The sequence below is a fragment of the Marinilactibacillus sp. XAAS-LB27 genome (genome assembly GCF_036039175.1).
Lineage (GTDB): Bacteria > Bacillota > Bacilli > Lactobacillales > Carnobacteriaceae_A > Marinilactibacillus.
In genome coordinates, this window is sequence record NZ_JAYXKP010000006.1 from 115343 (window position 1) to 171652 (window position 56310).

The window sequence follows — 56310 nt, forward strand, 5'->3', positions numbered from 1 at the left end:
TACCCCAGATTCAGCGATCTGAACAATTGGTCCTAATAGAAACAGCATAACTGCAATCGTGATTGTAATTGTCAAAAACGGTGTAACAATCAAGTCCATCATTTGTGGCACAAAACTTCTGAAAAGACGCTCTAGTCTAGAAATCATCCAACCAGCTAGGATTGCTGGAATCACAGATCCTTGATAGCCAATGATATCAATCCCTAGCAAGGTCAACGGCTCCGCTTCTCCTCCGGCTACTGCATAAGCATTCGGTAATTGCGGTGCAACAAGCATTAACCCTACTACAATCCCTAAAATCGGATTTCCACCAAATTTACGCGTTGCACTAAAAGCAATCAGTACAGGTAAGAACGCAAAAGCTGTATCTGTCAACATCTGGAACATCGTTAACCAGTCCGGGCTCATTTCAACGCCTAGTTCGAGGATAAATCCTCTAATCCCCATCAATAAACCAGTCGTAACAAGCACTGGAATCAAGGGAACTAGAATGTCCGCCAATGTACGTACAATCTTTTGTAAAGGGCTTAGATTCTGATATACATCATCTTTAAAGCCACCTGAAGAGTCTTCTGACGACTTGTCCCCTAGTCTCTGTTCCATCTCACCGTAAACAGCATTAACTTTTCCTGTTCCGAATATAAACTGGTGTTGACCGGTATTGAAAAAGTATCCTTTACTTTCTGGAATCTCATCTACTTTGTCTTTATTTAATTTACTATCATCTTTTAGAATAATTCGAAGTCTCGTTGCACAATGCTCAAAATTTCGAATATTGTCTTCTCCGCCTACAACTTCAATCAACTTATCAATTGTCTCATTATATTTCATTTTTCATTCTCCTTTTCATTTTCGGTAACCGGTTCCATTAAAGAATAAATAAAAAAATGCTGAACGCTAAAAGTTTGTTCGAATAGAATTAGAACCGGTTCCTTTTATTTGAATCCATCATAACAGGAACTAATTTTATTTGCAAGCAAAAAAAGAAAGCCGTTTCTTTCTAGGCTTTCCTTTTTGCTTTAGTTGAATTTTTAACCACTAATTCGTTCTGCAGTAACGTTTCATAAGGAATTTCAGTTCCATCGATCAGTTCCGTTATAAACTCTACTGCTTGGATTCCCATGTCCTTATAAGGGTAACTCATTGTCGTAATACTCGGTTGAACATAATCGGTTTCTTCGTAACCGCCAAATCCACTGATAGAAAAATCTTCTGGAACAGCATAATTCAATTCGATGGCTGCTTTCAGTACAGCAATTGCAATATTATCCGTTGCACAGACAATGTAGGAAGCACTGGTATTAGGAAGCACTTTAAGGGCATCTTGATAGGCGATTCTTTTAGAAAAGCTTGTCTCGATGATCTCAACAGATATATCCTTCTCTTCTTCAAGACTATCCATAAATCCTTGTTTTCTTTCTAAGCCCACTGCCTTATCTTGTTCTGACACACCAAAAAACAAGAACGATTTATGTCCCAACTCAATTGCATACCGACCAATCTTTTGTCCCGCTTCATAATCTGCATAGGCAATGGAATGAATCGACTCCGCTCTTTGTCCTAAGACAAGAAAAGGTAAATTGGCTTCTTGAATAAGAGATTGATGGCTATCAGTGATTTCTCTGGCAAGCAATATAATCCCTTCCACTCTTTGTTTAACGAGCGTTTGGATGTTGCTTAGTTCTCTTTCTCTATCTTGATTGGCGTTCGTAATAATCAGCTCATAGCCATTTTCTCTAGCCTTTTCATCAATACCGTTCAATACTTCATTAGTAGAAGCGGAATTCAGACGCGGAATGATGACGCCGATCATATTCGTTTTGTTTGCTTTCAAACTTCTAGCAAATGTATTGGGGGTGTAGCCTGTCTCTTTCACAAGCTCATCGAGTTTTGTTCGAGTCTTCTGGCTAACGGATCCATTATTCAAGTACCTAGATACCGTGCTTTTGGCTACCCCTGCTCTTTGAGCGATATCTTTGATGGTGACCACTGATTTCACTACTTTCTAAAAAGGATTAGGATTGAAGTTTCCATTCAAAACTGGCACTACAGTTTGCTACGCCTTCCGTTCTAATCTTGTGCGCAGTAATGGTCTTGTCCTTTGTTTTTTCAATACTGACGAGACTTTGAATCATTTGATTTTCGTGTACTTCTTTATCATATTTCACATTCGCATAAACCAATTTGTGTTCAGTTAAAAACGCTCCACCTAAAGTGTTTAAAGTCCAATCTAGATATTTTGAGTTGTTTACATGCTGATTGGTATCAATATCAAAATATCTAACGTGGAAAGGCTGAGAACGAGCTGTTTCTTCATCCAATTCCGTAGGTTTCGGGGTTCTTTTCACTTTTTTAGTGAATTCTGCTTCGTAAGGAGCCACAATTTCTTCTGGAAGTCTTGCCATTTTACGCTTCTCAAGATCAAACAAAGCAAATGTCGAATGAATTTTGATTAGTTCTGTTCCGGCTTCGTCTCGAACAATAAAATCTCGATAACAAAACAGCTTGTTATATTCAGTCGCGTAAGTCTCGATTTCTATTTTTTCTTTATTTCCTGGGAATTTAGAGATGTGGAATTCATATTGTAAAATAATCCACGAATATCCCTTCTCCTCCATCACTTTTTCACCCAGACCAAGCTGATCCGACTGTTCTCCTGAAACTTCTAAAATCAAATTAATGAGCATAGGGAGTGTTAGCGTATGCGTCCGATCGCACATATAGTAACTGATTTCTTTTGTATTACGATATCTTTTTGCTGCCATGGATTTTTCCTACTTTCGTTTAGATCTACATTAATGATTTTAGCACAGATTGTTCTGTACATTACACCATTTAAAATGTTATACGCTTACATTTACATACACTTAATAAATATGAGAAAATCTAGATGAACTATTTATAAATATAACTTTAATTATGAAAATATGTTGAATGTTTCCTTCTATTTGTATTAAAATCTATAGAGTGACGATATGCTATTGGGATTTCACTCTTATTTTAGATAGTCGTTTACAATCAACTAAGGAGGATTTAAATTTATGAGTGATTCTGAAAAGAACACAAATAAAGGTTTGCTTGGCATGGTTGAGCGTGTTGGAAATAAATTACCTCACCCTGTTGTCATTTTCATTATTTTTGCTGTTGGTATTATATTTATTTCAGAAATTTCGGTTCGTCTAGGCTTAAATGCGCCAATGATCAATGCGGAAACTGGAGAGCCCGGTGTTGTTGAAACAATCTCTTTGATGAATAAAGAGGGTATTGCCTATATTTTCAACAGTGCAGTTTCCAACTTCACAGGATTTGCACCATTAGGTACAGTTCTAGTAGCAATGCTTGGTGTTGGGGTTGCAGAATGGACCGGATTGATTTCTTCTGCTTTGAAGAAGTTATTGAGTAATGTACCTACTTGGCTGTTAACTGCCATGGTTGTCTTTGCCGGTATTATTTCAAATATCGCTTCTGACGCTGGTTATGTTGTGGTCGTTCCACTAGGTGCGATTATGTTTGCTGCTGCTGGACGTCATCCAATTGCTGGTTTAGCTGCCGCTTTTGCCGGTGTATCCGCAGGTTTCTCTGCCAATCTAATCTTTGGACCAACAGATGCTCTACTTGCAGGAATTACAAATGACGCATTAACGTCTGCTAATATTGACTATTCAGTTGAAACAACTGGTAACTGGTACTTCATCTTTGTCTCTACTTTCGTATTGACTGGTGTCGGCGCTTTCGTTACCGACAAATTTGTAGAACCACGACTTGGTGTCTACGACGGAGATTATAAACCTACACAAGAACCATTATCTTCTCAAGAAAATAAAGGTCTCATTTATGCTTTGATCACATTACTTGCGTTTCTAGCTGTTATGGCCTTTCTAATGGTCCCACAAAACGCTGCGCTTAGAGCTCTAGACGCAAACGGTGACATGACTTTAAGTGCCTTCTTATCTTCAGGTCTATTATTTATGATTTTCCTACTATTTGCTCTTCCGGGTCTAGCTTACGGAATCACAATAGGTAAAATTAAGTCATCTCATGACTTTGTTAAAGGGATGTCTGAATCCATGAGCTCAATGGGTGGATACTTAGTATTAGCCTTCTTCGCTGCTCAGTTTATCAATTACTTTGCTTATACGAATCTTGGCTCAATCATTGCTAGTAACGGAGCGAACTTACTCGAAAATATCGGATTTGTTGGTTTACCACTAATTCTAGCCTTTATCTTATTCACTGCATTTATCAATCTCTTCATGGGATCTGCAAGTGCCAAATGGGCTATCATGGCACCGATTTTTGCACCTATGATGTTCAACTTGAATATTGCTCCTGAAATGACATTGATGGCTTACCGTATTGCAGATTCTTCTACAAACGTTATTTCTCCATTAATGAGTTATTTTGCTATGATCTTAGTCTTTGCTCAAAGATACGACAAGAAAAGTGGGCTGGGAACCATTATTTCAACGATGATTTACTACACCATCGCTTTCTTGATTGCGTGGTCAATGTTACTAGTTATCTGGTATATATTCGGACTTCCTTTGGGACCTGGAGCACCAGCAACACTATAAAAGGCTAAAAATTAAATCCCTTTGTAGATCAACACTTTCGTTGATTTACAAAGGGATTTTTTTAGTTCACACTTTTTTGAGTTTGTTTTGCTTTCAAATGATAAATCAATCCAAAGATCTGTAAACTGAGGATGGGCATTAAGGCAACTAATGCAATCATACCAAATCCATCAATCAAGACACTAGCGTGGGGAATAGCTTCCGCAGCTCCTTGTATAAAAGCTAGTATGAAGGTCGCCGTCATGGGACCTGATGCAACGCCTCCTGCGTCAAATGCCATCCCGACAAAGCGTTTAGGAACGACATAACTGAGAAAAATAGCTAGTAGGTATCCTGGAAGTAGAATATGCCAAAGTTCTAAATCAAATATAACCAGTCTCATAGTAGAAAGTAAAATAGCTAAACCTACACCAATAGATAAGGTCGATAGTACTGCTACTGGCTTGATTGCTCCAGAAGTTACAGCCCCAATCTGCTTCGTCAGAACACTTACTGCGGGTTCTGCTAAGATAGACAAGAACCCAAGAGAAAATCCTAAAATGTATAACAGGCCATATGATTCTTGCGCAGCTAATGTATAACCAATTAAACTTCCTACGTTCATAAACCCAGCATTTACCCCTGAAAGGAATAGTACGAGTCCAATAAAGACATACAATACACCAATCAAGATTTTATTTAACTTTCTTTTAGGTAGCTTGAGCCAAATTATTTGATACAAACCGAATAGGATGACAATTGGCAATATTGCTACGATCACTTCTCCAATTTGATTGAAAATTTCTCTAATTAAATCGAGGAAAAAGCCATTTTCTGTTCCCATCACAATATCTAAAGAACCAGATAGTTCTTCTGTAGGTGAAAAGACGTTCACGATCATAACTGAAAGAATGGCACCTGTAGAAGCAATCGCTACGAGTCCAAAACTATCCTCACCGGAATTTTTACTACTTTTTTTCAAAGAAGCAATACCTGTTGATAATGCGAGTAGGAATGGAACAGTAATGGAACCAGTAGTTGCTCCAGATGCATCGAAAGAAATTGATAAAAACTCTGTTGAGGTAAAGAATGAAAGTAACAAGATCAAACCATAAGCAATTGTTAGAATAGGAATAATAGACAAACTATAAACCACCCTGAGCAGACCAACAACAACCATAACCGCGATACCTAAAGACACTACAATAACGATAAAGGAACTAGTAATATCTCCCCCTGTTACTAATCCAATTTGGTTTCCTAATACCGTCAAACTAGGTTCTGCAGAAGAGATAAAGAATCCAAGCAATAGTCCGACGATGACGACTACAATAATTTTGTTAGACCTTGCTATCCCTTTCCCCATATGCGATCCTATAGGCTCGAGTGCAATATCAATTCCCATAAGGAAGATTGCAAGTCCAATCACAATGACGATTGCACCGAATAGGAATCCTATCAGAGAGCTTGTCGGCAATGGAACAAATAAGAAGTGGATAATGAGCACTAAAACAACGATTGGTGTAACAGCGCGAATAACTTCTAAGAATTTTTCTTTAAGAATATTCACTTAAATAAAGACCTCCTTTCAGTTCGATTAATTAAGTCCTATTGTCTCATTTAAGTCTGTAACAAATAAAATCCCTTTATTGGGTTCTTCAATATGCAGTTTTTCACTAATGGTATCAATAATCGTCTGAGAGTGTTCTTTCTCAGCAATAATTAAAATAATTTCTTTTTCTGGAACAATATCCATATGGAAGACGGTTCTAGATTCTGCATTGCCAGCGCCTCTCGCCTGGATGATTGTTCCTCCTTGAGCACCCGCATCTTGCGCATACTCCATTACATCTTCTGCTTCTCCTTTGTTTACAATTACATAAATAGCTTGATGCATTTTTTTAGTCTCCTCATCAAAATCATTTAGTTTTTCTTCAATATTTTCATGTATCCCTAAAACATCACTCAAAGATACTCTAAATCCAATCCCATTACTTTTTTTCTTCATAACCTTTGCTTTTGCGATGTGTTTCAAAGCACGTGAAGCTTTTGTTTCTGAAGTTACCATCAGTACAATTTCACGCTTAATAGAATTCAACCCTAAAGTTTTTAAAATGCCTTTACCAGAGGTTCCTTCGCCATAAAATATAGTACCACCTTGTACCCCCTCTTCATTTGCTAGCTTGATAATATGGTCCCCTTCGTTCGGCATTGTGATACAAACGATCAGTTCCATAGCCGTTTCGTATTCCTTGTGCATCTAGTCCGCTCCTTTTCGATTTTCTTTAACCAATAGTCGTTTTTTACATACAATAAAATTAATCTGCTTTTAAGGACTAAGTCACTACTCTTTTTTAAACATTCTATTCAAATATAGAGTTTAAACGAACGTGTTTCTTCATATTAAATGTTTTCCTTATTAAGTGTAACATATTATAGTACTTCAAGGTAATACTCTCTTTATCTTATCTCTTAAAATAATGATTACTATCATTAAAAAAGCTTCTTCGTCCTTTATCTATAGGAGAAGAAGCTTGCATTAAGTTCATTATGCTTGATTCATTTGTTCGATTAATTGCTTTTTCATTTTCAGCAGTTCTTGAAATCGTTTTTCGAGTTCAGTTGTTGGTTCTATGCTTAATTGGCTTAAAACCGTCGCAATCTCGTTTTCTAGACGCAACTTTTCTTCTTCCAATGCATTCGGTCCTTTGACAGATTTTGATTGTTTGAAAACGTCATAGCGACCTTCAAATACTTTAAGAGACTGATCTTCGATAATCAGTAACCGTTCAGCGACTTTATTCATAAACCGGCGATCATGGGATACGAATAAAATACTTCCCTCATATTCCATGAGTAAAGCTTCCAGCGCTTCAATTGCCTGCGTATCTAAAAAGTTCGTTGGTTCATCTAGTATCAAGGTATTGTAATCTCCAACAATCAATTTCGCCAGTGCTACTTTAACGCGCTCTCCGCCACTCAGTACGTGAATCGGTTTATGAACATCATCGTTTTTGAACAGCAATTGTGCCAAAACGATCCGAATCAGCGTTTCTGTTTGTAATGAACCTTCTTGTACGTTCTCTAAAATGGTCTTCTGTTCCTTCAATACACTAAGATTTTGAGCAAAATAACCTGGCTTCATCGCCGCCGATGTTTGAATACCTTCCGTTTCACACAAAATATTTTTCAGTAATGTTGTCTTTCCACTCCCATTTGTTCCCACGATGGCGATTTTTTCTCCGCCTTTGATAAAGAAACTTGTCGGTTTAAATAAAACCTTTTGAGGAAACGCCAAGCCAAAGTCGTTTGCCCGTATGATTTTTTTATTAACAAATCCTCTAGCATTGGATAATTTCATCTTAATAATCTCTTGTTCTTCCGGTCTCTCTACCGTCTCCAATTGATCGATTCTTTTTTCCATAGATTTTGCGGTTTTATATAGTTTTTGTGCTTTTTTTCTGAAATAAAAGCTTTTGGATTCATCTGTTATACGGTCTGCTTTATTCTTTTTACTTTCCAAAGCTTCTGTTAACTGTTTTTCCTTTTTCTTATAAGAATCGTAGGACACTTGTTGACGTTGAAGATCACTTTGTTTCAATGCTTCGTAATCTGAATAGTTCCCAGTATACTCCGTGATTTTTTCATGACTGAGCTCCCATATTTTAGTACACGTCTTGTCCAGAAAGTCACGATCATGGGAAATGATGATATAGGCGCCTTTGTAAGCCTTGATTTCTTTTTCTAACCACTCCACATGTTCAATATCAAGATGTGTTGTAGGTTCATCAGCGAGCAGTATTCCAGATTTTTCTTTGAGACTCTCTACGATTGCATGGGCTGTAAGTTCTCCCCCACTTTTTGTTCCAATCGATTCCTTTAATTGCGGAATAAAAGACACTTCCTGACTGCGTTTAACCCTACCTGTGTCCGGTTTGATCGTTCCTTTTAAAATATTCAGTAAGGTTGTTTTCCCGCTACCGTTTTTTCCGACTAATCCTATTTTATCTCCTGGTTCTACTTTCAAGTTTTCTATATTTACTAATATTCTATCTTTGATCGAGTATGTGATTTTATTTGCTTCTATCCAAGCCATGTTGATCTCGCCCTTTCTCTTATCCATTCTTTAACGCCATCAGGATTTAAGAAACATGGAAAAACCTCCTATTCCACTGTTGCGGAATGGGAGGTTTGAATTTGTGATAGAGATCCATAAGTCTAAAAAAGCTACTTATTTTTATACCGGTTCTCTGTATGCACAATCGCCTGATCCTATTCCATCTAATAAAGACACAACTAAATAGAGTTCTAGAAGAACCTATTTTTGTCTTATTGATTTGTTATAGGATTAGTTACGCATTGGCCCAGAGTACACCTCGATCTTTTTTAAGATGTGTCTAGAGTACCCTACCTCTATTTTATTGTCAACGATTTTAAGTCGTTTACTCGAATCGAACGACTCGGTACCAGCTATTTTGGTTGTCTGTATAGTTCTCAGTATCAAATCCACTAATTGCATACCCTATAAAAGAAATACATAAACCGATAACCATAAAAGCAACACTTAGTTTTGTTAAAAAAGTTTTCCCGATTTTCATAGACTTATTGCACCCCTTTTATGAAATACTTTTTCTTTGAAGTAGTTTGTTGTTTTCTGACTATATCTAACGAACCGCTTACTAATACTTATCGTTATCAATGTAATCAGTAAACCTGCTCCAAATAGCATCAAACCAATTCCAAGCTGTGTGAACCCTATATGAAATCCATCCATTAAAGCTAGTGGGCTTAAGATCGTACTCGCTAATCCACCCGCAACCCCTGCGAAAGCAAGAGCTCCAGTCATAACCGGAATACACCAAATCACCACGTAAAGACTGAATACCAGTAAAATCCCTGCTAATCCTAGTGAACCCCATAGCGGAAATCCTAAAATTAAGAGCATCACAAGATATGGACTGAACTTTTTGGATACTGGTAAATCCCATTCAAGCGGTGTGCCTTTGACAGAATCAATAATTTGTTCAGGTGTGTCTAGCTGACTGACTGCTTGCTCTTCTGTCATGCCTTCTTCCATGAGATCAAGAATCATTTCATCATAATAATCTACTAATTCACGAACTTCTTCTGGCCTCATAACGTAAGATAAGTGGCTACTCAATGTTTTGATAAATTCAATTCTATTCATCTTCTACACTCCTTTTAATATATTCATGTATCGCTTGAACTTTCTCCCAAGAATCTAAGAAACCCTGAATGCTTTTGAGTCCTTCTGGCTGAATCTGATAATATTTTCTCAGTCGTCCGTTATGTGCATTGGAATAGGTGGTTACTTTCCCCTGGCTTTCCAATCTTTTTAAAATAGGATATAGTGTGGACTCGGTGATTGGTAAGTGAGAAGAAACGGTCTTTACAATTTCGTACCCGTAAGAATCTCCATAATTCAAATTTGCTAAGATGTAATATTCAATTAACCCTTTTTTTAGCTGTGTGTCCAATTCGACACCTCCTTATACACAATACTATATATTACATAGTATAAGAATACAAGCCTTTTATCTTTATTTTTTCTATACCTTTATTCTATTTCATTATGTGATACAATTTGTGGGCATATTCAAATAGAGGAGGTCGGGAAATGATTTCTAAAAAAAATCGTAGAATACTACAGCTATTGGGATTTGTCATAGGAGTATCTTTTGGATTGTGGCGCCCGCAACAAGTTCAAATGATGCTGCCAATACTTGGAATCACAGTCGGTATCGGATACTTTTTTCTTTCCAGAGTCTCCACGGAGAATAAAACGGATCTAACAGAAATCAAATGGTTTGTTCCTATTCAAATGATCATGTACTTCGTGATCGGAGGAGCGATTGGCTCATCCATTCATTTATATATGGCATTCTTCTAAAAAAAGAGGCTCGTTAAATGTTTTACACATCTAACGAGCCTCTTTTAAATTCGAAAAATAAAATTGATTTGATTACTTTACTGCATCATAGCGAGTGCGCCCATTGGATCCCATGGTTCTAGTTCGGTAACAGGTTCTTCTAGTGCTTTCAACCATTGTTCCTCTACATATTTTTTGCTGACGGTGATTTGGTAATTGTATTCATCGAACCATTGATCGCTCATCGAATAAATCCCTTTATCTCCTGAAGTATCTCCCCAGCTATTTTCTACTTTCCACTTGATTGGTGACCCGTCTTCATCAAGATCCACTCCAACGAATACCATTGCATGTGTTAATAAACTTTCTCCGTAATCTAGTCTCTGGGCTTTCGTTAATTCAACCGTTTCTCCTAGTGTTGCCTCGTAATCGTAAGCGTGGTGGTCCATAATTCCTGCTTTGCGATCTAACATTTTACCTACATCACAACCAAACCAGATAGGTTCTCCATCTTTGATGGCTGCAACAGCTGCTTTTTTAAGCACATCAATTGGTACGTTAATATAAGTGACTGGTTTTGCCTCTTTTACAGTTCCAAGATACTTGACCGTATAAGCTTTTCCATAAGGTTTATCTTCGGTAGGAGCATTGATCAGACTAACTCTGTCGTTTAAGTCCCATTCCACATACTCTTTGAAAAAGTCTTGTGGTGTGATGTCTTTGATACGGTGGAAGTCATTTTGATTGTCCCTATATTCATACGTAAACGTTTCTGGTATTTCTCCAAGTGTTTTCACTAGCAAATTGTAAACAAAATAAAGCGATGATTCTTTTATTTCTAGTAAAGCTTCCTTTGATGCACCTGATTTATGTGCTTCCCGTATCTTAGCAGCAAATTCTCTCAATTTCGCTGTTAAAAGTGTATTCAATTCTCTCGTGTTTGAAGAATGATAGGTCTCAGGCATAACGGATTTGGGAACAGCACCGTATTTTTCAAGAAGTCCAGAAAACATATCCCATTGTCCACCATCTTGAATAGGATCAAATAATAAATGTTGAACGAGTCTCGAGTTTAATGGTTCTTCAACTGTATCTATAATATTTTCTAGTAAATAATTAGATTTCTCAAGTTTATCCCAGAACAACGTATAGTTTTGCGAAAATTCGAAAGTTTTCACATCTAGTTTTTTCATAGTGTCTACTCGAGCTGTGTTTAATGCCGCAAACATCCAGCAGCGTCCACTAGATTTCTGATTTGTAATCTCACCGCGGGTTGTTTCGTTTGAGAAAACAAAAGAATGTCTTCTAAGCATGTTGTTATCGATAGAAGCATCCGCAAGCCCTACTTTTGCAATAGCTTGCTTGACGGCATGGTTGGCAGGTTCTGCATTAAATTTTTCCTTGTAACCGTTTAGAAGCTTTTCGTTGATCGTCATCTGATTATCCCCTTTTGAATAGAATTGTTCTTATCATACCGAAGAGAGCGTTCAAGAACAAGTTTCTATATAAAGAAAAAACTGATTTGCCTTTAGTAGACAAACCAGCTCACTTTCATTTATTGTGGGGGAAATATGATGCCACCAATGATTGGACTACCCGAACCATTTAAAATAATAATAGAAGATCCATCTTCTGTAGCTAAGGTACCTTCTGCTTCTGGAAGAAGAGAGACTCCCTCCAACTCAAACGATTGATTCACCGCTCCACCTTCGGAGACTTCTAGGCCTGGTAATTCAAACTCTTGAAAATCATCTCCTGCATCTTCAAAACTTGGAGGTGTCGCTTCACCTCTACTATGGATTTGAATACTTAAATCTCCTGCTGATACGTCTTCTAAATTTAATGTAAGCATCACGTTACCATCACTTTCGTCAAAGATCGCATTACCCGCTCTTTGAGAATCTCCATTATAAAGATCCACATCTAAAGCTGCCATCTGTTCATCTGTACCTGTAGCATCCGTTTCTTCAGTTGACTCTTCCGTCACGTCCCTATCCGCTCCAGATGAAATCTCAGGAGCTGATTGATCGGAACAGGCTACCATGAACAAGCTGAGCATGACGATTAAAAAGCCCTTCGATCCTATTTTCATATTTATATCTCCTCATCTATTTAACTTATTTACGATAATTGTAACAACACTTTGTAAGAATAACGATTCTAACGCATTATGACTTCGATGTCAGCTTCTATTCATGTTAAAATAGACAATACCAAATCATAAGGATGCTGATGAACAATGGATTATGGAAGTTATCGTTTTACCCGTGCAGAAATCAACCTCGATCATATTGCATATAACTATGATCAGATGAAAAGCCTACTGGATACTCAAACTAAATTTATGGCTGTTGTAAAAGCCGATGCGTATGGTCATGGTGCTGTTGAAGTCGGTAAAAAACTAGAAGAACTGGGTACAGATTATCTTGCAGTAGCTGTACTAGATGAAGCACTTGAATTAAGAGAAGCTGGCATTGAAGTGCCTATTTTAATGTTTGGCCCTGTCGAAGAACAAACCATTGCGACCGCCATTGCAAACAACATTGCCATGACTGTTTTCACCGAATCTATTGCTGAACAAGTGCGTAAAACTGCTGAAAACCTTCGGAAAGTTGCGACTGTTCATTTAAAAGTGGATTCAGGAATGTCCCGTATTGGTGTACGTTCTAATCAAGAAGCTTTGAACGTCATGCATACTATGAAGTCAGAATTCGTTCTGTTCGACGGTGTTTTCACACACTTTGCCGACGCTGAGAATCTAGAAGATCCTTCTTTTACTAAAGCTCAATTTAAAACCTTTATGAACGTTGTTTCTTTCTTGGAAGAAAATGATATCAAATTTAATCTTAGGCATTGTTGTAACACCGCTGCGACCTTAGCCTACCCTGAGTTTCACCTGGACATGATCCGAACAGGTATCTCTATCTATGGATACCATCCTGATAAAAGTATGGAAAATACGATTGATTTGAAACCCATTATGAAGTTAACGACTCACGCTGCTTTTATCAAGACAATCTCTAAAGGAGATACAGTTGGATACGGACGAACCTATACTGCTGAAAGCAAGCGAACGATCGCTACAATTCTGTTAGGATATGCTGATGGTATCCCAAGACAATTGTCTAACCGCTGGTATCTAACAGCTAACGGAGAAAAAGCACCGATTGTCGGTAGAATTTGTATGGATCAAATTATGCTCGATGTAACAGATATTGATTCTATATCAGAAGAAGATGAGATTGTCTTTTTTGGAGATCCATCTGCTGATTATCCTTCACTTTATACTATGGCCGAATTGACCGATAGTTTTCACTATGAGCTCCTATGTGGAATTGGTAAAAGAATCCCTCGAGTTTATAAGGAACACGATAAAGTTGTCGTTAAATCCAATATACTACTTGATTAATTAAAAAAGCTGAGAACCCGCTTGGGTCCTCAGCTTTTCATTTTCTCTAAAGTGAAGTGTTACAGCTCATCAATCACTGTCTGAGTCTGTATCACTATCATCCATGTCCATATCATCGTTCATGTCTGTGTCTTCATCCATGTCGGTACCTGTATCGGTATCCATGTCTGTTTCTGTAGCTGGATCGTCCATATCGGTGTCGGTAGTGTCTCCACAAGCTGCTAACAACATTCCGGCTGTCATCGTTAGTGTTGTCAGTTTTGCAAGTTTCTTCATTTTTCTACTCTCTCCTTTATTTTATCGATCTTTTTTTGAGAGAATCGTTTCTCTCAATAATAACCTAACATAAATATATTTGGATTCAAAAAATAATACTTCTATAAATGAACAATTTGCAAAAAAAAAGCCTGACCAGATTTCATTCTGGTCAGGCTCTAACTTTATACTATTATTCGATGATTTGAACTTCGATTGAGCGACGTCCAAATTGTAAAGCTTGTTGGATGTCTGTCATGTGGATATCAATACGGTTTCCTTTAATAGCTCCACCAGTATCTCCAGCGATAAATTCACCATATCCAGGCACGTTGATTTTAGAGCCTAGTGGGATAAAGCTTGGATCTACAGCGATAACGTTTGGATTTTGTCTTAGATCGATTCCTGAATAAGTGATATTTCCTAGTTCAGGCTGATTAAGTGAATAAGCAGTTGCTTCTACAGAAACCGTTCTTCCACTTTGAGCTGAAGCTTGTTCTTCACTAGAAGACGTTGAAACTTCTTCAGAAGGTGTTGCTTCAGGTGCTGTAGTTTCAGCGGGTTCAGTTGCTTCTGTTGTTTCTGTCGCTTCAGGTGTTGCTTCTGTAACGACTTCTTCTTCAACAACTTCTTCTTTTACAGATTCTTGAACTTCTTTAGGTGTTTCTGTTTCTACAACCTCTTCTTCAGATACATCATAGCTGACAACTTCATCGTTGTTTTCAACTGAAATGATTGAAGAATCTCCACTCAAGTAAATTTTTGTATCTACTTGAATCATGCTACGGTTATCAATATCATTTACTTTAGCTAACTTGTCGATAGAAACATCTGTTGCTTTTGAAACGCCCCATAAAGTATCTCCCCATTGGAAAGTATATTCAACTGCGTCGTTACCATCTTGATTTTCTTTTTGAGCTGCAATCTCTGAAGAAATTTCAGAAACAGTTCTTGGTTCCCAGTTATCTGCTGACATTTCTTGAGCGCTAGCGTCGCTCATATTTCCGAAAGTAAACATTGAAGCAAACGCGATTGTTGCTCCTGCTTTGATTAAAAACTTTTGCACTGTTGACATCATTGTCGTGCTCCTTTTCATTTTATCCTTAGTGTGTAAATACTCAACTTCTGCCGCTTAATTATTGAATGATAGATTCACTAAAAACTTAATCTATCTGCGACCGAATGTAATCTTACCACGATTAGAATGAAATGAAAGGGTCTAACGCCTGTTGTTACGCGTTTTTAGTACGCTTGTATTATATCACTTACTTTTTTACAGTTGTATTTCAATCGGCTAGTTTTATGTCAAACTGTAATGAAAGCAAAAATTCGTTCGCATTATACAACTTTCCATACATCCTATACAACATTGATGTATTTTTATTCTTTCTTCAGAAATGTTCCTGACATATTAATCGTAACATTCCCTTAAGAGTAACTATTCTTATCCTTATTGGCATATATACTGTAATATATCAAAATCCAAATTCTAGTCTTTTTTGTCTACCATCAGACTCTTCAATTACGGAATCAGTTGTTTATGTTCGTTGTAAAATTGCTGATATGCTAGAAAACTGGCGATCACACTCGAAATACTGGTTACAGCTATTAGCATGAACATGACGACAATTTGGTAGCGAATTGCTTCTGTTGGTTCAATTCCCGCAAAGATCAACCCAGACATCATTCCCGGTAAACTTACTAGCCCTACAGTTTTCGTACTATCTATAGAAGGTGTCATCCCCGTTCTAACACTTTCTCTGATAATAGTCATAGAGGCTTGTTTTTCATTTGCGCCTAATGCTAGTTTTTCTAAAACTTGTTGTCTTTGATCTTTAAATTTGTCGTTTAGCGCCCGATAAGTCAGCCCCACTGCAACCATCGCATTGCTTGCAATCATCCCAGTGATCGGAACGATTTGTGATGGCACCCATTCAATTGTTCCTGTCAAGATCAGTAATCCTAACGTCAGCGTAGTTCCCGTCCCTAGTGACAATAAGGATATCTTCAAGGAATTTGGAATCCCTTCGCTTCTTTTATGTGCATTGTAGGCAGCATTGAATACGATAAACAACACCATGGCAAAAGTAACCAGGAGATTATCCAAATTAAATATATAACTCAATACATACCCAATGATGAAAAGCTGTATGACTGCTCTAAGTCCTGCTACGAATATTTCGTTTCCTAATCCCAGCTTTTGTTTGTAATCAACAAAAATAGCAATCAATAAAAGTCCAGTCGAAAAAAGAAGCGATGTGTTACTAATTTCAAGACTATTCGCCATTAGTATCCTCCATTCTTCCATTTCTAATTTTAATGACTTTAGTAGAGTTGGAAATTTCTGCTTCATCATGGGTTACCTTAAGAATGGTTACTTGTTTTTTCTTATTCAAATCATCTAGCATACCTAAGATAATAGATCGATTTTTTGCATCCAGTGAACTGGTGATTTCGTCTAGTAGTAAGACACGTGGTTCAAACATCAAGTTACGAATTAATGCAATTCGCTGTTTTTCTCCTCCTGATAACTCAGTGACCGGTTTGTCATAATAGTTATCTGAAAGCTCCACCTTCTCTAAATAGGCTTTGATTTTTTCTTCATCGATTTTTTGATCCCTTATTGTGAAAGGAAATTCTAGGTTGTCTTTAACCGTCTGATCGAATAAAGCCGCATTTTGGAAGAAATAAGAAACTTCTTTTCGGTAATCCAAAGGATTGATTTTCTCTAAATTCTTTCCTTTGTAGGTAATGGTTCCTTGGGTAGGTGTGAAGAGACTTCCGATCAGCTTCAATATCGTACTTTTCCCACTACCAGAAGGGCCTGTCAGCGTAATGACTTCACCCTCCTGGACTTCAAATGTGATTTCTTCAAGTATCGTTTGCTTACTCGTTTGAAAGCCAACTTTGTTCAATGATAGAATCGACTGTTTCATGATTTACTCCAATCTAGACCAAGTAGTTCGTCTCTTTTATTGTAATCCTTGTTCTTCCGCTTCTGTGATTCTCTCTGCCTGTTCCTCTTGAGATAGATAAGTAAATCCTTCTCCTGTAACTTCTTGAACGTGAGATAAGGTGACAAAAGCATTGGGATCTATGGCTTCTACGATTCTTTTAATTGTGAGCACTTCTCTACGGCTTATAATGATATAGAGAATTTGCTTTTTGTTACCCGTGAAATGACCTTTCCCGTCAAGTATCGTTATACCACGACCAATTTGTAATTCAATCTGACGCGCAATCTCTTCATATTTTTCTGAAATGATAAAAAAAGATTTTCTTGGATTCAATCCTTCTAGTACGAAATCGATCATTTTTGTCTGAATAAATAAGTTAATCAACGTAAGAAAAACATTTTCAACACCGATAATAAAAACACTCGGTACAACAATAAAAATGTCAATCAGTAAAAGTGACGTCGGAATATTAATACCAATATATTTCTGCATAATTTTTGCAAGGATGTCACTTCCGGCAGTCGTCCCATGCCCAAGCATGATTAACCCGATTCCAGCGCCCATAAAGACACCTGAACCAATTGGCGCTAGCAGTGTCGTTTCTGGAATAAAAGCCCATTTCGGACCTGAAACGACCAATAGCAGAACTGAAATAATTCCATTCGCTACAATTGTGTAGTTTAATGTTTTCTTGTCCAAGAATTTATATCCGATCGCAATAATAAAAATATTACAAATAAAAATCGTATACGATGGTTCGATATCCGACAAGTAAAATAAGATCAATGAAAATCCAGTCAGTCCACCTTCTGCTAAATCATTTGGTACAGTGAAGGTATTTACACTGATTGCGTATAAAAATGACCCAATTATAATCAGAAACAGATTTTTTAAAGTATCTTTAACTTCTATTTTCTTCATTACTGTTCTCCTTCTTATACACTTCTTTGCCCCCAACAATCGTTGCAAGTACTTGTGTATCTTTGATCTTCATAGGATCGCAAGTGAAGATATCTTGATCGATCACGATGAAGTCAGCTAACTGTCCAGGTTTGATTCTACCTTTGATCTCTTCTTCAAAACTTGCATAAGCACTCTCATAAGTGTAGGCGTCGATAGCAGTATAGATATCTACGGCTTCTTCAGGTAAAAATCCATCTTCTGGCGTACCATCTAACCTTTTTCTGGTAACAGCTGAATACATATTTTCCCAAGGATCAAAAGACACAATCGGTGCATCTGAACTGAAGGACTGATGTACACCCGCTTTGGCTAAGGTTCCAAAAGCGTAAGACGTTTCTGCTCGCTCTTTACCGATACGAGAAAACACAATCGGAATATCGTCATTTAAAAATATAGGCTGTACATAGGTCAAATATCCTCTTTCAATTACACGATCTACAAGGTCGCGACCTGTAATTTGCATATGGTTGACGCCCAATCTGAGTTCATTGGGCTTTCCCTGTAGCGCTTCGTCATAAGCATCAAGTATTCTTTCCACACCTTTATCCCCAATACCATGGATAATGACTTGGAAACCATGATCAACAGCGATCTTCACTTCTTCATTTAACTGTTTTTGAGATTTCGTTTCAATCCCTTTGTTTTCTGGATCATCGTCGTAGGCTTCTCGCATAGCAGCTGTTCTAGCACCTAATGTACCATCAGAAAAGTATTTGATTGGTCCAATCTTGTTATAGAAACTACCTTGTCCGAATGTATAGCCTTTGTCAAAAAATGGCTGAATATACGTAGCATCATTGAACCAGATTTGTTGGTAGAAACGGACAGTTAAGGCTTGTTCTTTTTCTAATTCTCTGTAAAGGGCAAGCGTTTCTTCAATCGTCTCGTCCTTGGCATCGTTTGTATGCATAGAGGTTATTCCTAAGCTATTTGCCAGCTTCATAGCTTTTTTTAGCGACTGTTTTTTTGTCTCTATACTTGTTTCCGGTAAGTACAAGCGAACTAAATCAACCGCACCTTCCGTTAATACTCCGGTAGGTTCGCCTTGAACATCTTTTTGGACTTCTCCACCATTTTGAGAAACAGAGTCTTTTGTCAATTTCAATCTTTCAATGGCTTTGGAATTCAAACTCATAATATGGCGGTCGACTCGAACCATTGCGATTGGTACAGTTGTAGAAATTTTATCCAAATCGGTTCTGTCAGGAATTTTTTGTATATCTGTAAAGTAATTCTGATTCCAACCTTCTGTATATAAAAAGTCTTTTTCTGTTAGTCCTTTATCTTCTATATATCCTTTTGAACGCTCGATCAATTCCTTCATAGAAGTGACATCTGTAATGTTCAACATATCAAGGTATTCAGCCGTCATCAAAAAGTGCAGATGGGAATCGTTCATACCTGGAACAACTATCTTGCCTTTTAAATCAATCACTTCGGACTGATGTTGATAAATTTTTACTAATTCATGATTCCCAACTTCTTTTATGTAACCCTCATCAACTAGCATCGCTGTCGCGAATTGTTCTCTTTCAAGATAAATTTTACCGTTTGTATATAATTTCAATGTCCTTCGCCTCCTAAATTCTTTTCTATTGTATCATGAGGTTTATTACTAGAGATAGATTTTAAAATCAATCTTCAAAATTACTTTTTTTCGTTTCTTTTTCTTACTTAAGGAAACTTAATCAATTCAAAAAAAGAAGTTGCCAAGTGGCGACGTGCTCACTTGGCAACTTCTTTAATTTCATGTTCTTCTTATAACCAACTACCTGTAAATTGATGAATACCATAAGTATTATCTGTTGCATCTATTTCTCTAGACCAATAATCTTTTGGAGAAAAGTACTCTAAAGGGAAGATGTGGCAGTTCTCAATAATTTGTTTTGTATTATCTGGCTTTAATCCACGCTCTGTCATGATTTCTGTGATACGGATGACATTCGTTTTTTCATCTCTTGATCCATCTGGCAAGATAAATTCACGACCATCATAGTCATCATATAATTCTTCAATAAATTTATGATGGGGTTCTGCTCCGATTATCCCAGTCGAAATTTCTGTCTCGATTTCAAAACTGAAAAACGCTGGTAAGTCTCTAAAATCTTCAATAGATTTAATGAGTTCCATATCCGTATCGCAATAAACGCCACCATGTTCTTTTAAAGCATAAAGACGCGCAACGTCTGAGACAAAGGCCCAGTCTTCTCTTTCATAAGCTTGTTTTGTGTATATACCATGTTCTTCTGGATTGAAATTTGATTCATCCCAACGCATAATCTCCCAATCAGGACAATATTTCTTCCAGCTAGCTAAACATTTTTCTTCCAGTTCTCCTAGTTCGTTCCCACCAAACCAAGCGTAGTGTATAATTTTTGGTATCATATCAGTCTCTCCTCAATTTGAATGTTATCATGAAACTTTCTTGAAAACTCTAAGTTCATTGTAACAAACTACTTGCTGAAAAATCGAATAAAAGGCTTTTAGGATTTAAGAGAAGGTCGAATTAAAAGACTTGGACCGTTTAAACTTGTTCGTTTGCAAACCGTTCTGGGTTCAATGGTTCGTTGTTAGACATCGGACGAATTTTCTTATTGTAGACATAGCGCATAACAATAACTGAAAAGACCACAGCCACAGCTTCTGATATAACAATTGACCACCAGACAGAATGTACATCTCCAGAAAGCGAGAGCACGTAAGCTACTGGTACGAGTACAACGAGTTGTCTAATCACGTTTACCCATAAACTGAGCATACCATTCCCTAGCGCTTGGAAGACTGTCCCTATAATAATACTAAAGCCTGCTAGCACGAAACTAATACTAATTGTTCGAAGCGCAGAAACACCAATCGCTGTCATTTCATCTGACGCATTAAACAACGCTAGTAATTGTTCAGGAAAGGCTTGGAACAATATCGTGCCCATCAGCATCATGCTCATGGCATAAATCAGACAAATTTTAATAGCACTAATCATTCTTTTCTTGTTTCGGGCCCCATAATTATAAGAAACGATTGGTATCATACCATTATTCAGTCCAAAAACTGGCATGAAAGCAAAGCCTTGAAGTTTAATGTAGACACCATAAACCGCTGTAGCTGTAGGTGTGAACTGTAAGAGAATGTTGTTTAATAGAAGTGTTACTACAGAAGTGATGGATGTCATGATCATAGAAGGTACACCAATAGCATAAATACGCTTGATGACCTTAAAATTGGGTCTGAACCCTTTGTACTGCATATCAATATCATCATTGAATTTAGCATTAAAATAAAAAGCCAATAATGCCGAGATGAGTTGAGCGGCAACGGTAGCGATTGCTGCACCGTAGACACCTAAAGCTGGAACACCGAATAATCCAAAAATCAAGATTGGGTCCAATGCAATATTTAAAATTGCCCCGGTCCCTTGAGTGATCATTGTATAAAATGTTCGACCTGTAGCCTGAAGGGATCGTTCATAAACAAATTGCATGAACTTACCAATTGAAAAAGTCGTAATAATGACCGTATACTCTATTCCGTATTGAATAATTTCTGGATTATCTGTTTGAGCTTCGAAAAACGGTCGCACTAGTGTAAGTCCTAATACGAGAAAAATGATATAATGGAAAATTCCTAAAAATACACCATTGTTCGCTGTCTCACTGGCCATTTCTCTATTATCTTCGCCTAAACGCCTAGACATTTCTGCATTCATACCGACTCCTGCCCCTACTTGGATCGCAATCATCAGCATTTGAATAGGATAAGCAAGAGATAGTGCCGCCAGTGCTTCTTCACTGATCTGAGCAACAAACATACTGTCTACAACATTATAAAGAGACTGTATCAGCATCGAGATCATCATCGGTAAAGAAAGATTCAGCACGAGACGGTTCATTGGCATCGTGCCTAATTTGTTCGATTTCATATTTTTCATTTGACTGTGCACCTACTATATTTTATTGTGAATTCTCAAGTTTTTTAAAAGAACTTTTCTAATTATACCGAATGCCTGTACCGAAATGAAGCAGAATGTTTAAAATCTTATAATGAATTTCTTTTAACGATTCTCTCGTAACAAATAAAATTATGACCTAAAGAATCCATAGCAAAATCTCAACTTATTCAAACTTTTCTGATACAATATGTGAGCATCCATCGAAAGGAGTCGGTTGTACTCATGAAGTATATTAGAAAATTAGTCGTACTAATATTGGCCATTATTTTAGGATTCTGGCTAGCGACTACAAACGCTTTGCAAAACACAATGGTAGGAAATTGGCTTGATACTATCGTGCGTTTTATCCCAGCTCCAGACGACTGGTCAAACTTAAGTCTGCAAAACCCGGAACAGCTTGTTAAGCAATTCGCTCCTGAAGAACAACCCAAAGAAACGCAAGTCTCTTCTGTCGCTCAAGAACGCTCTTCTGATCTTGATTATGATGCTGTAGAAAATAGAATTCTAACTTTATTGAATGCATTACGTGAAGACAAACAAGTTTCTACACTCACTTCAAATGAGACCTTAAGAGAAGTAGCGAACATTAGAGCGGTTGAAACTGAAACGTTATTCTCTCATACTCGTCCAGATGGTTCAGATACATTCTCGGTTTTTGAGGAAGAAGGAATTTCCTATCCTTATACAATTGTCGGCGAGAACCTAGGCATGGCAACGAACTACCTAGATGAAACAGCTATGGCAGAATTACTCTTCAATGGTTGGGTAGAAAGTGAAGGCCATTACGAAAATATGATTCGTCCCGAATTCCAAGAAGTTGGTATCGGTGTTCATTATGACGGAGAATTCCTCTATGCAACGCAGATTTTCGGTACACCACAATAAAATCCTTAAAGAGGCGAGGACAAAAGTCCTCGCCTCTTTAACCTATTAATTCTATTACGATTGACAAGATTATTAGGATAAAAACCAATATAATATTGATCCTAAATAAGATTTAAACAGCCTATGGTATTCATTTTCATATACTTCTTTACCTTGAAATAAGATTTCATAAACAACGTGTTTATTTGTAATTTCAAAATTTGTGTTTGTAAAGTCGTTTTTTTTATAAAATTTCTTCCTCTTGATTCGTTGTTCCCAATTATATGCGGTACTATCTATTTTTTCAATATTTAGTAATAATCTTTTCCCTCTATAAGTTTGGCTCAACTGATTTAAAATTTTACTACCATAACCCTTAGATTGCTTCGAATGATTAATAGCTAGATAGAGGATATAGACGATATCCTTATAGTAAATTAAATACAATAAACCGACATATTCGTTGTCATCGTAAATAACATAAAAATCACTATTTTTTTTTTTAGATTGGTATTTTAAAAACCAAAAAGGGTACCGCTCGTATTTTGGAAATTCATTCATATAAAGATTTTTAACTTTTTTATTTATACCTACTTTGTCTAAATTAACTAAGCAAATCATAATTTTACCTTTCATTAAGCTGATTCTTTAGTAGGAAATCACTTAATTTTTATTAACTAAAAATCTTTCTGTGGAAGTAATACCAGCATACATACCATCTAGTGCCCCAACAAATGCATTGTGAACTGACTCAGCAGTTACTTCTCGCCCAGCATACGACAAGTCTCTTGTAGCACATGCATCTTCAATAAGTGTCGCTTGATACCCTAAATCTACAGCTGCTCTAACAGTCGCGTCAATACACATATGAGTCATCATTCCAACGACCACAACGCTAGTTATCTCTTTTTCTTTTAATTTACTTTGAAGAGTCGTATTCAAAAAACTATTTGGAAAATGTTTGATCACAACTTCTTCACCCTTTTCAGGTTGAATGGAGGTGTGGATTTCAACGCCTTTTGTATCGGGAATGAAAAATCCCATTGACGGATCACTAGCGATATGCTGTACGTGAAAAATGTTTTCTTTATTATTTTTTCTAAACCATTTTAGAACCTTAGTGGCATTTAAAAGGGCTTGATCTGGATTGACTAATGGCATATTCCCATCTTGGAAATAATCGTTCTGTATATCTACAATAATTAAAGCTGTATTCATTTTCAGTCACCTCATATGTTTTTTTTGTTATACTATATATAATAAAGAAAGTATTTTTATCGGTCTATACACCAATGAAACTCTATTAGGCCATATACTTTCATGATGAAAGGATTGTATCATGGATATTGATAACATTGACTTTAAAATTCTTAAACTATTATCTAAAAATTCTCGTATCCAGTGGAAAGAACTAGGTAGGGAAATAAATATGACCGGACAAGCAGTGGGAAATAGAGTTCGAAAACTTGAAGAAGCTGGTATAATTGAATCTTACACATTAGCAATTAATGAGTTGAATTTAGGGATTTTTTATACTGGTTTTATTATTATTTATTTAAAAACTTCATGCCATAAATCTTTTATTCAGTATATTAATACTCGAAGTGAAATAGTTGAAGTTAATCGTATATCTGGAGAAGGTTGTTATCATTTAAAAGTAAAAGTTTATTCTCAGGATACATTGAACCATATCCTTGAAGAAATCCTTGAGCATGGTAGTTACCAACTATACTTGTCTGTAAATGAGATTAAGCATGCTAATATTTTAGATTTAGAATCAAACATAAACTAATCGCTTTTATAGTAAATTACCAAGGTTAGGAAAAAGTCGATTTTGCATATCTATTAAACAACAGATGCGCTCCAACTGCTTATATATAAATAAGATACGCTGAAAATCTAAAGTAGATTTCCAGCGTATCTTATTATTTTACTTGATCTTTTGTCTCATCACTTTTAAAAATTATTGAATATCTTACAAAGAACGTTAAAGACACGTATAGCAGTCGTCTTAACAGTTCATTTAGCTTATACATTAGGACATTCTATGACTTCGTCAATAATGATAACTGTATCCCCAGAAACGCAACATCCTTATTAACGTTGCACTATGATTTATCCTTTAACCTGTTTAATCAACATATCCCTTAATAGGCATATTATTCCAAAATTTTTCTACAACTATAGTATGATAATTAAAACGGTATGGAGGAACTAATGTGAATCAGGTTGTAACAACTGCTTCTGTTATAAGAAATAACAACACCGAAGTAGAAAAAATCAAGGTAGACGTTATCGGCCAATATGGAAGAAGAAATTATGAGCTAAAAAAAGGAGCTTATTACATATTGGAACCTATAAATGAAGAGCTTAAGCATTTAAAAGATAGACTGGTGTTAATTAAAGGATTTAAAGAAATTACAGCAGGATACTCGGTTAAGGTTTTCTTAGTCGAGGAGAAAAAAGAGTTAATCGTTGCCCTTGGAGAGTTAAAGAGCTTGTCTAAAAACTAGATTGAGAGTTCTTAGAAAGGGTAATATAAGTATAATCTTTATTCTGAATAAAATCTATATCATGCGTTTACTCCTGCCAATTGAATTTTTCCATTAATTTAAAGGTGGAAAGCATAAAAAAATAGCTTATGGATTTATCATTTTTAGTTCTTTCAGAAATCATTTAGTTCTCTCACCGAAAGTTGCATCTAAAAGAACCTATTATTTTTCTTTTTTATCTGGTATAGCTCTGATCTGCGGTCTTTGAACACATTGATTTGTGTTTTGATTTCTTTTCGATGACTCAAATCTAATTCAGCAGTCAGAATGGTTTCTTCTTCTGCACTTTCAGCCAAAGCTTCTCCTAATGAATCCAAAATCACAGAATGTCCACAAAATTTCAGTTCGTTTGCTTGACCAATACTATTGACGCCTACCACAAACACTTGATTTTCAATGGCTCGAGCCTTCAGTAAAGTCTGCCAATGACTGACGCGTGGGTGCGGCCAGGCTGCTGGAACAAATAAAATTTCAATCTCTTCAAGCGCCAACAAGCGAATCCATTCTACAAACCGCAAATCATAACAGGTTGCAATGCCTACTTTAATGCCATCTAATTCAAACACACCTAGTTCTTGACCTGGTGTAAAGACTTTATCTTCTTCAGAAGGTGAAAACAAGTGCACCTTATGGTAGGTATGAATCAGTTGACCCATTCGGTCGTACTGGTAACTTGAATTAAATAGTTGTCCGTTAGAAATCGTTGCGACAGTGCCGCCCACAATATTGACCTGATGTGTTTTACTTAATCTACTAAGCAGAGCTTTTGACCTTATACCTTCTTTATCTGCGTTCTCTTTAACGTCTTTTGGATAGAATGAAAGGTTCCACATTTCAGGAAGTACAATTGTATCTGGAGACTCTTTTCGAATAATGTCCCCCACGAGCTGCTCGATTTTTTCTTCATTCTTGACTGGATCATTGAACGCAAGATCCATTTGAATCGCACTGATTTTCATTGTTACTGCCTCCCCTCTCTTACTCGAAATTATCTGCTATATCTTTTTGATTTGTTTTCAACAGGTACTGGTATAGCGCTCCGTACAGGTTCGCCTCATTTCCCAACTCACTTTGAACAACATTCGCTTGAAAACCGTTAATTTCTGTCATAAAATCTTCAGCAAACAAGTGATTAACGGCTTGCTGAATTCCTTTAACAAATAACGGTTCTTCACTCATACCGCCCCCAATCACAATCAATTCAGGATCAAACATGGTTTGAAAGTTCATGATCTGAGCTGCAATGGTCTGACAGTATTGCGAAAATAGTTCTTCCGCTTTCTGATTACCCGCTTTAATTTCTTTGAAGAACTCTATCCCAGAATAGTGTTTTGGATCTTCGCCAAGAGCTTCGGCGGCTCGCTTAACCAGTTTCACTGCGCTGCCTTTATTCGCAAATACTTTGTCTTTAGCTAGCGGCGACTGGCCATCCGTTCTAATCATAGAGAATTCCCCAGCTGCTAAATGATGTCCTTTAATCAACTGACCATTTGCAATAACGCCCCCACCAATTCCTGTTCCAATGATCAGTGCAATACCATCTTTTATACCATGTAACTTCCCTTTCCAAACTTCTCCAAGGGCAGCACTTTTACCGTCATTTTCGATCACAATCGTCCGATCGATCTTTTCTTCCAGTTTTTCTTTTAAATTCATTTGATGAATAAACTCAAGGGATCCTCCGTGAACAGCATAGCCTGTACTTGAATCAATAATGCCAGGCATGCTGAAAGCTACTCCAGAAATGTCACTTTTGAACTCGTTGTAAATATCTCCAATGGCGTCCATAAAGTCTTCCATATTATTTGTAGGTGTCTTGGTCTTGCCTTTAGTTAAAATCTCTTCTTCATTCATTACGGCATATTTGATTGAAGAGCCGCCTACGTCATATATTAAATAGTTCTTCATTGTATTCCTCCAACTTTAAACCAATTCATCTTTGATTGTTTCTTTTTTCTACACTATCACTACTCTACCATTTTACAAATTTTCTTGCTCCAAATCAGTTATTTGAATAAAGTTTTCTACTCGCCATTTGTAATATGTCATCGATTACACGCTATATTATTTTTTAAATCTGTACTAATTCTAATCTTTATTTGAATTCGAACAAATTTTAGTGTATAAATAGTATATAAGAAGTAAACGATTTCAAAGCAGTTATTCGCTCTTTGATATCCTATACGGTTCTTACATCACAATGTAACCGTGTACAAATCGTTTATAGTTTAATCCAGTTTATCTAAAGAAGGAGAAGTTATTATGTCAATGAAAACAATCATGTTAGTGTGCGCTGCCGGAATGAGTACAAGTATGCTTGTATCTAAAATGGAAAAAGCTGCTGAAGCAGATGGTGTTGAAACGGATATTTTTGCAGTTTCTGCCAATGAAGCGGATAGTTACCTAGCTTCTAAACCTGTAGACGTTTTACTTCTAGGTCCTCAAGTTAAATTCCTTAAAAAACAGATGGAATCAAAAGTAGCCGATAAAGGTATCCCCGTTGAAGTCATTGATATGAGAGATTACGGAATGATGAATGGGAAAAGTGTTCTCGACAGAGCATTAGCTCTAAGCGAATAGTCCTTTTCGCACCGTTTAGACTTATCGAGCGCTTTTTAAGAAGGAGAATTGTGTATGTCAGATAGAACTGAAAAACAAGAAGAAATGCTTCAAACGATTATGGGATTAATCATGCATGGTGGAGATGCCAAAAGTAATGCGATGGAAGCCATTCACGCGGCTAAGGAAGGCGACTTCAAGGCAGCCGATGAGAAACTCAAACTCGCAGACGATGCGTTAATTCAGGCGCATCATTCACAAACGGGACTTTTGACCAGAGAAGCCTCTGGTGATAGCGTTGAAATGTCTCTTTTAATGGTTCATGGTCAAGATCACCTGATGAATGCTATTACCTTTAAAGATATGGCAGTAGAAATCATCGATCTCCACAAACGTCTTCAATAATTGTTTATCATAAATCACTAAAATAGCTCATCTACCTTAAAAAGTAGATGAGTTATTTTAATATATATTTATAAAGAACAGTTAGTCTGCATTTAGCGTTTAGACTACTCTCCGATTTTGAGAATAATTTTCCCGGTATTCTCGTTATCTTCCATTTGACGATGAGCTTCTTCTGCTTCATCAAATGGTAAAACCGAGTGAATAATCGGACGAATATCGCCTTTTTCAATCAACGGCATAGCATATTTCACAAATTCTTTTGTTAGTTTTGCTTTGTATGCATCACTTCTTGGCGTCAAAAGTGTTCCTTTTAAAGAAATCCGTTTTTGTAATAGATCAGTTAATGCGACTTCTTCTACAACCGTTCCGCCTAGCGTTCCGATGAGTATCCAGTTAGCATCCAGTCCAGCGCTTTGCATATTTTTCTCCCAATAAGAGGCGCCAACAAAATCAAGGATGACATCTACACCTTTATCATTTGTCACCGTATTGATTACTTCTTCAAACGCTTCTTTTTTGTAGTTGATTACAGTGTCTGCTCCAAGTTCTTTAGCCACTTTCAATTTATCCTCATGACCTGCTGTAGTAAAGATTTGTGCCTGACTCAGATGGCGTGCGAGTTGAATGGCTGCTGTTCCTACACCACTACCTCCAGCATGAATCAATACCTTCTGTTCTGACTGTAACTCTCCTAGCCAATATAGCGTCTGATACGCAGTTAGAAAAACTTCCGGGATTGCGACAGCTTCTTCCATAGATAAAGATTCATGAAATACGATTGCACGGTCTGCCGGCATCGTCACATACTCGGCATATCCACCTTGGTTAACGAGCCCTGCTACTTTTGTACCTGGTACAAGATCTTGATTTGTTGAATGATTCTCAACTACCACGCCACTCACTTCTACGCCTAAAATAGGATAAGGTTTTGAAAGTGACGGATTTTGTCTTGTCAGTGTATCGGTTCTGTTGATACTAGCTGCTTTAACCTCAATCAGAAGTTCCCCTTCTTTGGGTTGTGGTTTTTCTCGATCTTCTATGACGAGTTGCTCTCTTGATCCGGGTTCTTTAATTGTCCATGCACGCATGCTTTTCACTCCATTTGATTTAGTTTTCCAGTCTTACTTTAAATCAAGAAGTTTAAAAATAGCCAATGAAATGATTGGCTATTTTTATTGTTTATCAGACTCATTGATTAAAAAGTTTGTTCGATTTCTTTTATGCGTTGGTAAAGCTCTTCGTTCACTGGTGTAGAGATACCATATTGTTTGGCTTTTTCTAAAATCGTTCCTGCAAATAAAGCGACTTCTGTTTGTCTTTTCGCAAGACCATCTTGTCGCATAGAAGGCATACCTTTCGGGTCAACGGTATCAATGATATCAAATGCATTCTGAATATGCATTTCTTCAAGTTGAATGCCTTCTGCCTGAGCAATTTCAACCACTTCACCCATAGCAGCTCTCGCCTGTTCATGATAAGCTCCGCCTGTTTGAATACCTTCGTACGTTGTTTCATGTACCATTACGACTTGATTAACCCCAACATTCATAATGAACTTTTCCCAAATTTTCAGCATGATGTTTTCTTCAATTTTATAAGGAAAATTGGCTTCATCAAAAATTCCTGATACAATGTTGAGTCTTTCAAGCTTCTCAGGCACCTCAGCGCCTATCTGCAGCCAGCCTTTAACTTTTGAGCGAACATTTTGTCCATCCCTTGTCGCATCCATTCCAATCGCTACTGTCGGAATCACTTTTTCTTCCCCAAATCTGGCACCTAGAATATCCTCACTACTTATACCGTTAATCAAAGATAAAATGGTGGATTGAGGTCCTACTTGATGCTTCATAGAGTCCATTCCGCTATCTAGTGTCAGCGACTTTGTACAAACAATAATCAGGTCAGAAGGGTTTCCTTGATCGGTTTCCAGTACGTAATTAAAATCGCACGGTTCACCGTTCAGTGTAACACCCTCTCGCTCGTATCGTTCTTTTCTTTCTTTGCTTACAATGACTTTAACCCGTTCTTTACCAAGTTCATTTGAAAGGTGCTGTCCGTACAAAATGCCTAGCGCCCCTAGTCCTACTATGGCTACAGTTTGATCATTCATATTCTATCCCCTTTAGAGATTTTTTTAAATTCATTCATTTCTTATCATAACATATTCTTTTTCAATTATTTTCTACATCATTATATTCTATACTATCGTTTTGTTTGAAACTTTTAAAAATGATTATCCCAACCGGAATCGCTACTAGTAACTCAGTTATTGGCATGGCAAACCATATGGTATTTGCATTAAACAGAGTCGGTAATAGTATAATCAATCCTCCACTCAACACCAAACCTCTGGTTACCGAAATCGCAAAAGAAATTCCAGGTTTTTCTGTTGATTGGAAATAATATGTGGCGAATATATTAAAAGGTAGTAACAAGAATGACAGACTATAGCTTCTAATAATAAATGGTGCAATGTTCAGAACGGCTTCTGTTGGTGCCATAAAAAGATATACAAATGCAGTTGGGAACATTAATGTTACAAAAGCCCATCCAATACTTATGATCGTTACGGTACTTAAACTGAGTTTCAAGGTAGCAATCGTTCTCTTTATTTTCTTCGCCCCATAATTAACAGATAACAATGGTTGAGCTGCCTGACCGATTCCGTATCCACAACATTGTACAAATGTACCAATGTTGACAATAATTCCATAAATAGATAAAGCATTTGTTCCTAGATGAATCATAATTTGTCTGTTGAATAACATCGTTACGATTCCCATTGAAATATCAATGAAGAATGTAGAGAATCCAGTATTCAAGACGGCTAGTAATTTTCTAGGTAAATGACTAATTTTCACTATACGTAATGTATTTTTCTTGCTGAAGAAGTGAGTAGTTAATATAGCTAAGGTAAGTATTGCCCCTCCAGCAGTTGCTAATCCTGCTCCAGATATTCCCATATCGAATACAAATACAAACAAATAGTCTCCTACTACATTGAACAATCCACCCATTAAAACTGCCTTGGTTGCCAGAACTGGATTAGAGTCGTTAGTCAGAAAAGCAATCAAAAATTTGTTCATAAGAAAAACGGGTACAATCATCTTAATGGGCACCAAGTACCTTTTAGCCAGAATCATTAATGCTTCATCTGCACCGAACAATGTAAAAAGGTGTTCCTCAAAAATTAAAAGCACTCCCCAAATGATAATTGAAAACATTATTGTTAAGAGTAGCGAGATTGAAAAATATTCATTTGCTTTATTTTTATTTTGAGTTTGGCCAAATACTCGGCTAAATAGTACTGCTCCACCAATGCCCGAAAAAAGTCCTAAGCTATATAGTATATTCCATATTGGTGCAATTACAGCCATAGTTGCTGCACCTTCTGGCCCATGATATTGCCCTACTACGGCTGTATCTACCAATCCATATATACAGCCGATTAAAGCACTCCCGAATGCAGCTACAAGATATTTTTGATAAACTTTTTTTACGTTGTCTGTTAATAAATTCATTTTTTCCTCCACAAAAAAAAGCTGGATAAGAAAACAGATAAAGTATCTGTCTCTCTTATCCAGCTTATTATTTTTAAAATATGCCCTCCGAGTAAAATCTTATTCAATTGTACTTCAGATCATTCTACAGAACAGCACTTAGTTGTAATATTTATTCAAATCTTATGTTACTTGATTGATTACATCATGCCGCCCATTGCGCCTGGATCCATTCCAGCTCCTGGAGCTTCTGGTTCAGGAATATCTGCAACAGCTGCTTCAGTTGTAAGAAGTAATGCAGAAACAGAAGCTGCATTTTGTAATGCTGAACGCGTTACTTTTGTAGGATCAATGATGCCTGCTTCTACCATGTTGACCATTTCACCAGTAGCTGCATTGAATCCGATACCAGGTTCTACATGTTTCAGGCGTTCTACGATTACGCTACCGTCAAGTCCTGCATTGAAAGCAATTTGGCGTACAGGTTCTTCAAGCGCACGAATCACGATTTTAACACCTGTTGCTTCGTCGCCAGTTGCTTCAATTTCTTGAAGTTTACTTAAGATGTTGATATAAGCCGTACCACCACCGGCGATCACGCCTTCTTCAACTGCTGCACGTGCAGCATTCAAAGCATCTTCAATACGTAATTTACGTTCTTTGATTTCCGTTTCAGTAGCTGCTCCAACTTTGATCACCGCTACTCCGCCTGCAAGTTTTGCAATACGCTCTTGTAATTTCTCACGGTCAAATTCAGAGTTGGTTTCTTCAGCTTGTGCGCGAAGCATTGCAACACGTTGTTCGATATTACCTTTATCACCAGTTCCTTCAACAAGTGTTGTATCGTCTTTTGTAACAACTGCTTTACCAGCAACACCCAATTGATCAATCGTCATATCTTTGAAATCTAGTCCAAGATCATCTGTGATTACTGTACCATTTGTTAAGATCGCGATATCCTCAAGCATCCCTTTACGACGGTCACCGAAACCAGGCGCTTTAACCGCTACAACGTTCAACGTTCCTCTAATTTTGTTTAGTACTAAAGTAGGTAGTGCTTCTCCTTCAATATCATCCGCAATAATTAGTAAAGCACGATTTTGTTGCATAATGTTTTCAAGTACAGGAAGAATATCCTGAACTGATGAAATTTTCTTGTCTGTAATCAAAACGTATGGATTTTCAAGAGTTGCTTCCATTTTTTCGTTGTCTGTTACCATGTATTGAGAAAGGTAACCACGGTCGAATTGCATACCTTCGACAACGTCAAGTTCTGTTTCAATACCTTGAGACTCTTCAATAGTGATGACACCGTCACTACCAACTTTTTCCATAGCATCTGCTAGTAACTGACCAATTTCCCCATCTCCAGAAGAAATCGCAGCGATTTGAGCAATTGACTCTTTACCTTCAACTTTAGTAGACGCTTCGTGTAATGCTTCAACAGCTTTTCTAGTTGCCATTTCGATTCCGCGACGAATGCCTACTGGATTTGCTCCAGCTGTCACGTTTTTCATTCCTTCGTTTACAATAGCTTGAGCCAGTACTGTTGCTGTAGTTGTACCGTCACCGGCAATATCATTTGTTTTGCTTGCAACTTCAACTACTAATTGTGCGCCCATATTCTCAAACTGATCTTCAAGTTCGATTTCTTTAGCAATCGTTACACCATCGTTAGTGATTTGAGGAGCACCGAAAGCTTTATCTAAAATAACGTTTCTTCCTTTGGGTCCTAATGTTACTTTTACTGTATTTGCTAATTTGTCAACTCCACGTAGCATAGCTGAACGTGCGTCTTCAGAAAATTTAATATCTTTAGCCATGGTTTCCATTCACCTCTTGATAAAATTTTAAGTTCAAGTTTTGGTTTATATAATTAATTTGACCGTATCGGTACGAATACTTTACAACTGTGAAAAAACTATTCTACTACAGCAATGATGTCTGTATCTTTAAGCACTAGGTAGTCTTTACCTTCGTATTTCACTTCAGAGCCTGCGTACTTTTCAAAAATAACTTTTTCTCCAACAGCAACGTCGACTTCTGCACGTCTACCATCTTCCAGTACTTTACCATTACCTACTGCTACAACTTTCGCTGTTTGTGGCTTTTCTTTTGCCGATTCTGGTAAAACAAGTCCACTGACAGTTTTTTCTTCTTCTTTGATGACTTCTAGAAGAACACGATTTCCTAAAGGTTTTAACATGGTGTTATCCCTCCGATAATTTTTTAGTTGATTAGATTCGTGTTAGCACTCTAAGTGCGCGAGTGCTAACTCCAATACTTAGTATATTCAAAACGAGGATTTCTTGCAACCCTTTTGATGTTAAAAAATCGATTAAAAATCTCATCTGGAATACGCTTAGCTTTTATGTTAAGTTACTAGTATTGTCAGCTTTGACTAAACGTTATGATAGAGCGAGGATGAGTCACATGGACACACACAACAAAAAAAGAACCGGACTACAAATCGTACTAATTTACATTATGATTCAAATGTTAACTGTACTATCTAATCAGGTATTACCCGCTTCTTTACAGCCTGCTGGTGGAATCTGGTCGAATATCCTTTTATTCTGTTTAGGAGCCGGGCTTATGATTTACCTGGATAGAAAAAAACAATTCGATCTTTTCTTCGAAAAACCCCTCAACACTCAAAAATCAGAAGTGATTCTTTGGGGAGTCGTTGGCTTCGCTATCGCAGTTGTTTCCCAGTATGTTGCTACATTTATTGAAGTAAGTTTCTTAGGAACACCCGTCACCTCTCAAAATACCCAAGGCATTCTTGAAATCATCAAGCGATATCCTTATTTCTTTTTGACGGTCGCTATCGCAGGCCCTATTATGGAAGAGTTTGTCTTCCGAAAAGTTTTATTCGGTCTGAGTATTGGAAAAATTGGTGGTATTGGGGCTGCAGTAGTCAGTTCTTTAGCCTTCGCTTTCATTCACTTTGATGGTAGAATGCTGGTTTACTCCGTTATGGGACTGGTCTTTTCTTGGTTATACTATAAAACCAAAAATATCTGGACACCTATTATCGCTCATAGTTTAATGAATACATTCGCTATACTTCAAATATTTTTTGTATAAGGAACATGCTTTATGAAAGGATTTTTTAATGACAACTAAACAATTACTCACTTATATCTTTTTGAAATATGCTATGTTTGCCGCTTTGATTTATGTAACCATCAATTCTGTCCAAAGAGATGGCTGGGATTTTTTCCCCATACTATTCGTTCTTTTAGCTACCCGAGACTTTGTACAAGGTACGCGTTTAGTACAAGTCTACTATAAAATCAAAAAAAATTACAAAGTTTAAAAAACTGCAAGCTGCTCGTTCAAGTGTTTGAACGAATAGCCTGCAGTTTTTTGATTAGCTCTTTAATCTTCTTCGACAAAAAGCTCTCCTGTATCTTCATCAATCACGACTTCATCTTCAGCCTCATCTAGCTCTTGATAATAGTTGATAAAATAAATCAATGTTTGAAGCTCATTGGTCAAATCGACATTATGTACTCGGATATTATCCGGTACATTTACTCGAATTGGAGTAAAGTTCATAATTCCTTTTACGCCGCCTTCAACTAATTTGTTCGCCATTTCTTGGGCGATTTCTGAAGGGACCGTCAGTATGGCAACATCTATCTGTTGTAAATCAAGTTGTTCTACCATCTCATCGATATGATAGACAGGTACGCCTTGATGAACCGTACCAATCAGTTCTTTATTCACATCAAAGCCAGCACTAATTCTTGTATTATTGCTACGTCTGAAGTTATAGTTCAATAGCGCTTGTCCAAGATTCCCTACGCCGATTAAAGCGACATTCGTCAGGCGGTCTTGATTGAGCGTCTTGCTAAAAAAGTTCATCAGTGCTTCGACATCGTATCCATACCCTCTTTTACCTAACGCTCCAAAGTATGAAAAGTCTCTTCTGATTGTTGCGCTATCTACTTTTACGGCTTCACTCAATTTTGCTGAGGATACTCGGCTCTTCCCGGCTTCGTGGAGAAAGCGTAAATAACGATAATAAAGGGGTAACCTTCTTGCAGTTGCTTTAGGAATCTTCTTTTCTACCATGCTTTTTCTCCTTTATGGTTTAATTGCCTTTTCTGATTGAAAGGTTAATCCTATTTAAGTTAATTTTATGAATCAGATTTCACAAGTGTAAGAGATGTTTCACTAGTTATTATAGCATGTAAATCGGAAAATGAAAGTTAATATGACCATAAAATAAGCGTTTGTAGCTACGTTAACTTTAATCACTAACAAACTTTCCAAGTAGTTTGTGAAAAAACATCTGTATAATGGACAATTTGGCTTATTATTTTGACTATTCAAAGTAACCGATTACATAAAAAGTTTTTTGAATTCCTCCTATTCTGTTACCTGTATATCATTCTTTAGATATGCTACACTTATACGGAAAAGCACTTAGTCTATAGAGATAAAAAGACCTAATAATTCAAAATGAGGAATTTAAATGATTTTATTACAAACTCAGAAAGTTGCACGTCACTTCGGTGCAGAGATTTTGTTCGATGACGTTACTCTAGAAATCAAAGAAGCTGCCCGAGTCGGACTAGTTGGAAGAAATGGTGCAGGAAAATCAACTTTACTTCATATTATATCTGGACAAGAAGAGCCCGATGCTGGACGCGTGAACAAAAAAAGAGATTTGACTATCGGTTATCTAGATCAACATACCGGCTTAGAGTCGACTAGAACTATATGGGAAGAAATGCTGACCGTCTTTGAGTCTGTCATTCAACTCGAAAAAGAAATGCGTCAATTAGAAGCCAAAATGAGTGATCCTAGTCTCCTAGAAGATCAAGGGCAATATCAGGAACTACTCAAACGCTATGACATCATGCAAGAATCCTTCAAACAACAAAATGGCTACGGTTATGAAAGTGAAATCCGTTCCGTACTTCATGGTTTCCGTTTTTACGAAGAAGACTTTTCAATGCCGATCTCTCAATTATCTGGTGGTCAAAAAACACGCTTAGCGCTTGCCCAATTGCTACTGGAGAAAAAAGATCTATTAGTTTTGGATGAGCCCACTAACCATTTAGATATTGATACGCTAGCTTGGCTTGAAAAATACCTTTTAAGTTATACAGGCGCTCTACTGATTGTTTCACATGACCGCTATTTTCTAGATAAGGTTGTCAATGAAATCTACGAAGTAAGCAACGGAAAGGTTCAACACTTTACAGGAAACTATTCTAATTATTTGAAACTAAAAGCAGAGCTTATTCAAAAAATGTGGAAAGAATACGAAAAGCAACAGAAGAAAATCGAGAAGACTGAAGATTTTATCAATCGGAATCTTGTTCGAGCTTCTACGACCAAACGTGCTCAATCCAGAAGAAAAATGCTGGATAAGATGGATAAAATGGGCAAACCGCAAGATGACGAAAAGTCGGCTAACTTTAATTTTTATACTGAAAGAGAATCAGGTAGCGTTGTTCTTCAAACGGAAGAGCTTGCTATAGGATATGATGATCATGTCTTATCTGAATCCATCAATTTAGATATTCGAAAAACAGATGCGATCGCTTTAGTCGGTCCAAATGGAGTCGGAAAAACGACCTTGCTCAAAACACTGGTTGGTCAGATTCCAGAATTAGCTGGTTCTATCCAGCTTGGTACTAAAGTGGATACTGGTTATTATGATCAAGAACAAACTCTGCTTCATTCAACGAAGCGTGTTTTAGACGAACTATGGGATGAACACCCAACAATCCCTGAACAATCTATTCGTACGTTACTAGGAAGCTTTCTGTTTTCTGGAGATGACGTTGAAAAATCTATTTCTTCTTTAAGTGGTGGCGAAAAAGCACGTGTTGCTTTAGCAAAACTAGCTATGGAAAAAAACAATTTCCTTATACTAGATGAACCCACTAACCATTTGGATATAGACTCCAAAGAAGTTTTAGAAAACGCGCTGATTGATTTCGAGGGAACGCTTTTATTCGTTTCCCATGACCGATACTTTATTAATCGTATGGCTACTAAAGTTCTTGAAATCAATCAAGATGGACTCACACTGTATTTAGGTGATTACGATTATTATCTCCAAAAGAAAGAAGAACTAGAAGCATTATCTGCGCTTAAAAACACAGGAGAAACTAATCAACCAAATCCGGTTGCATCATCCACCTCTTCACTGTCTAATGGCTCTAATCGTGCCCAGCAAAAAGAGCAACAAAGAGAAACACGTCGTTTAGAGCGATTAATAGAAGAACTAGAACAGAAATTGCAAGTAAATGAAGAAAAATTGGATGAGGTTCATCAACAGCTCAGCGATCCTGCCATTTATGATGATGCAGATCAGGCGGCGCGACTTTCAAGCGAACACGAAAAACTTCAAGCAGAGCAAGAGACACTCATGGAACAATGGGAAACGGCTAGTGTCGAACTCGAAAGTTTTCAATAAAGACTGAAATAACGTCTTTTAAGAATAACGATGCACACGTAGATCTTATTCTTACCATCCAATACAGGTATACTTATTTAAAAGCTGTTTAGCGTAACTTTCAAACCTTTAAATAACTATTGGTATACCTAAAAACATTATTGCATTAATTTTTGATTAAGGTATAATAAAATCAAATTGCTATAATAAAGAATACATTCATCAATTAAATTTCAGTATAACAATGATTCAATGATAGTTATTGTTAAAAAAGGGGCTTGTTTTACATGGATCAAATGGATAAGAAAATTGTTGAGATACTTCAAAAAAACAGTCGTGCATCTTTAAAAGAAATTGCAGGAGAAACGTATCTTTCTTCTCCAGCTGTCTCAGCTCGTATCCACCGTTTGGAGAACGAAGGTATTCTTGGAAGATATATTGCTTCCCCAGACTTGAAAAAAATGGGCTATCATATTCAAGCGTTTATTCATTTAGACTTAAGCCCCACTCAGAAAGAAGATTTTTATCCATACATTCAACAGTCGACTAATGTATTGGAGTGTAACTGTGTAACCGGAGAGTTTTCAATGCTGATCAAAGCAGCTTACCCAACAACAACTGAGTTGGATGATTTCATAAACGATCTTCAACGATTCGGTAAAACATCTACACAAATCGTTTTTTCTACACCGATACCTGCTCGAGGCGTTCAGTTACTCGCATCTGAAGAAGCTGAAGCAAAATAAAAACCATTCCATTTCTGTAGCGACTCGATTAGAGTCCAAACAGATTTGGAATGGTTTTTTTATAGTGTTAGTCCTGGCTGTGCGTTTAATGCCAAATCTAATTGGTTATGTTCAGTTGAATCAATAAAAGCAGCTGCACCAATCATTGCGGCATTATCTCCACAGAGTGCTAGAGGTGGTACCACAAGTTCGACTGTTGATAATTCCTGTTCTACTGCTTGTGTCAGCGCTGTGCGTAACCCTTTGTTTGCGGCAACGCCTCCAGCTAGTACAATTTGCTTCACTTTTTTATCTTTTGCACATCTGATTGTTTTTTTGACCAATACTTCAACAACAGCTGCTTGGAAACTCGCTGCCAAATCATACCGATCTAAAACGTCTCCTTTTTGTTCAGCATTATGAACGGTATTGATGAACGAACTTTTTAGCCCGCTGAAACTGAAATCATTTGTGTCATCTTGCATCATTGCTCTTGGAAAGTTGAAGGTATCGGCTCCTTTGTGAGCCATTTCATCAATGTGCTTTCCGCCAGGGTAAGGGACACCAAGTACTCTGCCAATCTTATCATAAGCTTCTCCAGCAGCGTCATCCCGTGTTTCTCCAATGATCTCATACTCTCCTGGTGCGCTCATGTAGACCAGTTCTGTGTGTCCGCCACTAACGACCAAGGACAAAAGTGGGAATACTAGCGGTTGTACGAGTTGATTGGCGTAAATATGTCCGATGATATGATTCACGGGAATCAACGGTAAATCATGTGCATAGGCCACAGCTTTTGCTGCATTGACACCAATGAGTAAAGCCCCTACCAGTCCTGGACCTTCCGTAACCGCAATGGCATCAAGCTGGTCATAAGTCGTATTCGCTTCCTTTAGTGCTTCTTCCATGACAATGGTCATTTGCTCAACGTGATGTCTACTGGCTACTTCTGGGACAACGCCCCCAAACCTTTGATGACTTTTGATCTGAGAAGCGACAATATTTGATAACTGTTTTGTCCCATCTTCTATAACGGCAGCACTTGTCTCATCACAACTTGTTTCTATTGCTAAAATTCTTTTCATTCTAATATGCTCACTTTCATAATTCACATTTCAATACAACAGCGTCTTCTTGCGGATTTGAGTAATAGTTTGATCGAACACCAACAGGAACAAAACCCGATTTTTTATACAGTAAGATTGCCGGTTCATTCGATATCCGAACTTCTAAAAATAATTCTGTGACGTTTTCTTCTCGTAATCTTTTTTTGGTTTCTTGCAACAATTGAGTGGCGATACCATTTCGCTTAAAGTCTGTTTTGATTACAATCGTATATACCTCAGCTTCTAGGTGTACCTTAGAACCTCCCAGAAATCCAATGAGTTCTCCTTCGTATTCAACAAGTAAATAGAATAGATTGGACTGTTCGAAAGTTGCCTCAAATTGATCAATTGTCCAAGGGGATCCAAATGCAAAACTTTCCTCTGACAAGGCGTGTAGTGTTTCTGCAATATCTTCCTGATGCTCCAAAAAACGATAAACTAGATTTGATTGATTCATCTCCATCATGTTTGCTCCTCATGTCTGTTTCGGTCAGTTATTGGTTAACATCATTGTCATTTCCAATGCATCTTCTCTATCGTTTGCATAATACCCTTTTTTGACTCGCCCATTCGTAAATTGCATTTTTTTATACAGTCTTTGTGCTCGAGTATTTGATACTCGAACCTCTAAACTGATTTTATCCATTTTTTCAAAAATCGCAATCTGTTTCAATTCTTCAATCAAAAAAGTAGCTATCCCTCTACCCTCATACTCAGGAATTGTCGCGATATTCGTGATATGAGCCTCTCTTGAGACAAACCAAGATCCAAGGAAAGCGACTGGTTCCTTTTGATCCGTCACAACCATGTAAAAAGCATTTTTATTGTAACGGATCTCGTGGAACAGTGCTGCTCGATTCCAAGGTGTGTGACCATCATAGCATCTACGCTCAATCGAAAGAAGATCGTCAATGTGCTCTTCTGTAGCGATTTTTACACTCAAAAACTGTTCGTCACTTAGCGCAACGCAATGATGATCCAACCTGACACGCTCCGCTATTGGTCCAGGAAGCGGTTGTTTGTGCGCAGGTATTCTATCGGTCAACCATTGTTTAATATTTTTCAACCAAGCTTCCCCCTTTGTTATCAGGATTTGCCTCATTCCACTTTTCTTCTGCTTCTGTTAATTTCGTGTATTCAGGGACAAATGTATGAACGTCAACCGGTTCTTCTTCCGCTCCTATCCATGCAAGCACGCTAGCTTTTGGTAATTGCTGAAATTCTGGTAAAACAACTAAACGGTCTTTTAAATACCGCTGAAATACTTCTCGATGTTTTTCTGAATCTGTTCCAACAATTATAACAGGTTCTTTTCTTTCTAACAGCCTGTTGACCCATGTTTCTGCAGAGACGTGCTGGTCTTTTTCTAGTTGCTCTAACTTGCCGTTTACAAAACGGTAAAGTCCGGTATAGATGTTTCCTCTTCTAGCGTCCATGATGGGAACGACCAAAGCCTCTATCCCCTGGGGCGCGTTTCCTGCCAATACTTTTAAGCTAGACACACCTACAAGTTCTATTTCTCTTGTCCAAGCAAGTGTTTTGGCTACCGTGACCGCTATTCGGACTCCAGTATAAGATCCTGGTCCTTTGGCAACGACAACTCTGTCTATTTCTTCAATCTTCATGCCAGCATCTTGTATCACTCTTTGCACTGCTGGCATGAGCTGTATGCTATGATTTCTTTTAACATTCGCGGTTTGTTCTGCTACTGTTATACCGTTTTCTACTACGGCAACAGTCATTGTTTGATTAGATGTATCCATTGCTAGAATGCGCATTTGTTTTCTCCTTGCTGAATTCCTTTTCTTTAGTCTAGTTTAGCATATTTATCCTATACGAGAAACCAATGAGACACTGTTCACGAGCGTATTCTTTGCATTTTAGAGTAATTCACCTTATGATTATACTATAAGAACGAGTAACCGTTTTATCAGTTTTTAAATTGAGAGGAGTTTTCAATTATGGCAGATAACAAAGACAGCATGAAAAGTAAATTAAAAGGTGCTAAAGATAAAGTCGTTGGTGAAGCTAAAGACCAATACGGTAAAGCAACAGATGACAAGAGCAAACAAGTAGAAGGTAAAACTCAAAAAGTTGAAGGCAAAGGCCACGAAACATACGGTAAAGCCATCGAAGATAAAGACAAGCATTAATAAGATTAGTCAAACAATAAGTTCAGCCTACCTTTTACCCATTTGAAGGTAGGCTGATTTTGTACTATCAACCGAATCTTATAACTCACCTTACTTAAATTAAATATAAAAGGAGAAAAACGATGACTAGAATTCTGATCACGGGTGCTACCGGCACAATTGGAACAAACTTAGTGAAGCATTTGAAAGAAAGTTATGACTTAGTTCTTGCGGATGTTGATTTTTCTGATTTTCCCAGTGAATTAAAAGAAGGTTCAAAGATTATTGAAGAAGATTTAACGGTCTTAGAGAACTGGGAAAAAGTTTTAGATGGTGTGGAATATGTGATTCAGTTGGCAGGGAATCCTGATGCTGAAGCCAACTTTTATGAAGGCTTGCTGGACTTGAATTATAAGCTTCCTCAAAACCTCTATCAATCAGCAGAGAAAGCAAAAAGCGTGAAGCGCATTATCTTTGCTAGTTCAATCCATGCAAGTGATGCTTATCCAAAGAATGTTCAAGTTAAAACGTCTGATCCAATCAGACCGGATGATCTTTATGGTGTATCAAAAGTTTTTCTGGAAGGTTTAGCTAGCTATTATGCCTTTAAAAAAGGTATTGAATCGATTGGTATTCGTATTGGTGATTACAAGTCTCCGGGAGAAGGTGTGGATCCGGAAGCAGATATGTATTCAAGAGGAGCTTATTTTTCCTATAAAGATATGAATCACCTCATTGACTGCTGTTTGAAAGCCGAACTGGAAGAACCCTATTTACTTGTTAACGGCGTTTCCAATAATACATTCCCTAGACTAGATATTGATCAAGCTAGAGTTAAATTAGGATATCAACCACAAGTCAACGCATTCGAACTTTAACTCCATACTAAAAAAGGTTTACTAGAGTGGATTAGACTCTAGTAAACCTTTTTTATGCGCTGTCTCTTTTAATCAGTTTTGTACTGACGGTGACACTTTTGATTGCTTCTCTATCTTCTTGAATTCTTTCATGTAGAAGTTGAATTCCACTACGTCCCATCTCTTCTGTATATACCTTAACTGTAGTCAAAGACGGCGTTATGTATTTTGCAGTTGAGATATCATTAAATCCTATAATACTAACTTCTTCAGGAACTCTGATTTGATGCTCATAAAGGGCTTTGAGGCACCCAATCGCAATCGCATCATTTGCTGCAATAAATGCAGAAGGAAGATTTTCTTTACCTAGTTTTGTGATGGCTTTTTCCATATTGTCTTTGCCATCTTGTACTCGAAAAGCACCTTTGAAAAAGTACTGCTCGTTATAAAGCTGCTTTTTCTTGAGATAATTTTTTACATGATTCGTTCTTGGGTCTGTCCATGTACCGGAAAGATCACTATAAGACTCTTCTCCAGCTATAAATCCAATTTTTTCATGCCCCGTTTGAATCAGATAATCAATGTTTTGGCGCATCGCTTCCTTGAAATCAATTAGAACCGTATCATCTGCGCGGTCATCTGGAATATAGTCCACGAAGCAAATATAGGGAGCTTGTTGTCTCAGCTTTTTAACTTGGGTAGGACTAAATTTACCAATTGCTAGAATCCCTGCTAAGTCGCTCTCCATTTTCTCTTCTTCTCTATGATAAACTCGTACAATTTCATAATCCATCAGCTGCGCTTGCTGTTCTGCTCCCAGACGAATGGATAAGTAATATAGATCGTTTAGCTCCTCTTCTTCGGTATACCAGTTTACAATCGCAACTTTATACTTTTTCTGAGTAATTTTCTTGCGGTGATTCTTATATTCCAACTCTTCAGCAGCTTCGAAAATTCTTTTTTTCGTTTCATCTCCTACTGAAAGTGTTGGATCATAATTCAATACCCTGGAAACGGTCGAAGTAGAAACCTCTGCCTTTTCAGCTATATCTTTTAATGTCGCCATATCCTTACCCCTCCTTCCTTATCTTACCTATTGTACAAAAAGATGCTCAAAAGAGCACCTTTTTTATTTTTATTCAATTATTTCACTGTGCTGAAACGATAGGTCGTCTTAGACTGGTACGTTTCTTCTGGACGTAAAACGATGTTACCGAAGCCTTCCTGATTTACAGCATCCGGTAAAGCTTGTGTCTCTAGTGTGATTCCGGCATATTGAGGAGCCGGTCTTCCTTTAACCGTATAAGCATCCATTTCAGCGTTATGTGTGAAAATAACGACGCTTTGTTCTTCTGTATACATTTCCACTTTACGACCACTTTGGCTTTCTGTCAAGATTGCTTGAGGCCCTTCTACTGTCTGATCCAGTACAAATGGATGGTCGAGTCCTGACAATGATTTGATTTGAGGTTCATTTGATAATAAAGCTTCTTCGAGAACTTTCGGTTCAGAAAAATCAAACGGAGTTCCTTTAGAGTCTTCCAGTTGTCCTGTTGGCAAATTTCTGTCACCAAGCGTCCCATGTTTAGAGCTCTTCAACTGAAGCGTATGGTTTAATATCGGCTGATGAATATCGCCATTTAAATTAAAGTAAATGTGATTGGTTGGATTAAACAAAGTCGTCTTGTCCGTATTTGCTGTATAAATAATCGTCCATTCATTATTCTCATTCAAGGTGTATTCAACGGTCACATCCAAATTCCCTGGAAAACCTTCTTCTCCAGCTAGGCTCTTGTAAGAGAATATCAAGCTAATTGAGTTCGATGCTTCTTTTGTCTCAACATCAAAAAGTTTGGTGTCCAGTCCTTCAGGTCCACCATGCAACTGGTTCCCTTTTTCGTTCACATCCAACTGAACTTGAGTACTGTCTACCTCGTATTGACCATCGGTTATACGTCCAGCCACTCTACCAATTGTTGCGCCATAAAAGGGTCTATGCGCAAGCATATCTTCTAGGCTTTCAACGTTTAACGTAATATCTGCTGTTTTTCCACTTTTATCTGGCGTCACGATTTTAGTTACAATCGCACCGTAAGGAATCGCCGAAAGAGATATACCGTTTGTATTCGTCATGGTGTATTCTGTTATCTCTTGATTCAAATAAAATCCAAATGCTTTTGTTGTTAATTTCAACTTACTTCCTCCTCTATTAAATAATTCTTTCAAGCAAGCGTTATCATCTGTATATTATACCGTTTTTAACGTTTCAGCGAAACGGTTAAATGCCTCTTTTCCAGCCTGATCTCGTTTAAATACACCTGCATCTTTCAAAACTTGTAGAAATACCTCTCCTACTGCCGATTGTATCACTTCATCGGCTGTCATTTCGTTCAACTCTCCATGTTCTGCTTTAAGCTGCTCTGCCCATTCTTGGTGAATTTTTTCTACAGATGCCTTTTTTCCAACAAGATATTTCTGTACTTCAGCTAACTCTCGTTCAAGCCTTGGTGGTAAAATAGCCAAACCCATGACTTCTATTAAGCCGATATTTTCTTTTTTGATGTGCTGCACCGATTGATGCGGATGAAAAATCCCGTCTGGATAAGTTTCAGATGTGCGATTATTTCTGAGCACTAGATCCAGCTCAAATTGATCACCCCTCATTCTGGCAATAGGTGTAATCGCATTGTGTGGTGTCTGGCCTGTGAAAGAAACAATATCGACTGAGTGATCTTCATAAAGTCCCCATGCAGTCATAATTTTTTTAGCAGCTTTTTCCATCGATTGCTGATCTGTACTCTGGATACGAATAACGGACATCGGCCATTTAACAATCCCTGCTGTTACTTGCGGCAGATCTTTTAATTGGAAGGTGTGCTCCATTTCAGCACGATCTAGGGCAAAGGTGTGTCTGCCGCCTTGATAGTGATCATGTGAAAGAATTGATCCTCCAACAATTGGCAAACCAGCATTCGATCCTACAAAGTAATGCGGGAACGTAGTCAAAATATCCAGCAAGTTTCGAATAGCTTTCTCCCCAACGTTCATCGCCCGATGTTCTTCAGAAAGGAATATCGCATGCTCATTGTAATACAGATAAGGAGAGTATTGATATCCCCAAGGTTCTCCTGCAACGTCCAATCGGATAATCCGGTGATTCGTTCTTCCAGGATGGTTCGCGTTTCCTGCATATCCTTCGTTTTCTATACATAATAAATTTACTGGATAGTCTGACTTCTCTGTTTTTGCTAGAGCAATCTGCCTTGGATCTTTCTCTGGTTTAGAAAGATTGATCGTAATCTCAATTTCTCCATATTCTGTTGCATGCGTATATTCTATATTTTTAGCAATTTCCCGCGTTTTGATATAATTGCTATCTTTACTGAGTTTATAAAAGTAATCGGTCGCTTCTTGTTTATTCTTTTTATATCGTTCCCAAAAAGTACGGTTCACTTCTGAAGGCCTCGGTACGATCACATCCATAATTTTAGATTCCAAGACGTCTCTTTCAGATAGTGTATCTTTGATTACGTTCTGGCGAATTGCATATTCAATCATTTGATCCAGTAACTCTAATGGATCGGAAACCTTTTGTACTTCAACTGACTTCAATTCTTTTTTATCTAACAACTCTAGTATCTTATTCGTAAAGTAAATACTATCTAGCGGATCAATTTTATGATTTGTCTGATAATATTTTATAAATGACACAATCGTCTGGTCGATTGACTGTGTTTCCAACTTTTTTGAAGTCACGTCTGTCATACAAGATCCCATTCCTTTGTTCCGTCCGCTGTTTCTGCTATATAGACCTCGCCTGGATGTCCAATCTCTTCTTCATACGCTTTCTCAACTTGTTCAATAAAGTTTTCTACTGCATCCTGTTCTACGATTGCAATACAGCATCCACCAAATCCGCCACCTGTCATTCTAGCGCCAACAACACCTGGTTGCTTCCATGCTAATTTCACTAATAAATCCGTTTCTTTAACTGTCACTTCATAGTCTTCATGTAAAGAAGTATGCGACTCGTTCATCAGTTGACCAAAAGTCTTTAAATCTCCTGATTTTAAGGCATCAGCTGCTCGCTCTGTTCTTTTATTTTCGTAAACTGCGTGTTTTGCTCTACGAACAAGTACATCTTCACCAATTACGTGTTTGTTCTCTTCAAATTCTTGTTCAGATAGCTCACCTAATGAAGAAATTTCTAAAACCGTCTGTAGTTGTTCAAGAGCTTCCTCACATTGGCTTCTTCTTAGATTATATTCAGAGTCTACAAGTTCTCTTCGTGTCATTGAATTCATAATTAAGATTTTATGTTCAGGTAAGTCTACAGGAACTTGCTCATACTCTAATGTATTGGTATCCAGTAACATGGCATGAGATTTCTTCGCCATCCCAACTGCAAACTGATCCAGTATTCCTGAGTTTAATCCCATAAATTCGTTCTCAGTTTTCATACCTAATTTAACTAGATCAAGCTGTTCAATATCCAAGTGGAATACCTCTCTAATCACTACACCTGTCAGGAGCTCTAGTGAAGCAGAAGAAGACAATGATGCACCATTTGGGATATTCCCATTAATGTAAATGTTAAATCCGTTAGGTAATGAGCCATAATTTTCTTGGATGTATTGAGTCATACCTTTTAAGTAATTCGTCCATTTATCTGCTTTTTTGTATGCAATATTGGTTAAGTCAAAATGCATGATGCCGTCATCTGGAAAGTTCGCTGAATAAGCTGCTACAGATTGATCTTCTCTCATAGATACCACTGCATATGTGCCCATTGTAATCGCGCAAGGAAAAACTTTTCCTCCGTTATAGTCTGTGTGTTCTCCAATTAAATTAATTCTTCCGGGAGAAAAAAATACACGTTCTCCGTCTTTTCCAAACACTTCTTTGAATCCGCTTAATAATTGTTTCGTCTCCATGCTACTCCCTCTTTCAACTGTATTTATTTACATTGTAAGCCTTTTAGTAAAAACATACAAGTAAATTTAGTAAAAATAGAGTCGAAATAAAAACGCCTAATGTTAAGCTACTTAGGCGCTTTGTCTTCCAATAAGTATTTACCCAAAGATCATTTCTAAAATTTGAACGATTGGTCCTGATAAATCCATCCCCATTACGCTTGCAATCACGTTTAAGACAAAGAAACTCATTAGTCCCATCCCAAATATAAAGGCTCCTTTTTTGTATTTTAAGTCATCCTTTTGCATGTTCTCACCTTCTTAAAAGCATTCTTTTAAAAACAATATTGTTTTTTATATTCGTCCATATACAAAACTTCAACGACTCCAGACCAGTCCAGAACGCTTCCTACGAAATCAACAATGTCTAGCCCCTTCATTTCGTATGTGTCCTCATCATTTACAGAACCCGAAGCATCTTCTATATAAGTGACCTTGTATCCCCTATCTATTCCAGCTATTGAAGTAAACAAACAACAATATTCTGCATTGAAACCTACGACAAATAAATGACTGACCTGTTTTAGCTTTAAATACGCTTGTAAAGCATGATTTGATAAAGCATTCGGTGAATCTTTTTCTATTACCTTTATGTTCATCTGTTCAATAGATTCTTCTAACTCACTCTCTACTGAACTTGGATCAAATATAGAATCAGAATCTTCGAGTATGTGTTTTGTGGCGACGACAATTTGCTGTCTTTTCTTAAAATCATCCATTAGTTCACGAATATGTGCTAGTTCTTTACTGAAATTCTTTCTTTTTAAAATACCTTTTTGCGCATCTAAAACGATTAGTGCCTGCATTGAATCCTCCTCAAAAGTAATTATGTTTAGTTATTCTCTACACTCAAAACTCATCTTAAATTCATTATTCTTATCTTTTTATCATTTAAAATCATCATACACTTTTAACACTATGTTAGCAATAATCCTGAGAAAGTTTCTTCAATGCTATTTTAATCGTTCTTCACAAATTCATCATAACTATTGCAGTGATATCCCTGAAACATGTGTTTTATTATGGTATAATGGAGATGTTAAAAAACAAGTAAACGATAAAACACACGACTGATTAGGGGGTCAATATCATGCCATTTCTTCCATTTTTCTATTGGGATAACACATTTATTTTGATCATTATCGGTATGGTCATTTCAGGTTTTGCAAGTATGTATGTTCAATCCACTTACCGAAAATACGGTGAGGTTAACAGCAAAAACGGTCTGACTGCTTCAGAGGTCTGCCGTAAGATTTTAGATGTTGGACATCTTCAAGATGTTCGTTTGGAAGGTATCCGTGGTAACTTAACGGACCATTACAACGCTCAAGAAAATGTTTTACGTTTGTCAGATACTACAAGAAACTCCAGATCCGTTGCCGCAATCGGTGTTGCTGCTCACGAAGCAGGTCATGCTCTACAAGACCGTGACGATTACGGTCCATTAAGACTGCGTGCAGCACTTGTGCCGGTAACGAACTTTGGTCAAACTGCAGCTTTTCCACTCCTGTTTTTAGGATTCTTCTTAGGTGAAGCTGGTGGAATGTTTGTTAATATCGGTATTCTATTATTTTCTCTGACTTTACTATTCCAACTGGTTACTTTACCAGTAGAATTCAATGCCTCGAATCGTGCGATTCAAGTACTTGAAACTCAAGGATTACTCAGTAGAGAAGAAATTCCTCAAGCACGTAAAGTCTTAAATGCTGCGGCTCTGACTTATGTAGCTGCTGCTATTGCTTCATTCTTAAGTGTCTTGCGTCTTGTACTCATTTTCAGTGGGAACGGACGAAATCGTGGATAAACCATTTATATGAAAAAAAAGCCGCAATCTCAACTCAAGAGATTGTGGCTTTTTTGTTAGGCGTTTTGTAAACTTTCAATGTAATGTTTCAATACATGAATTGTCTGGATACAATCTGATAGTTCAGACCACTCTTTCGGGTTATGACTAATTCCATCTTTACTTTGGATAAACAACATCGCTGAGGGAATATGACGTCCTAAAATCATCGCATCGTGTCCTGCACCGCTAGACAGCATAAACGGCTCTATTCCATTAGCTCGGCAACTCTCGGATAATTGTTGCTGCAGTTTTTCTGGAACTGGAGAAGGGGCAACGTCGTGCACTGTTTCATGATCAAAGTTCACACCGGTTTCTGCTTCTATTATCTTTCCTGCTTCAAGAATCTTATCAATCAGTTCTGCTCTTGAATCAAATTGTATATCTCTAATATCAATATATAACACAACTTCTCCAGGTATAACATTTGTCCCATTTGGTTTAACTTGGATATTCCCGACAGTTGCCACCGCTGAATCATTGACTGTGCATGGTAGTCTGCTAACTTCTTGTATAAATGCACTAGCTGCAACCAACGCGTCTTTACGGTCGTCCATTGGCGTATTTCCAGCGTGTCCTGCAATCCCTTCAAACGTTACTTTCAACCAATACGGTCCTGCTATTCCCGTAACAACACCACAAGGAAGCCCAGCCTTCTCTAATTTCTTTCCTTGTTCGATATGCACTTCTATGAAAGTCTCAATTTCTGATAATTCTCTTCCAGCATCTTGGTATCCTTGAACAGTCAGTCCAACATCTTGGATGACCTCTTCAAACAGGCGTCCATCATAATCTCTTCGTAGGAGAGTTTTTTCCATATCTGTATCGCCTACCATTGCTTCGCTACCGGTTAATCCACCATTAAATCTAGAGCCTTCTTCATCGGTAAATACAACCACTTCGTATGGTTTCTCAGGAATATAACCTGTATCTTTCCATGCCTGAGCGACTTCAAGAGAGGCTAAGACACCAATTGTTCCATCAAAATGTCCCCCATTTGGTACGGTATCCACATGAGAACCACTTAAGACGGCTGGTTTTCCTTTCTTTTCACCTTCTAATCTCCCAAAAATGTTCCCCGCCCCATCTTCGGTAGTTGTCAGTCCGGCTTCCTTCATCCATCCAATCACTTTATCCTTAGCTTCTCTTTCAAGAAAAGAAAAACCTGGACGTCGAGAGCCATCTTCTTCTGTTAAACCAATATTTGCTAGTACAGATAATCGTTCTGCTATTCGTTTGCCAGAAACGCCATTTTTCGATAATGTACCATCGTAAGTTTTCAATAAGCGCTCGTTTAAGTTTATGTACTGATTTTTCATTTCAATCTCCCCTTGACGATTTTTATTTATTATAGCATGTTCAAAAGAAAAAAAGAGAGGATCCTTTTGGACCTTCTCTTGAACTGTTCTATTACTTTGCATCTTCTGCAAAGATAATGTGCCATTCGTTTTGTTTAGATAAAAATTCACGTGCAACTTCTTTAGCGCCTTCTAAGGTATGATGTGCAGCCCAGCCACATTGTTTTTCGTTACTAGCCGGTACTTCGTCAGCTTCTAGAATATCTTCCATTGTACGTTTCAGTACATCTAAAATCTCATCGTAATTTTCATGGTTGATTACGGTTAGGTAAAACCCTGTCTGGCATCCCATTGGGCCAAAATCAATTACATAATCGGCATGATTGCGAATATGTTCCGCAGTCAAATGCTCTAGAGAGTGTACAGCCATCATATCCATATGCTCTTTGTTTGGCTGCGAGAAGCGAACGTCATATTTTACAATCACATCCCCCTTTGCACCAGTTTTGCGATCTGCGACTCTTACATATGGTGCAATGACTTTGTTGTGATCTAAATTGAAACTTTCAACGTTCATTCTTTTTTCTACCATAATTCTGTTCTCCTTTTTCCTTTTATTCTTCTCATAGCGAAGATTTCGCTCAATGATTAAAGTGTGAATCTAATCCTTTTCCCCTTCTATTATCCAAACATACTCATTCATTTGCTGGAAAGATACTTCTACAAAGCCTACTTCTTCAAATGCCGTTTGAACCTGTTGTAGCAGCGGGTAGTATTCTCTTTTCAAATCATCTACTAGTTCAGCATACCCCAGATTTGACGCTTCTTCAATCTTTAATTGGTACGCTTCTTCAGATATAAATAAAGTATCTGCAAACACGACTTTTCCACCTTTGGGAAGGAGCTGAATATATTGTTTTAGAACATCACCTTTTTCATTATCAGTCAAATGGTGAAAGACGTATGAACTGACAACCGTGTCAATTACTCCAACTGGCGTAGGATATCGTTGCATATCTCCGTCGTAAACAATAAAGCTTTCGGGTAGTTTTTCTTTCGCTTGTTCTCGCATTTGTGCTGAAGGTTCTACTGCGAATACTTGCTTATCATGATCTATTAGTTTCTGCGTCAAATTACCCGTGCCAATTCCAAATTCAAGCACGTGCTCTCCACTTCTGGCTACGATTTCGTCCAATATGTGTTCGTAGTTTTCGAACACGGCTCTGTACTGAACATCGTTTCCTTCAACGAATGTATCGTAGTCTTCAGCCCATTCAGAAAATACTTCTAAGAATTCTCTACCCATTCTGCTCTTCCTCTCTCAACTCACTACTGACACTATTAACTGTTCTTTTAACAACTTGAGCAGGTATCCCGACAGCTGTAACCCCAGTAGGAATATCTTTCAAGACAACTGCCCCCGCACCAATCTTGGCGAAGTTTCCGATTGTTACGTTTCCAATTACTTGTACATGAGCCGATAGAAGTACATGGTTACCAATGGTTGGATGTCTTTTTCCTGTTTCACTTCCACGACCACCAAGTGTTACACCATGAAACATTCGTACATCATCTCCTATTTCTGCTGTTTCTCCAATCACAATGCCCATTCCATGATCAATAAATAGTCTTTTACCGATAATTGCACCTGGATGAATCTCTATGCCTGTCAGAAACCGAGCAAATGTTGAGATTATTCTGGCAAGTAACTTTAAATTTCTTTTGAATAAAATATGAGCGATTCTATAATAGACGGTCGCCCATAGCCCTGGGTACGTTAAGAAAACTTCAAGATTGGTTCTAGCGGCTGGATCTTGTCTCCTATATGTCTGAATTAATTCTTTAAAGGACTCCATACGTGCTCCTTCTACTTACTGATCTTGAACATGAGAAAAGCCTGTATTTAAATCATCAATCAAATCCTCTACATCTTCGATCCCGACAGATAATCTGATTAATTCATCCTTGATACCAGATTTCAGCCTTTTTTCTTTTGGAATCGAACCATGTGTCATTAATGCCGGAATCTCGATTAAGCTTTCCACGGCCCCTAAACTTTCTGCCAGAGTGATCAATTTTAACGCCTCAACAAACCCTTTAGCAGAAAATCCTTCAACCAATTCAAATGAAATCATGCCACCGAAACCAGTTGTTTGTTTTTTAGCAATTTCATGACCTGGATGGGAAGAGAGACCAGGATAATAAACTTTCGCTACTTGAGGATGCTCATCTAGATACTGTACAATTTTCTTGGCATTGGCTTCATGTGCATCCATTCTAATGGCTAACGTTTTGATCCCTCTTTGAATGATCCAACTGTCTTGAGGTCCAAGGATTCCGCCAATCGCGTTTTGAAGAAAACCAAGCTCTTCGGCCAGTTTATCGTCATTTGTTGTGACTAGTCCGGCTACGACATCACTGTGACCGCCGAGATACTTAGATGCACTGTGTAAAACAATAGAAGCACCGAGTTCCAGTGGTTTTTGATGATACGGTGTCGCAAAGGTATTGTCTACAATTGAAATTAGCTGATGTTTTTTCGCTATTTTTGCAACAGCTGCAATATCGGTTATCTTTAGCAGTGGGTTGGTCGGTGTTTCTAGAAAAATAGCTTTTGTCTGATCTTGAATGGCTTTTTCTACCAATTCAATCTTGCTTGTGTCCACAATGGTAAAGGTTAATCCTAATCTTTTCAGAATCTTATCCATCAATCGGTATGTTCCACCGTAAACATCATCTCCAACAATAATATGATCTCCTTTTGAAAAAAGCGAGAAAATCGTATGCGTTCCGGCTGAACCGGATGCAAAAGCGAATCCTCGAACCCCACCTTCCATATCAGCAATGAGCATTTCAAGCGCTGCTCGGGTAGGATTTCCGGTTCTAGAATATTCGTATCCCTTATGAACTCCTACTTTTTCTTGCTTGTAAGTGGAAGTCTGGTGAATCGGTACATTTACTGAACCCGTCGCTTCGTCATGGCTAATACCACCGTGGATGTAAGTTGTTTTCATTCTCATTATCATTGAACCCCTTTATAAATATTTTTTGATAAATATCGCTCACTACTGTCTGGAAAAATTGTTATGACGGTACTGCCTGCTGGTAATCGTTTAGCTTCTTTTAGCGCTCCTGCAAAAGCTGCGCCACTAGAACTTCCCACGAACAAACCATTTCGCTTAGCTAATTCTTCTGTGTAAAAAAAGGCTTCTTGATCTGAAATCGTATAAACCTGATCAATCCACTCTTTTTTCATAAAGGTCGGAATGAATTCCATACCAATACCTTCTGTTTCATGCGGACCTGGCTGCCCGCCACCCAAAATAGAACCCTCCGGCTCTACGACAGCCGTCAAAATATTTGTGTCATGTTCCTTTAGATATCTGGCGATACCACTAAATGTTCCTCCACTACCTGCGCCAGCCACAAAAGAATCTGGATAGTGATGATCCAAATCAGCTATCAGTTCCGGCCCAAGTGTTTCATAGTAGGTATCCGGATTGCGTACATTTTCAAATTGTAGAGGAAGATAAGCATTTGGATGTTGATCTTTTAATTCTTTCGCTTTTTGGATAGCACCTTTCATCCCCTCTTCTGTAGGTGTATGGACGATTTTTGCCCCTAACGCTTTCATCAATTGTTGCTTTTCCTGGCTAAACTTTTCTGGAACAACAAATATAGTCGGCATACCGTATGATATTGCCGTTAGCGCTAGTCCAATCCCCGTATTACCAGCAGTCGGTTCGATAATTGTCGTTTGGTTAGTGATTTCTCCCGACTGCAACGCTGCTTCTATCAACTTTTGACCTAAGCGATCTTTAATACTGCCACCTGGATTAAACATTTCAAGTTTTGCTAATATTCTTGAACCCTCAGGTATGTCATATCCTGTTATTTCAAGCATAGGCGTTCGTCCAATTAATTCTGTTACATTGTGATAAATCATTCTCCACACTCCTTTAGTAAGATTTCCGTATAATAAAAAAAGCGCACAAGGCTATGCCTCATGCGCACTCACTACTTTATTAAAATCAACTAGACTTAATGCTATCCATATTTGCCTAAGACCTGAATTTCTCAAGAATTATTGACTTATCTGGATTGGCTCATCGATTTTGATAAAACATTTTTGAGGGCATGAAGAATAAACTGTGCAACATGTGCAACAGCAAGCTTTATTCATGTTCAAAAATAGATTTTTCAATGAGTCCATCCCTTTCTTTTGTATGTGTTTACATTAATTTTAGTAATCATATCACTGCTACAAAAAGAAGTCAATCAGCAAATGATTTTCCATTTACTAATCGACTTCTTTATCCTCATCTTGAACGAAGAAGATCTTCGTAGAAAATGGCTTTTGAAGTTTCAATATAAGGTGTGATGAAAAGATAACCCAGACCTAACGTTAATGCTCCCAAGAAATGCCATCCAATAAAACTCAATTCTAGTACAAATAATTTCCATTTATAGCCATCCATCAACTCTCTACTGCGTGTGATACACTCCGTTGGTGAAAGGTAGTGCCCACTCTCTGTAGCATCTTTGTAGATGAAATAAGTTTGAGCATAAGAAAAACTTTTAACAATACCAGGTATAACAAACAAAAGTGACCATAGAAACATATAAATCCACTGCAGTATATACATCCCTAGGACAGGTATAGTGTAACCTTTTCTAAATACTTGTAGTGAATCTTTTAGCGGCACAATTTCATAATTTGGATTTCTGACCATATCTAACAGAGTATAAGACACACCCGTAGCAAATAAGATCGTTAAAATATTAGAGATTATTTCCCTTATATTCATACTAAAAGTCGCATCTGTATTAGGATTTCCACCAAAAATTAGGTCGTTATTAAAAAAGTCAGGATTAAAAAAACTAAATGTAGCAGCTGCACCACCAACTATCAAAAAACCAATCAATACTGGAATAATATTCAGTAGAGCGGCTTCCTTCCATCTACCTTGTAGCGTTTGTCTGGCCAATCTTCTAATTTCTCCTACTGGTAACATCTTATACCCTCCAATTTCAAATCAATTTATTTGTAACTGTATAAAATTTTATTTGCTATTTCAGTATTTCTTAGCTGATTTGCT

62 protein-coding genes (2 of these 62 only partly in view) are annotated in these 56310 nt (G+C 37.5%); 15 read left to right on the top strand and 47 right to left on the bottom strand.

The features are described 5' to 3' along the window. From VXN63_RS08855 to VXN63_RS08865, 3 genes are all read right to left on the bottom strand, one after another. Positions 1-831: the 5' portion of a PTS transporter subunit EIIC gene (locus VXN63_RS08855; protein ID WP_327757683.1), read on the bottom strand. 552 nt of this gene lie to the left of the window's left edge; the window shows 831 of its 1383 coding nt (coding positions 1-831); the start codon lies at positions 829-831; its stop codon lies beyond the left edge, outside the window. A gap of 169 nt (positions 832-1000) precedes the next feature. Then, positions 1001-1990: a LacI family DNA-binding transcriptional regulator gene (locus tag VXN63_RS08860; protein ID WP_327757684.1), complete on the bottom strand. Its 990-nt coding sequence runs from the start codon at positions 1988-1990 to the stop codon at positions 1001-1003. Positions 1991-2015: 25 nt separating this feature from the next. After that, the gene (locus VXN63_RS08865; protein ID WP_327757685.1) at positions 2016-2765 is read right to left on the bottom strand and encodes an acyl-[acyl-carrier-protein] thioesterase; all 750 of its coding nucleotides are present in this window, start codon (positions 2763-2765) and stop codon (positions 2016-2018) included. Positions 2766-3041: 276 nt separating this feature from the next. On the opposite strand from VXN63_RS08865, the gene VXN63_RS08870 reads away from it, so the two are divergent. After that, positions 3042-4574, top strand: coding sequence for an AbgT family transporter (locus VXN63_RS08870; RefSeq protein ID WP_327757686.1), 1533 nt, complete (start codon positions 3042-3044; stop codon positions 4572-4574). A gap of 61 nt (positions 4575-4635) precedes the next feature. Here the strand turns inward: VXN63_RS08870 and VXN63_RS08875 are convergent, their stop codons facing one another. The 6 genes from VXN63_RS08875 to VXN63_RS08900 form a co-directional block, all read right to left on the bottom strand. Next, a complete protein-coding gene (locus VXN63_RS08875; RefSeq protein ID WP_327757687.1) occupies positions 4636-6123 on the bottom strand; it encodes a DUF1538 domain-containing protein in 1488 nt (495 codons plus the stop codon). 27 nt (positions 6124-6150) lie between these two features. After that, a complete protein-coding gene (locus VXN63_RS08880; protein WP_327757688.1) occupies positions 6151-6813 on the bottom strand; it encodes a P-II family nitrogen regulator in 663 nt (220 codons plus the stop codon). 288 nt (positions 6814-7101) lie between these two features. Further along, positions 7102-8649 carry a ribosomal protection-like ABC-F family protein gene (gene abc-f, locus VXN63_RS08885; RefSeq protein ID WP_327757773.1) on the bottom strand — a complete coding sequence of 516 codons (1548 nt, stop codon included), beginning with the start codon at positions 8647-8649 and terminating at the stop codon, positions 7102-7104. Positions 8650-8995: 346 nt separating this feature from the next. Then, on the bottom strand, positions 8996-9151 hold the full coding sequence (locus VXN63_RS08890) for a hypothetical protein (RefSeq protein ID WP_327757689.1): 156 nt from the start codon (positions 9149-9151) through the stop codon (positions 8996-8998). Next, positions 9148-9741, bottom strand: coding sequence for a DUF1700 domain-containing protein (locus tag VXN63_RS08895; protein WP_327757690.1), 594 nt, complete (start codon positions 9739-9741; stop codon positions 9148-9150). The genes VXN63_RS08890 and VXN63_RS08895 overlap by 4 nt, the downstream gene beginning before the upstream one ends. Further along, positions 9734-10051, bottom strand: a complete 318-nt coding sequence (locus VXN63_RS08900; RefSeq protein WP_225743184.1) for a PadR family transcriptional regulator — start codon at positions 10049-10051, stop codon at positions 9734-9736. Before VXN63_RS08900 ends, VXN63_RS08895 begins: the two co-directional genes overlap by 8 nt. Positions 10052-10191: 140 nt before the next feature. On the opposite strand from VXN63_RS08900, the gene VXN63_RS08905 reads away from it, so the two are divergent. Further along, a complete protein-coding gene (locus VXN63_RS08905) occupies positions 10192-10464 on the top strand; it encodes a hypothetical protein (RefSeq protein WP_327757691.1) in 273 nt (90 codons plus the stop codon). Positions 10465-10541: 77 nt separating this feature from the next. Here the strand turns inward: VXN63_RS08905 and VXN63_RS08910 are convergent, their stop codons facing one another. Both VXN63_RS08910 and VXN63_RS08915 read right to left on the bottom strand, forming a co-directional pair. Then, positions 10542-11879, bottom strand: coding sequence for an aminopeptidase C (locus tag VXN63_RS08910; protein ID WP_327757692.1), 1338 nt, complete (start codon positions 11877-11879; stop codon positions 10542-10544). A 119-nt stretch (positions 11880-11998) separates the two neighbouring features. After that, the gene (locus VXN63_RS08915; RefSeq protein ID WP_327757693.1) at positions 11999-12535 is read right to left on the bottom strand and encodes a hypothetical protein; all 537 of its coding nucleotides are present in this window, start codon (positions 12533-12535) and stop codon (positions 11999-12001) included. Between the two features lie 147 nt (positions 12536-12682). Here VXN63_RS08915 and alr point away from each other — a divergent pair, with 147 nt between their 5' ends. Further along, on the top strand, positions 12683-13852 hold the full coding sequence (gene alr, locus VXN63_RS08920) for an alanine racemase (protein WP_327757694.1): 1170 nt from the start codon (positions 12683-12685) through the stop codon (positions 13850-13852). A gap of 69 nt (positions 13853-13921) precedes the next feature. On the opposite strand, the gene VXN63_RS08925 is transcribed toward alr, so the two are convergent. From VXN63_RS08925 to VXN63_RS08960, 8 genes are all read right to left on the bottom strand, one after another. Beyond that, positions 13922-14128: a hypothetical protein gene (locus VXN63_RS08925; RefSeq protein ID WP_327757695.1), complete on the bottom strand. Its 207-nt coding sequence runs from the start codon at positions 14126-14128 to the stop codon at positions 13922-13924. Between the two features lie 172 nt (positions 14129-14300). After that, the gene (locus VXN63_RS08930; protein WP_327757696.1) at positions 14301-15185 is read right to left on the bottom strand and encodes a 3D domain-containing protein; all 885 of its coding nucleotides are present in this window, start codon (positions 15183-15185) and stop codon (positions 14301-14303) included. A gap of 444 nt (positions 15186-15629) precedes the next feature. After that, positions 15630-16394, bottom strand: a complete 765-nt coding sequence (locus VXN63_RS08935; RefSeq protein ID WP_327757697.1) for an ABC transporter permease — start codon at positions 16392-16394, stop codon at positions 15630-15632. Further along, a complete protein-coding gene (locus VXN63_RS08940) occupies positions 16384-17043 on the bottom strand; it encodes an ABC transporter ATP-binding protein (RefSeq protein WP_327757698.1) in 660 nt (219 codons plus the stop codon). The genes VXN63_RS08935 and VXN63_RS08940 overlap by 11 nt, the downstream gene beginning before the upstream one ends. Before the next feature lie 36 nt (positions 17044-17079). Then, a complete protein-coding gene (locus tag VXN63_RS08945) occupies positions 17080-17985 on the bottom strand; it encodes a YitT family protein (RefSeq protein ID WP_327757699.1) in 906 nt (301 codons plus the stop codon). Continuing rightward, positions 17966-19594 (bottom strand): amidohydrolase, encoded by a 1629-nt coding sequence (locus VXN63_RS08950; RefSeq protein ID WP_327757700.1) that lies wholly within the window; start codon positions 19592-19594, stop codon positions 17966-17968. The genes VXN63_RS08945 and VXN63_RS08950 overlap by 20 nt, the downstream gene beginning before the upstream one ends. Positions 19595-19785: 191 nt before the next feature. Then, on the bottom strand, positions 19786-20412 hold the full coding sequence (locus VXN63_RS08955; RefSeq protein WP_327757701.1) for a glycosyltransferase family 32 protein: 627 nt from the start codon (positions 20410-20412) through the stop codon (positions 19786-19788). Between the two features lie 139 nt (positions 20413-20551). Further along, on the bottom strand, positions 20552-21952 hold the full coding sequence (locus VXN63_RS08960; protein WP_327757702.1) for an MATE family efflux transporter: 1401 nt from the start codon (positions 21950-21952) through the stop codon (positions 20552-20554). A gap of 243 nt (positions 21953-22195) precedes the next feature. Here VXN63_RS08960 and VXN63_RS08965 point away from each other — a divergent pair, with 243 nt between their 5' ends. Next, entirely contained in the window at positions 22196-22858 is a 663-nt protein-coding gene (locus tag VXN63_RS08965) for a CAP domain-containing protein (protein WP_327757703.1), read from the top strand. A 72-nt stretch (positions 22859-22930) separates the two neighbouring features. Here the strand turns inward: VXN63_RS08965 and VXN63_RS08970 are convergent, their stop codons facing one another. Next, the gene (locus VXN63_RS08970) at positions 22931-23473 is read right to left on the bottom strand and encodes a GNAT family N-acetyltransferase (protein ID WP_327757704.1); all 543 of its coding nucleotides are present in this window, start codon (positions 23471-23473) and stop codon (positions 22931-22933) included. A gap of 27 nt (positions 23474-23500) precedes the next feature. Further along, a complete protein-coding gene (locus tag VXN63_RS08975; protein WP_327757705.1) occupies positions 23501-24055 on the bottom strand; it encodes a cysteine hydrolase family protein in 555 nt (184 codons plus the stop codon). Between the two features lie 121 nt (positions 24056-24176). Here VXN63_RS08975 and VXN63_RS08980 point away from each other — a divergent pair, with 121 nt between their 5' ends. Together VXN63_RS08980 and VXN63_RS08985 are read left to right on the top strand one after the other, a co-directional pair. Next, positions 24177-24629, top strand: coding sequence for an Lrp/AsnC family transcriptional regulator (locus tag VXN63_RS08980; protein WP_327757706.1), 453 nt, complete (start codon positions 24177-24179; stop codon positions 24627-24629). A gap of 427 nt (positions 24630-25056) precedes the next feature. Further along, positions 25057-25350 (top strand): hypothetical protein, encoded by a 294-nt coding sequence (locus VXN63_RS08985; RefSeq protein WP_327757707.1) that lies wholly within the window; start codon positions 25057-25059, stop codon positions 25348-25350. 188 nt (positions 25351-25538) lie between these two features. Here VXN63_RS08985 and VXN63_RS08990 read toward each other — a convergent pair whose 3' ends face one another. Both VXN63_RS08990 and VXN63_RS08995 read right to left on the bottom strand, forming a co-directional pair. Beyond that, positions 25539-26348 carry a carbon-nitrogen family hydrolase gene (locus VXN63_RS08990; RefSeq protein WP_327757708.1) on the bottom strand — a complete coding sequence of 270 codons (810 nt, stop codon included), beginning with the start codon at positions 26346-26348 and terminating at the stop codon, positions 25539-25541. A 19-nt stretch (positions 26349-26367) separates the two neighbouring features. Further along, entirely contained in the window at positions 26368-27297 is a 930-nt protein-coding gene (locus tag VXN63_RS08995; RefSeq protein ID WP_327757709.1) for an ROK family protein, read from the bottom strand. Positions 27298-27651: 354 nt separating this feature from the next. Here VXN63_RS08995 and VXN63_RS09000 point away from each other — a divergent pair, with 354 nt between their 5' ends. Beyond that, positions 27652-27969: a PTS sugar transporter subunit IIB gene (locus tag VXN63_RS09000; RefSeq protein WP_327757710.1), complete on the top strand. Its 318-nt coding sequence runs from the start codon at positions 27652-27654 to the stop codon at positions 27967-27969. A 54-nt stretch (positions 27970-28023) separates the two neighbouring features. Further along, positions 28024-28353 carry a PTS lactose/cellobiose transporter subunit IIA gene (locus tag VXN63_RS09005; RefSeq protein WP_327757711.1) on the top strand — a complete coding sequence of 110 codons (330 nt, stop codon included), beginning with the start codon at positions 28024-28026 and terminating at the stop codon, positions 28351-28353. 104 nt (positions 28354-28457) lie between these two features. On the opposite strand, the gene VXN63_RS09010 is transcribed toward VXN63_RS09005, so the two are convergent. From VXN63_RS09010 to groES, 5 genes are all read right to left on the bottom strand, one after another. Next, entirely contained in the window at positions 28458-29441 is a 984-nt protein-coding gene (locus VXN63_RS09010) for an NAD(P)H-quinone oxidoreductase (protein WP_327757712.1), read from the bottom strand. Positions 29442-29548: 107 nt separating this feature from the next. Further along, positions 29549-30463, bottom strand: a complete 915-nt coding sequence (locus tag VXN63_RS09015) for a ketopantoate reductase family protein (protein WP_327757714.1) — start codon at positions 30461-30463, stop codon at positions 29549-29551. Positions 30464-30524: 61 nt separating this feature from the next. After that, the gene (locus tag VXN63_RS09020) at positions 30525-31874 is read right to left on the bottom strand and encodes an MATE family efflux transporter (RefSeq protein WP_327757716.1); all 1350 of its coding nucleotides are present in this window, start codon (positions 31872-31874) and stop codon (positions 30525-30527) included. Positions 31875-32053: 179 nt separating this feature from the next. Next, entirely contained in the window at positions 32054-33676 is a 1623-nt protein-coding gene (gene groL, locus VXN63_RS09025) for a chaperonin GroEL (protein ID WP_327757717.1), read from the bottom strand. A 98-nt stretch (positions 33677-33774) separates the two neighbouring features. Then, positions 33775-34059 carry a co-chaperone GroES gene (gene groES / locus VXN63_RS09030; RefSeq protein ID WP_225743163.1) on the bottom strand — a complete coding sequence of 95 codons (285 nt, stop codon included), beginning with the start codon at positions 34057-34059 and terminating at the stop codon, positions 33775-33777. A gap of 227 nt (positions 34060-34286) precedes the next feature. Between groES and VXN63_RS09035 the strand changes: the two genes are divergently transcribed. Beyond that, a complete protein-coding gene (locus VXN63_RS09035) occupies positions 34287-34943 on the top strand; it encodes a CPBP family intramembrane glutamic endopeptidase (RefSeq protein WP_327757718.1) in 657 nt (218 codons plus the stop codon). A gap of 28 nt (positions 34944-34971) precedes the next feature. After that, positions 34972-35175, top strand: a complete 204-nt coding sequence (locus VXN63_RS09040; protein ID WP_225743161.1) for a DUF4305 domain-containing protein — start codon at positions 34972-34974, stop codon at positions 35173-35175. Between the two features lie 62 nt (positions 35176-35237). Here VXN63_RS09040 and VXN63_RS09045 read toward each other — a convergent pair whose 3' ends face one another. Further along, positions 35238-35936: a redox-sensing transcriptional repressor Rex gene (locus tag VXN63_RS09045; RefSeq protein WP_225743160.1), complete on the bottom strand. Its 699-nt coding sequence runs from the start codon at positions 35934-35936 to the stop codon at positions 35238-35240. 403 nt (positions 35937-36339) lie between these two features. Between VXN63_RS09045 and VXN63_RS09050 the strand changes: the two genes are divergently transcribed. After that, entirely contained in the window at positions 36340-38298 is a 1959-nt protein-coding gene (locus VXN63_RS09050) for an ABC-F family ATP-binding cassette domain-containing protein (protein ID WP_327757720.1), read from the top strand. A 266-nt stretch (positions 38299-38564) separates the two neighbouring features. Next, positions 38565-39023, top strand: a complete 459-nt coding sequence (locus VXN63_RS09055; protein WP_327757721.1) for an Lrp/AsnC family transcriptional regulator — start codon at positions 38565-38567, stop codon at positions 39021-39023. A gap of 59 nt (positions 39024-39082) precedes the next feature. Here the strand turns inward: VXN63_RS09055 and tsaD are convergent, their stop codons facing one another. Genes tsaD through tsaB form a run of 4 tightly spaced genes read right to left on the bottom strand, consistent with a single transcriptional unit; the run spans position 39083 to position 41886 of the window. Beyond that, on the bottom strand, positions 39083-40087 hold the full coding sequence (gene tsaD, locus VXN63_RS09060; protein ID WP_327757722.1) for a tRNA (adenosine(37)-N6)-threonylcarbamoyltransferase complex transferase subunit TsaD: 1005 nt from the start codon (positions 40085-40087) through the stop codon (positions 39083-39085). Between the two features lie 16 nt (positions 40088-40103). Then, complete coding sequence (gene rimI / locus VXN63_RS09065) at positions 40104-40571, bottom strand: ribosomal protein S18-alanine N-acetyltransferase (RefSeq protein WP_327757723.1); 468 nt, start codon at positions 40569-40571, stop codon at positions 40104-40106. A 27-nt stretch (positions 40572-40598) separates the two neighbouring features. Next, on the bottom strand, positions 40599-41174 hold the full coding sequence (gene rimI / locus VXN63_RS09070) for a ribosomal protein S18-alanine N-acetyltransferase (RefSeq protein ID WP_327757724.1): 576 nt from the start codon (positions 41172-41174) through the stop codon (positions 40599-40601). Next, on the bottom strand, positions 41161-41886 hold the full coding sequence (tsaB, locus tag VXN63_RS09075) for a tRNA (adenosine(37)-N6)-threonylcarbamoyltransferase complex dimerization subunit type 1 TsaB (protein ID WP_327757725.1): 726 nt from the start codon (positions 41884-41886) through the stop codon (positions 41161-41163). Before tsaB ends, rimI (VXN63_RS09070) begins: the two co-directional genes overlap by 14 nt. A 183-nt stretch (positions 41887-42069) precedes the next feature. Between tsaB and VXN63_RS09080 the strand changes: the two genes are divergently transcribed. Continuing rightward, positions 42070-42261 carry a CsbD family protein gene (locus VXN63_RS09080; protein WP_327757727.1) on the top strand — a complete coding sequence of 64 codons (192 nt, stop codon included), beginning with the start codon at positions 42070-42072 and terminating at the stop codon, positions 42259-42261. Positions 42262-42383: 122 nt separating this feature from the next. Next, the gene (locus VXN63_RS09085; protein WP_327757728.1) at positions 42384-43118 is read left to right on the top strand and encodes an NAD-dependent epimerase/dehydratase family protein; all 735 of its coding nucleotides are present in this window, start codon (positions 42384-42386) and stop codon (positions 43116-43118) included. A 52-nt stretch (positions 43119-43170) separates the two neighbouring features. Here the strand turns inward: VXN63_RS09085 and VXN63_RS09090 are convergent, their stop codons facing one another. The 6 genes from VXN63_RS09090 to VXN63_RS09115 form a co-directional block, all read right to left on the bottom strand. Further along, the gene (locus VXN63_RS09090; RefSeq protein WP_327757729.1) at positions 43171-44163 is read right to left on the bottom strand and encodes a LacI family DNA-binding transcriptional regulator; all 993 of its coding nucleotides are present in this window, start codon (positions 44161-44163) and stop codon (positions 43171-43173) included. A gap of 77 nt (positions 44164-44240) precedes the next feature. Beyond that, entirely contained in the window at positions 44241-45290 is a 1050-nt protein-coding gene (locus VXN63_RS09095; protein ID WP_327757730.1) for an aldose epimerase family protein, read from the bottom strand. 54 nt (positions 45291-45344) lie between these two features. Continuing rightward, positions 45345-46862 (bottom strand): UDP-glucose--hexose-1-phosphate uridylyltransferase, encoded by a 1518-nt coding sequence (gene galT / locus VXN63_RS09100; protein ID WP_327757731.1) that lies wholly within the window; start codon positions 46860-46862, stop codon positions 45345-45347. After that, positions 46859-48031 carry a galactokinase gene (locus tag VXN63_RS09105; protein WP_327757732.1) on the bottom strand — a complete coding sequence of 391 codons (1173 nt, stop codon included), beginning with the start codon at positions 48029-48031 and terminating at the stop codon, positions 46859-46861. The genes galT and VXN63_RS09105 overlap by 4 nt, the downstream gene beginning before the upstream one ends. A 138-nt stretch (positions 48032-48169) precedes the next feature. Then, complete coding sequence (locus VXN63_RS09110; protein ID WP_327757735.1) at positions 48170-48319, bottom strand: hypothetical protein; 150 nt, start codon at positions 48317-48319, stop codon at positions 48170-48172. Between the two features lie 26 nt (positions 48320-48345). Beyond that, complete coding sequence (locus tag VXN63_RS09115) at positions 48346-48876, bottom strand: cysteine hydrolase family protein (RefSeq protein WP_327757736.1); 531 nt, start codon at positions 48874-48876, stop codon at positions 48346-48348. A 284-nt stretch (positions 48877-49160) separates the two neighbouring features. Between VXN63_RS09115 and VXN63_RS09120 the strand changes: the two genes are divergently transcribed. Beyond that, positions 49161-49874, top strand: a complete 714-nt coding sequence (locus VXN63_RS09120) for a zinc metallopeptidase (protein WP_327757737.1) — start codon at positions 49161-49163, stop codon at positions 49872-49874. A 56-nt stretch (positions 49875-49930) separates the two neighbouring features. Here VXN63_RS09120 and VXN63_RS09125 read toward each other — a convergent pair whose 3' ends face one another. The 8 genes from VXN63_RS09125 to VXN63_RS09160 form a co-directional block, all read right to left on the bottom strand. Next, the gene (locus VXN63_RS09125) at positions 49931-51232 is read right to left on the bottom strand and encodes a M20 family metallo-hydrolase (RefSeq protein ID WP_327757738.1); all 1302 of its coding nucleotides are present in this window, start codon (positions 51230-51232) and stop codon (positions 49931-49933) included. Positions 51233-51323: 91 nt separating this feature from the next. After that, complete coding sequence (locus VXN63_RS09130) at positions 51324-51803, bottom strand: S-ribosylhomocysteine lyase (protein WP_327757740.1); 480 nt, start codon at positions 51801-51803, stop codon at positions 51324-51326. 69 nt (positions 51804-51872) lie between these two features. Further along, positions 51873-52517 carry a class I SAM-dependent methyltransferase gene (locus VXN63_RS09135; RefSeq protein WP_327757742.1) on the bottom strand — a complete coding sequence of 215 codons (645 nt, stop codon included), beginning with the start codon at positions 52515-52517 and terminating at the stop codon, positions 51873-51875. Beyond that, the gene (gene epsC / locus VXN63_RS09140; RefSeq protein ID WP_327757744.1) at positions 52510-53067 is read right to left on the bottom strand and encodes a serine O-acetyltransferase EpsC; all 558 of its coding nucleotides are present in this window, start codon (positions 53065-53067) and stop codon (positions 52510-52512) included. The genes VXN63_RS09135 and epsC overlap by 8 nt, the downstream gene beginning before the upstream one ends. Before the next feature lie 15 nt (positions 53068-53082). Beyond that, a complete protein-coding gene (locus tag VXN63_RS09145; protein WP_327757745.1) occupies positions 53083-54231 on the bottom strand; it encodes a bifunctional cystathionine gamma-lyase/homocysteine desulfhydrase in 1149 nt (382 codons plus the stop codon). A gap of 2 nt (positions 54232-54233) precedes the next feature. Next, entirely contained in the window at positions 54234-55157 is a 924-nt protein-coding gene (locus VXN63_RS09150; protein WP_327757746.1) for a PLP-dependent cysteine synthase family protein, read from the bottom strand. Positions 55158-55530: 373 nt separating this feature from the next. Continuing rightward, a complete protein-coding gene (locus tag VXN63_RS09155; RefSeq protein ID WP_327757749.1) occupies positions 55531-56226 on the bottom strand; it encodes a DUF975 family protein in 696 nt (231 codons plus the stop codon). A gap of 26 nt (positions 56227-56252) precedes the next feature. Continuing rightward, positions 56253-56310, bottom strand: partial view of a hypothetical protein gene (locus tag VXN63_RS09160; RefSeq protein ID WP_327757751.1) — the 3' portion only. 485 nt of this gene lie beyond the right edge of the window; the window shows 58 of its 543 coding nt (coding positions 486-543); the start codon falls outside the window, past its right edge; the stop codon is at positions 56253-56255.

What these genes read in the sequence shown, in the direction of transcription:
- VXN63_RS08865 (WP_327757685.1), bottom strand. Translation starts at nt 2,765, where the DNA reads ATGGCAGCAAAAAGATATCGTAATACAAAAGAAATCAGTTACTATATG.
- VXN63_RS09090 (WP_327757729.1), bottom strand. Translation starts at nt 44,163, where the DNA reads ATGGCGACATTAAAAGATATAGCTGAAAAGGCAGAGGTTTCTACTTCG.
- abc-f (WP_327757773.1), bottom strand. Translation starts at nt 8,649, where the DNA reads ATGGCTTGGATAGAAGCAAATAAAATCACATACTCGATCAAAGATAGA.
- VXN63_RS09105 (WP_327757732.1), bottom strand. Translation starts at nt 48,031, where the DNA reads ATGGAGACGAAACAATTATTAAGCGGATTCAAAGAAGTGTTTGGAAAA.
- VXN63_RS08915 (WP_327757693.1), bottom strand. Translation starts at nt 12,535, where the DNA reads ATGAAAATAGGATCGAAGGGCTTTTTAATCGTCATGCTCAGCTTGTTC.
- VXN63_RS09005 (WP_327757711.1), top strand. Translation starts at nt 28,024, where the DNA reads ATGTCAGATAGAACTGAAAAACAAGAAGAAATGCTTCAAACGATTATG.
- groES (WP_225743163.1), bottom strand. Translation starts at nt 34,059, where the DNA reads ATGTTAAAACCTTTAGGAAATCGTGTTCTTCTAGAAGTCATCAAAGAA.
- alr (WP_327757694.1), top strand. Translation starts at nt 12,683, where the DNA reads ATGGATTATGGAAGTTATCGTTTTACCCGTGCAGAAATCAACCTCGAT.
- epsC (WP_327757744.1), bottom strand. Translation starts at nt 53,067, where the DNA reads ATGGAGTCCTTTAAAGAATTAATTCAGACATATAGGAGACAAGATCCA.
- VXN63_RS08925 (WP_327757695.1), bottom strand. Translation starts at nt 14,128, where the DNA reads ATGAAGAAACTTGCAAAACTGACAACACTAACGATGACAGCCGGAATG.
- VXN63_RS08935 (WP_327757697.1), bottom strand. Translation starts at nt 16,394, where the DNA reads ATGGCGAATAGTCTTGAAATTAGTAACACATCGCTTCTTTTTTCGACT.
- tsaB (WP_327757725.1), bottom strand. Translation starts at nt 41,886, where the DNA reads ATGCGCATTCTAGCAATGGATACATCTAATCAAACAATGACTGTTGCC.
- galT (WP_327757731.1), bottom strand. Translation starts at nt 46,862, where the DNA reads ATGACAGACGTGACTTCAAAAAAGTTGGAAACACAGTCAATCGACCAG.
- VXN63_RS09130 (WP_327757740.1), bottom strand. Translation starts at nt 51,803, where the DNA reads ATGGTAGAAAAAAGAATGAACGTTGAAAGTTTCAATTTAGATCACAAC.
- VXN63_RS08895 (WP_327757690.1), bottom strand. Translation starts at nt 9,741, where the DNA reads ATGAATAGAATTGAATTTATCAAAACATTGAGTAGCCACTTATCTTAC.
- VXN63_RS09055 (WP_327757721.1), top strand. Translation starts at nt 38,565, where the DNA reads ATGGATCAAATGGATAAGAAAATTGTTGAGATACTTCAAAAAAACAGT.
- VXN63_RS09000 (WP_327757710.1), top strand. Translation starts at nt 27,652, where the DNA reads ATGTCAATGAAAACAATCATGTTAGTGTGCGCTGCCGGAATGAGTACA.
- VXN63_RS08970 (WP_327757704.1), bottom strand. Translation starts at nt 23,473, where the DNA reads ATGAAAGGTAAAATTATGATTTGCTTAGTTAATTTAGACAAAGTAGGT.
- rimI (WP_327757723.1), bottom strand. Translation starts at nt 40,571, where the DNA reads ATGGAGATGAATCAATCAAATCTAGTTTATCGTTTTTTGGAGCATCAG.
- VXN63_RS08910 (WP_327757692.1), bottom strand. Translation starts at nt 11,879, where the DNA reads ATGACGATCAACGAAAAGCTTCTAAACGGTTACAAGGAAAAATTTAAT.
- VXN63_RS08980 (WP_327757706.1), top strand. Translation starts at nt 24,177, where the DNA reads ATGGATATTGATAACATTGACTTTAAAATTCTTAAACTATTATCTAAA.
- VXN63_RS09135 (WP_327757742.1), bottom strand. Translation starts at nt 52,517, where the DNA reads ATGGGTAGAGAATTCTTAGAAGTATTTTCTGAATGGGCTGAAGACTAC.
- VXN63_RS08975 (WP_327757705.1), bottom strand. Translation starts at nt 24,055, where the DNA reads ATGAATACAGCTTTAATTATTGTAGATATACAGAACGATTATTTCCAA.
- VXN63_RS09115 (WP_327757736.1), bottom strand. Translation starts at nt 48,876, where the DNA reads ATGCAGGCACTAATCGTTTTAGATGCGCAAAAAGGTATTTTAAAAAGA.
- tsaD (WP_327757722.1), bottom strand. Translation starts at nt 40,087, where the DNA reads ATGAAAAGAATTTTAGCAATAGAAACAAGTTGTGATGAGACAAGTGCT.
- VXN63_RS09020 (WP_327757716.1), bottom strand. Translation starts at nt 31,874, where the DNA reads ATGAATTTATTAACAGACAACGTAAAAAAAGTTTATCAAAAATATCTT.
- VXN63_RS09155 (WP_327757749.1), bottom strand. Translation starts at nt 56,226, where the DNA reads ATGTTACCAGTAGGAGAAATTAGAAGATTGGCCAGACAAACGCTACAA.
- VXN63_RS09050 (WP_327757720.1), top strand. Translation starts at nt 36,340, where the DNA reads ATGATTTTATTACAAACTCAGAAAGTTGCACGTCACTTCGGTGCAGAG.
- VXN63_RS09085 (WP_327757728.1), top strand. Translation starts at nt 42,384, where the DNA reads ATGACTAGAATTCTGATCACGGGTGCTACCGGCACAATTGGAACAAAC.
- VXN63_RS08965 (WP_327757703.1), top strand. Translation starts at nt 22,196, where the DNA reads ATGAAGTATATTAGAAAATTAGTCGTACTAATATTGGCCATTATTTTA.
- VXN63_RS08870 (WP_327757686.1), top strand. Translation starts at nt 3,042, where the DNA reads ATGAGTGATTCTGAAAAGAACACAAATAAAGGTTTGCTTGGCATGGTT.
- VXN63_RS09010 (WP_327757712.1), bottom strand. Translation starts at nt 29,441, where the DNA reads ATGCGTGCATGGACAATTAAAGAACCCGGATCAAGAGAGCAACTCGTC.
- VXN63_RS09045 (WP_225743160.1), bottom strand. Translation starts at nt 35,936, where the DNA reads ATGGTAGAAAAGAAGATTCCTAAAGCAACTGCAAGAAGGTTACCCCTT.
- VXN63_RS08905 (WP_327757691.1), top strand. Translation starts at nt 10,192, where the DNA reads ATGATTTCTAAAAAAAATCGTAGAATACTACAGCTATTGGGATTTGTC.
- VXN63_RS08930 (WP_327757696.1), bottom strand. Translation starts at nt 15,185, where the DNA reads ATGATGTCAACAGTGCAAAAGTTTTTAATCAAAGCAGGAGCAACAATC.
- VXN63_RS09110 (WP_327757735.1), bottom strand. Translation starts at nt 48,319, where the DNA reads ATGCAAAAGGATGACTTAAAATACAAAAAAGGAGCCTTTATATTTGGG.
- VXN63_RS09015 (WP_327757714.1), bottom strand. Translation starts at nt 30,463, where the DNA reads ATGAATGATCAAACTGTAGCCATAGTAGGACTAGGGGCGCTAGGCATT.
- VXN63_RS09040 (WP_225743161.1), top strand. Translation starts at nt 34,972, where the DNA reads ATGACAACTAAACAATTACTCACTTATATCTTTTTGAAATATGCTATG.
- VXN63_RS08945 (WP_327757699.1), bottom strand. Translation starts at nt 17,985, where the DNA reads ATGAAGAAAATAGAAGTTAAAGATACTTTAAAAAATCTGTTTCTGATT.
- VXN63_RS09125 (WP_327757738.1), bottom strand. Translation starts at nt 51,232, where the DNA reads ATGAAAAATCAGTACATAAACTTAAACGAGCGCTTATTGAAAACTTAC.
- VXN63_RS09035 (WP_327757718.1), top strand. Translation starts at nt 34,287, where the DNA reads ATGGACACACACAACAAAAAAAGAACCGGACTACAAATCGTACTAATT.
- VXN63_RS08955 (WP_327757701.1), bottom strand. Translation starts at nt 20,412, where the DNA reads ATGATACCAAAAATTATACACTACGCTTGGTTTGGTGGGAACGAACTA.
- VXN63_RS08960 (WP_327757702.1), bottom strand. Translation starts at nt 21,952, where the DNA reads ATGAAAAATATGAAATCGAACAAATTAGGCACGATGCCAATGAACCGT.
- VXN63_RS09080 (WP_327757727.1), top strand. Translation starts at nt 42,070, where the DNA reads ATGGCAGATAACAAAGACAGCATGAAAAGTAAATTAAAAGGTGCTAAA.
- VXN63_RS08880 (WP_327757688.1), bottom strand. Translation starts at nt 6,813, where the DNA reads ATGCACAAGGAATACGAAACGGCTATGGAACTGATCGTTTGTATCACA.
- VXN63_RS09120 (WP_327757737.1), top strand. Translation starts at nt 49,161, where the DNA reads ATGCCATTTCTTCCATTTTTCTATTGGGATAACACATTTATTTTGATC.
- VXN63_RS09145 (WP_327757745.1), bottom strand. Translation starts at nt 54,231, where the DNA reads ATGAGAATGAAAACAACTTACATCCACGGTGGTATTAGCCATGACGAA.
- VXN63_RS08990 (WP_327757708.1), bottom strand. Translation starts at nt 26,348, where the DNA reads ATGAAAATCAGTGCGATTCAAATGGATCTTGCGTTCAATGATCCAGTC.
- VXN63_RS08890 (WP_327757689.1), bottom strand. Translation starts at nt 9,151, where the DNA reads ATGAAAATCGGGAAAACTTTTTTAACAAAACTAAGTGTTGCTTTTATG.
- VXN63_RS08995 (WP_327757709.1), bottom strand. Translation starts at nt 27,297, where the DNA reads ATGAAGAACTATTTAATATATGACGTAGGCGGCTCTTCAATCAAATAT.
- groL (WP_327757717.1), bottom strand. Translation starts at nt 33,676, where the DNA reads ATGGCTAAAGATATTAAATTTTCTGAAGACGCACGTTCAGCTATGCTA.
- VXN63_RS08940 (WP_327757698.1), bottom strand. Translation starts at nt 17,043, where the DNA reads ATGAAACAGTCGATTCTATCATTGAACAAAGTTGGCTTTCAAACGAGT.
- VXN63_RS09150 (WP_327757746.1), bottom strand. Translation starts at nt 55,157, where the DNA reads ATGATTTATCACAATGTAACAGAATTAATTGGACGAACGCCTATGCTT.